The sequence below is a fragment of the uncultured Dokdonia sp. genome (genome assembly GCF_947492535.1).
Taxonomy (GTDB): Bacteria; Bacteroidota; Bacteroidia; order Flavobacteriales; family Flavobacteriaceae; genus Dokdonia.
The window spans coordinates 230,685-288,355 of the sequence record NZ_CANLNH010000006.1 but is presented as its reverse complement, the minus strand read 5'-3'; the positions used below and the strand labels follow the sequence as shown (position 1 = coordinate 288,355).

Genomic DNA, 57,671 nt, shown 5'->3' with positions numbered 1-57,671 from the left:
TACCCTTGAAAAATAGTAACTATCAATCCCTAAACCTCCCGTGATATCAACAATGGTAGTCGCATTTAATAAACTAGCCTTGTACTTTGCTGTACGTTCTGAAGATGTTTGCTCTAGATTGACTTTAGGAGGAAAAAGAATGCCTTCTGTGGTATACCAAAGCGGTAGTTTTGATTTGATACGACGTTTTCCTTCTAATTGTTGTGCTAACTCTTGCGGAGAAATAGCATCAAACGGACTTCCTTTTAAAATAAAAGTAGCAATAGGTGTATGTTCATGTATTGCTAAATAATCCTGAACATCAGGTCGTAATAAGGCTACATTCATTATAAGTCCTTGGTGAGCTTTTGAACAATTTTTATATCAGGAACAAACTCTTTGGCGATCACCTTTAATGCAGTGTATACTGGAATGGCAACGATCATTCCTACAACGCCAAATAAGAGTCCAGCTATAATGATAATAAGAAATATCTCTAGCGGATGTGACTTTACGCTATTACTAAAAATAAATGGTTGACTTATAAAATTATCAATAAGTTGTGCAATAAGATAGCAGACCATCACCTTAATAGTTGTTGGGAGAATAACAGCTTGAAAATCGGCACCTAGGTTACTAGACATAGATAAAACCATCATAATCACTCCACCGATTAATGGCCCTACATATGGGATTAAATTGAGTAATGCACATAAAAATGCAATGACGATGGCATTTTCAATTCCAAATACAAGTAGAATAATAGTATAAAGTATAAATAGTACTAAAATTTGAAGTAAAAGGCCTAAGAAATAACGAGATAATAAATCCTTGATTTTATTAAACGATTGTGTTGCACGATATTCATTATTATCTTTTACAAACGTCATAATACCTTGGTGGAGTAGGGCACTATCTTTTAGTAAAAAGAACGTAATAAAAATTACAGAAAACAAGCCAATACTCAATGAGCCAAGAGCTCCTAACACACCATTCAATAAATTTGGAATGGCACCAAAACTAAATGTAGAGCCTAAATCCATACTCTCTAATGTTTTGAAGAGATCAATATTTCTATCTGAAAAATACGTATTTATCTGATTAAACAGAGATGATAAATCATCTTTTAAACTATCTAAATTTAATAAGGATAAATTTTGACCTTGTTCAGCTATAAGTGGAATAAACATAGCCATCACTCCGAATAATACGCCAAAAATAATGAGCATTGTAAATCCAACAGCCAATCCATTTTTGAATTTTAAGCGTCTTCTTAGAAAACGAATAATAGGTCTACCAATAAGTGAGATGACTGCCGCTACAACTATGTATGTCAACACACTACGTATAGCGTATAAAAAGTAAAGTAATAAGAGTATACCTGCTAAAATACCAATAGCTCGTAATATTCCGTAAGTGATTGTGTTTGATTTCATTTCTATAAATATAACAATTTGATTGATGTCATATGGATTTGACGTAACTCCTTGTAATTTGTTACTAAGATCTCAATGCATATAAGGCAATTGCAGTAGCTTGTGCTACATTCATACTACTATTATCACCATACATGGGTATGTGAAGGGTATGGTGTACTGTTTCTAAAATAGGAGTAGAAATTCCATGATTTTCATCACCTATCACTAAAACGATCTTATTAGAAATGGTAACATCAAATTCTTGAATGGGAGTACTTTGTGATGTGATTTCGAGTGCAATACTAAGGTATGACTCACGATGAAAATCTTCTAAACTTTCCTTTAGGTTTCCGCTTTCGCGAAAGCGTATACTACGTTGTGTATTTCTAGCAGTTCGTTTAAGTCTATTACTTTTTATATCTATATCAGAGCCAAAAAACAGAATCTCTGATACCTGGAAAGCATCTGCAAGCCTGAAGATACCTCCTATATTTGCAGGGCCTTTCACATGATCACAGGCGAGTATAATTTCTCTATCAACAACTTTCGTTATGTGATGATCATGTGTGAGTTGGTTATTATCCATCAGAAACCATCACTTTATTAAAGGCACTCGCTTTTTTTTCTTCTGTTCTCCAAGCTATAAATGGAATACTAAATGTGAGTGAGGCTATCCATCCTAAATTCCATAGTAATATTGTTGCAATTGCACTAATAGCTAAACCTCCTAATATCATAAATGCATTTGGTTTAGCATGAACTCTATTAATACGCCGTTTTACGACGGTTCCACATTTTTTACAACGTTCAGAGATTTCATTCCCTCGTTCTTTTTGAAGTTCAAAACGATCTCTAGCTTTGGTTTTAAAACTATTTTCTTTTTGACAGGAACTACAATAAAAGTATAATTTCATCTTTAATTTTCAAAAGCATATTTAACAATATTGGCGCCCATTTGTAGTGCCTTTTGCCTTACAGATTCAGGATCATTGTGTACTTCTGTATCTTCCCAGCCATCACCTAGATCACTCTCTGTTGTAAATAACACAACCAATCTATTATTAGCATATAATCCTAAAGCTTGTGGACGTTTTCCATCGTGCTCATGAATTTTTGGGAGTCCCTGTGAGAATTTAAAAGCGGCACTAAAAATAGGATGAGAGGCAGGAAGTTCTACAAGCTCTTGATTTGGAAATATCTTTTTAAGTTCTTTAGGTAAGTATTCATGCATTCCATAATTATCATCTATATGTAAAAAACCACCACTTTGTAAATAATTACGTAAGTTTTCTGCTTCTTCATCTGTAAAAAATACATTCCCATGACCTGTCATATGTACTAAAGGATACTGAAACAGATCTATACTTCCAGGATCTACAGTATCGGGTTGCTCATTCATTGCGGTATGAATATTTTCATTACAAAATGCAATGAGATTGGGTAGGGAAGTAGGGTTAGAATACCAATCTCCGCCTCCTTTATATTTTAAAACTGCAAGATTTTGCGCTCCTATCGTTGAGAATGCTAAAGATAAAATCATGCATAAAAAGAAATTCTTCATAAATACTATTTTCACTACTAAAATAAAGATTAGATTTTGATTACTAGGAATCCTTTCTATATTTTGATGAGACTTCTCTATTTTTTCTTTCTCTAAGAAGGTAAATATAAAAATCTACGTCTAAATAATTTAAGATGTTTCATTTGTTTTAGTATACGCACGCAACTTTGATATATTAGGCATATTATTTCTCGCCTGCCTGTCGGTAGGTAGGAAATCGTACTCAAAAAAACACATTAAAAACCAAATACATAATATTTTACTATATTTACAACACCCAAATTATAAGTACCTACATTATGAAAAAAGTTATATTAGTAGTCATAGGCTGTCTAGCGTATGTTTCTGTTCAAGCACAAAGTATTGCTTCTTCTGAACAAGTAAAAAAAGTAATTGATACACAATTAGCAACAATCACATCTAAAACTAATTTTTCTGAAACTCAGAAAACGTTTTTAAAAACGTATGTCATATATACTGTGAAATCAAAAACCAAAGGCTTTAGGAAAGAAGCATTAGCAATGAATATTGAAGATGTAAATATGGATACATTCTTTACAGAACAACAACGTAAAGTAATAAGAGAAACACTTACGAGTATATCTAGCAATAAATCATTGTTTAAACAACCTACTCTCCAAAAAAGTAGTGCCGAAGGAACTCCCAAGCCGAGTTTTTAAGTAAAACGTATTATAAACAAAAAAACCTGATAACTATCAGGTTTTTTTGTTTATAGCGTAAGGCATATGTCTTTCTAAAGACATACATAAGCAAAAAGAATTATGATGCGTGTCTTTCAAAAACTTTTATTGCTTTTTACTCTCTTACTTCAAACCATTTTATATGCTCAAAATACGCCTACGGTAATAGAGCTATTTACATCACAAGGATGTAGTAGTTGCCCTCCAGCAGATGCATTACTGGAAGAAATTAAAAGCACATATGGAGAGAATGTCATTACACTTTCCTATCATGTGGATTATTGGGATTATATAGGGTGGAAAGATCCTTTTGCAACTAAGGGATTTACACAGAAACAATATACCTATGCCGAAAAATTTAGATCACGTAGTGTATACACACCCCAGGCAGTAATTAATGGACGTTCACATTATACAGGCTCTGATAGAACTACTATTTATAATGTATTGAATAGTAAAAACAGCATCTCGCAGCCTATAGCGTTAACGATTAGTGAAGCAAAACAAAATGGTAACACGGTTTCTGTAGATTATAAAATAGCAACGACAAATACTGCCAATGAACTTACATTTGTTGTGACGATAAACGAAAAAGTAACACAAGTAAAACGAGGAGAAAATAGAAATAGAACTTTGAAGAATACACATATCGTAGTGGCAGAACAGACGTTACATAGGTATGCAACAAATGGACAAATTCTATTGCAACTTCCAGATTGGATACAACCTACAGACCAACTCTCGATAGTAGCCTATGCTACAAAATCTAATGTTGGTATTATTGATGCCGTAACAGCCTCACTATAAATTATTTTGTATATGGCAGTATAATTTTAATGGTTACTTCATTACGTGATTTTTCATCATATACGTTGATATTAAAATCATGTGTATTGATAGAAGCAGTTCCTATTAGGTTATTTCCCTGAATTGTAAAATCCCAAGTAATTGTTTGAGTACTACCTTTAATGGAGAGTTGTCCGCTTACGCGAAAACCACTAGCCGTAGGAGTAATCTTGTTGCTTTTAAAAGAAATACGTGGATATTCTTTGGCAGAAAAGTATTTCTTACTTCGTAAATGTCTACTTCGTAGCCAATTATTAGTATCTATAGTTTCTGTAGCAACAGATCCAGCTATAACCGCCGTTTCAACAGCATTTAAATCAATACCTCCTGTAAATTTAAAATCACTTAATTCCCCTTCTACATCTTGGTCTATAAAGGTAAAATGAATTTTTGCTTTATCTTCTTGTATAGTAATTTGTTGCGCTTTACTAACAAGTGTAAATAGGAATATACAGGATATGATCGTTACTTTCATAATGAATTTTCAAATACAGAATGCGGGTTAAAATTATAAAAGTACTACATTAGATGCACGAAATCATAAAAATCAAAAATGAAAAAACTTTTTACCCTATTTTTTATTAGTCTCATGATCTCAAGTTGTTCTAACCAAACGAATACTACTTCTATGCCAATTCCGGGTGATTTTGCTCATACTGTTTATTTCTGGCTCCATAACCCAGATAATACAGATGATAGAAAAGCTTTTGAAGCTTCTCTTAGTAATTTTATTAATCAATCACCTTATATTACTACAAAGCATATAGGTGTTCCCGCGGCAACTAATAGAGACGTTATTGATAATAGCTATACTTATAGTTTATTACTTACCTTTAAAGATAAAGCTGCACAAGATCAATACCAAGATGAACCGGCACATAAACAATTTATAGCCGAGTCTTCTCATTTATGGTCTAAAGTATTGGTATACGATAGTGAAACCATACTAAAGTAGTACTATAGAAATGGATAAGAATACTCCAGAGCATATCACACAATATCGGTACCAAAGCTGGCAAATCGAAATGCTTATTGCTGGAGGAATCTTATATGGTCTGTTTACTAGTGATAAAATACTCCAAGACTTTTTTGTAGATAATTATGCGATAACCGATCTGACCACAATTAAAATTATTTTACTGTTTGGTTCGTTCACAATCACTAAAATTTTATTAATAGGATTTGCTGCAAATTTATTTCTCAGAGCTGTATGGTTAGGATATTTAGGTATTTCCTTTTGGTTTCCTGATGATATTAATTATAATCGTCTTATTGGAACAAAAAATTATAAAGAAACATTAAAAACAAAACCCACTGCCTCAGAGCGTTTATTGTTATTAGAAAAATGGTGTAACCTCAGTTTCTCATTTGCTGTTTTATTAGGGTTTTTATCCATTAGCCTATTCATTACCATTTCTTCAATTATATGGGTGTTAGGTTTGTTTTCAGATGATTATTCTATCATTGACTCTCCTTTATTTATTTATATACTAGCATTTGTACTTATACTTATTCAAATAGGAGTATTGGATACTATTTTATTACGAAAAAAGAACGACAAGTATCCTTTCATAGCGAAATTTAAGAGCGTTATTATACGTTTCTTTTCCATTATTACATTGTCCTACTTTATACAAAGAGAGTTTCTTGTATTGCGTACTAATACCAATAAATGGCTACTGAGTAGTTTTATTGTTGCCTATCTTTTTATAGCTATTGTAGCTGCTGCTAGTTCTATTGGGAGTTTTTATAATAGTAATGCGGCTTTCAGTTTTTCACTTTTTGATGATAGAGAAATGTATAATGCAGTCGGAGCTCCAGAAACTACTTATAATAATTACGTAAGTAATTTATCTAAAGGAAGTAAAGTGTTTAAAGGAGCCATCCAAAGTGAAATTATCACAGATGATTATCTCCAATTATTTATCGTATCATGGAGTGATTTTGATTATTATTTAAAAGATCGTTATGCGCATTACGATGTAAAACAAAAATACCCATTATTGCCTACTAGAAAAGCTATAGATTCTTTTGAATTAGTCAATGCGGTTAATTGGCAAAAATCAATCAATGACTTGTTTAAAGTCAAGATCGATACTGTAACTATTTCTAATATCGAATGGGCTAGATATAGACATCCAAAAACTAATGAAGATGGATATATCACTTATATAGATATCTCAAAACTTGCTAATAAAAAACACTATTTAGAGCTTATCTTACATCAGAAATTTAAAAATAATTCTGAACGTGACTGGCAGTGGTTTGACCTCTCTTTTTGGAAACAATAATCCTATATTATGGAAAAGAAACAACTAAAAAAACAATGGTGGTTCTATGGTAGCGTTGGAGCTTTGTTTTTAGGTAGCGGACTTTCACTTATCTCTGAAGCGGGACATTGGAAACATCAAGCAATAGATGCTTTGTATTGGATAGGAGGAGGGATACTTGGTTTAGCGCTTGCTATTAGTGGTGTCGTATTTCTCATTAATGCTGGTATCCTTAAAGAACGTATTCGGAAGTTATAGTCTACGAAGTCACTATACTATTCTTTTTATGATTATGTAGCAATCCAATAATTCCTATAGATATTGCTCCAGCAATAGTAAACCCTATAAATAATGGGAGGGAAGATGTTTTTACAAAGCTTCCAATGAAAATACTGATTGGAACAGCCATCATCGTAGAAATAAATCCAGTAATTGCTGCTGCCATTCCTGCGATATGACCTAATGGCTCCATAGCCAATGCACGTATATTTCCAAATAAGAACCCTATAGCAATAAACTGAGCACAAAAGAACCCTATTAATACACCTACGGGAGGATTCATACCTGATGAAAATAGTACTACATATAATAACGAAATAAAAAAGTAAGCAACCAATGCTGTATTAACCAAGCGTTTCATCCCAAACCGAAGTACTAAGGTTCCATTAAGATATATCGCCGACCCAATAGACAGGGCTGTTGCTGCAAATATATACGGGAACTCTTCTTTTAATCCATATTGCAATTCGAATATTTGCTGAGAAGCACTTAAATACACTAAAAATGACCCAACGACAAATCCAGAGATAATCGTATACGCCATGGTGGATTTCTGTGAAACAACCTCTTTAAAACCGTCTATAAATGAAGCTCCAGAAAATGGGATTTTATTTGAACTTGTAAGCGTTTCGGGCTGTCTACGCCAAAACCAGATACCTACAATAATACTAAAGATCACTTGGACATAAAAAATACTTTGCCAATCATATTGTGTCATAATAAGCTTTCCTAATGCTGGTGCAATTACGGGAACCAGAATAAACACCACGGTAATAAAAGACATAATACGCGCCATATAATCACCACTATACATATCTCGTATAATAGCAATACTAATCGTTCTTGGAGCTGCTAAGCCTATACCTTGTAATACACGACCTATCAACATGACTTCTAGACTTTGCGCATATACACATATGAAACTTGCAATAATAAATATGGTAAACCCCATATAAACAATCGGTTTACGCCCTATACTATCTGAATATGGACCAAAGAAAAGTGGTCCCACACCTAAACCTAAAAAAATAGCAACAACGAGTAGTTGGTTATCAACACTTTCCTTGATGCCAATCACAACACCAATCGTATCTAAAGCAGGTAGTAAGGCATCTAATGCTAGGGCTGCAATAGACATTAATGATGCCATCAAAGTGACAAATTCAAATTGAGATTTCTTCTGTTTTTGCACAGTGCAAATGTAGCTGTTTAGAAATAGAAAAGGGGAGTGGTTGTGGTATTAAAATGATATATATTATGCTTTATCACTTTGCTCTTCCTTTGGTGTTAAATCTCACAAGTTCGCTTTCCTACCTACCGGGAGGCAGGCGTGAAAGCGTATAAATTACAATTCAAATAGGAATAGTGACAATTCAACTTTTTAGGATTAGATACGATGTAACAAAACTAGTTATTTGTACTCTAGTTAGTAACAATCAATCAAAAAACAGTTATGAAATCAATCACAATTAAATTAGTAGTACTATTCATACTTTCCTATGTAAACACAGGATTACTCTTTAGTCAAGAAACACTTACCAGTGAACAATGGCAAGAAGACCTACGCCATTTACAAAAAACAGTGCATACTGATTATCCTTTTCTGTTTAAAAAAATAGATCGTTCTACTTGGGATGCAGAAGTGGAAAAACTGTATAATGAAATACCAAATTTAGCACCGCACGAAGTGAAAGTAGGGCTTACTCGAATGGTCTCTCTTTTTGAATATGGACATACACAAATTCCATTTAGCACACTCGCTAAAGATGCCGTATTGCCCATAAACTTATATCATTTTGAAGATGGTGTTTTTATAGAAGGAGTTCAAAAAGAGAATCAACAGCTTTTAGGAGCTAAAATCATTAAAGTAGGGGATATGTCTATAGCAGATGCGTTAAAGGCAATACGTCCAGTTGTGCCTGTAGAAAATGACAGCTATTTTAAAGCCTACGGACTTCGTTTTCTTACGGTTCCTTCTATCTTACATGCACAAGGTGTCGTCCCTGAGTTTTCTATCAGCATTCCTTTAACATTAGAAAAAAATGGGAAGGTATTTACACATAGCTTTACTGCTATTGCCTTAGATGAAATGTCTAGAGACTACGGCTTTACAATTCCAAATGATACATGGGTAAGTCTTAGAAAACAAGATGCTACACCTTTGTTTATCAAAGATTTAAATGAAAAATTATACTTCTTTGAATATTTAGAAGATACCAAAACAATGTATGTGCGTCAAAGCTCTGTGTTTAATGATGATAAAGAAACCTTAGCCGATTTCTACAAGCGTCTATTTACAGCTATAGATACGTATGATATAGAAAAGTTTATCTATGACGTTCGGTTAAACGGTGGCGGAAATAACTATAACAATAAAGCCCTCATTAAAGGAATTATGGCGCGTCCTAAGATTAATAAAAAGGGAACATTTTTTTACATCATAGGACGTAATACATTTTCTGCTTGCCAGAATCTAACCAATGAAATTGAGAATTATACAGAGGCTATCATTGTTGGAGAACCCACCGCAGAGAATAAGAATTTTTATGGCGATGCTAGACGAGTAACATTGCCAAATTCAAGGATAAATGCATATTTATCATATGCATGGTGGCAAGATAAACCTGAATGGGAAAATAAAGATTGGACCATTCCGCACATTGCCGTGACGATGACTTCAGATGATTATAAAAATAATGAAGACCCTGTATTAGATGCAGCTTTGCACTATACCGATACTGATTTCATTTTGAATCCTATGGAACATTTAACACAGTTATTTACACAAGGAAATATCGAGCAATTAGAAAAAGATGCCTTAAAAATCGCAAAAGATCCTGCGTATAAATATTCAGATTTCGAAAAAGAATTTGGTGAGGCAGGATATCGATTATTTTCTCAAGGAAATACCGAAGCTGGACTATACATTATGCAACTTGTTACAAAGGCTTTTCCAGAATCTCCAGGCGCTTGGTATAGCCTAGCAAGTGCTCTAGAGCAAATAAAGCAACTAGACCAGGCTAAGGAAAATTATCAAAAGATCTTGACACTAAATCCAAGCAATACATTAATAAACACTGTTAAAAAACGACTCGCTTCATTACATAAATAAGGAGGAGGTATACGCTTTCGCGAAAGCGTATAAAGCACTAGTATATATCTATTCAATTTTATAAAAGCACAATTATGCTTATTTTTAAGTGTATATTACCTATTCATCTTAAACGTGTATTATGAAAAAGCGGCTTTTTGTTTATTTGTTTCTTCCTATCGTATTTCTACTTGCATGTAATGATGATCCTGAAATGGTAGCAGTTGAAGAAGAAGTAATTCCTGACATCGCAGCTGCAGATAGGTTACCACAGTTTCAAATCAATACCAATGGAGCTACCATTGTAGATGAACCAAAGATAGATGCCCAATTGGTGATTATAGAAGCAGGCGTAGAGACGCATCGAGGAGCGATAGGTATTGAGATTCGCGGATCATCTTCACAACAGTTTCCTAAAAAATCCTTTGGATTTGAAACCCGAGATGAAGCCAATGAAGATTTGGATGTCTCCTTATTAGGATTTCCAGAAGAAGAAGACTGGATTTTATACGCACCGTATAGCGATAAGTCCTTAGTTCGCAACCATTTAATATATGAGTTGTCTACCGATATGGGACGATATGCAAGTAGATCAAAACTAGCAGAAGTCTACATTAATGGATCATATAATGGAATGTACGTTTTTATGGAAAAATTAAAACGTGATGATCATCGTATAGATATCAATAAATTAAAAGATGACGAAAACACCGGAGAAGATTTAACTGGTGGGTATATCATTAAACTAGATAAAGCCGACGGTTTTAATGAAACACTTTATACAGACATCAATTCATTTCCATCTCAAATAAGCCCTCCTAATTCGACGGCTGGACAACAGATTCATTTTTTATATGATGACCCTGACCAAGAAGATATTACACCAGAACAGAAAACTTATATTTCAGAATATGTAACTAATTTTGAAACCGCCTTAGCTTCCGATACATTTACAGATCCAGATACTGGTTATGCTATGTATATTGATACAGAAAGCTTTATAGATTTCTTTTTATTAAATGAACTATCAAACAATGTAGATGGGTATCGTTTGAGTACTTGGATGACAAAAGACAAGAATGAAAAATTGAAAATGGGACCTATCTGGGATTTTAATTTAGCCTTTGGTAATGCTGATTACTGTGAAGGAGGGTCCAATAATGTTTGGACATATCGTTTTAATGAACGCTGCCCTAATGATATATGGCAAATTCCGTTTTGGTGGGAACGTCTTTTAGAAGACCCAGCTTTTGTTACACAATTACAAAATCGTTGGACGACCCTACGAAATAGTACCTTTTCAGAAAGTTACATACTAGAAAAAATAGATGAATATGTATCTGCACTAGAAACTGGAGGTGCTATACGAGCAAATTTTGATGTTTGGCAAGTATTAGGAATCTATATTTGGCCTAACGATTTTGTAGGAAACTCTTATGAGTCTGAAATTACGTATCTAAAAGACTGGATTACAGGTCGATTAACTTGGTTAGATACAGAAATTGCAAACCTGTAAACTTTGTTAATTTCAGGTATCTAGATTAATTTTTTACGCTTTACCACTACGCTCTCACTGCGTTCGTGAACCTATCGGCAGGTAGGCAAACGCGAAAACATATAACACACCTTTTGTATAGATATACATGGAAGGTGTTAAAATATGTTTCTAAGGCAAGAAGTCTTCTAGATGAATCCCTAGAGTATTCAATCGATGTACGCTCTGGGTATTATCGTCAATAAATCGCTGTAGTTTCTGTCGTTTTAAGCCTAAGAACTCAGCATTTTTTTGAAAAGCATAGATCAGTTTAGTGCGATGTGTTTCTAACATTAAAAGTGCATTTTCTATAGGTAAACCATTGCTTGCAAATTGTTCTAATATTTGTACTGTTTGGATGAGACCTGTAAGAGTTAGGTCTAAGTCTGTACTGGCTAAACTACGCTTTAAGACTAGATCTGCTCGATACAAACCATATACCTTTATTGACTGCTCTCCTTTATCATCTATAGGTTTAACCTCTCCATTGTCTTCAAAGATTAAATGATTGTTAGGATCTTCTACACAAGGATTGATAATATTTACAAAAGGATCTTCTGTAGCAATATTCTGATTATGAATCCGCACACGCTTTGTTTCATCTGATAACGGGAAATGATTTGCCTTTCCCATATTCTGAACAACCCCATCAGAAACATTGATCGCTTCATTGTTAGAACGATTACATTTAATACAGGAAAGGAGTAAGTTCTTCCAGTCTGCTCCTAACCAATAATACCCAGGAATTAGCACGCCTCCATCTGCAGTATGTATTTCTGCCTTGGGTCTGAAGTGTTCTACATCACCAGGTTCAATATGCATGATAAAGCTCTCACAGTAAGCACATTTACTATTAAATACTTTTTTGAGCACTTTCTTGGTGTCTTTATGAGAGTAGGCTTCATATGTAAACGATTTTTTTGTAATTTTTTTATTATTCTTGAAATTTGCAGGATTTGCATAATGAGCAATCGCCTTTTCATAATCACGCTTGGCAAGCGTAGTCTTCTTTCCGTTGGCTCCTTTCCATCGCTTTTCTTTATAAACCGATATATTTGGATTTGTTGTACTTTTTTCAATAAAAATCATTACCCCAATTTTGATTACATCCCTTTTTTAGACCAGATTTCCTGGATACGTTTCTTAAGATCGTCTTGATGCTGAGGATTGGCTACCCAACCTGTGTCTAGCACACTACTTCTAAGATCTGTTTCAATAGGTTTGGAAACCCCCAGTTTTGCATCACTATCTATAATATTGAGTTCCTCGAGTTCTTGCCTTACAATTTCAAGTTGTTCTCGTTCTTGCTCGCTTGGCTCTAGTTTAGAATTGAGTAAATAGAATGTGTTGAGCTGAGTTTCTACTTCTGGATCGAAAGAAGTAATGAGTCCAAAGAATTTAGATGTGATAAGCTGTTCGATGGTTAATGCTTTGGGTGAGGGGAGATCTACCAAGGCAATTACTTGATTGCTTTCATCTAACTTCATAAGTGCCACTTCACCTTCATTAATTCCTCTCAAGCACAATGGTTCATGTGTGGTGATTAAGAAATTCATAGCTGGAAAAATGGCTCTTAATGTCCCAATAATCTGTAATTTCCATTTTGGATGTAAATGAACCCCAATTTCATCAATTAATACGATACCTTCTGCAATACTAAAAGTATCCCAAGTTGATAATAATTCACGAATAATAGTTAATGTCATCACGATGATGGCCTGATAACCGGCACTTAATTCTCGTACACGAATCCCATGCCGTTCTTTACTCACTTTAATAAAAAGCTCGTAACGGCCTTCCTTTGTTTTGCGTCTATAGATAAGTTTATCTTCGGGAAGCTGTAATAGTTTTTTTAGTTCGATTGCAATTTGATCAAATTGCAATACACTAACGGTATTGGGATTACTAATCCATTCTTCTACATCTGGTAGAGTTGCAAAAGGATCAAAAAGGTTTCTAAGGTTGCGAACATTATTAATACTGTCTGTACCTTCTGAAACATCAGCCATGAGGCGTGTAGAACCAAAGGCTAGTAAAATAACTTTTGACTCCATAAAATTACAAGTAAATCGTCTAGACTCTTTAGAAAAATGGAGTTCACAAGGTTCGTCAAGACCTTCTAAAAATACCTTTACATATCCCGTTTTTGCGCGTGTATTCTGATTTATGAATTTGGAAGCGTCTAGTCCTAACGCATTGGCACGTTCCTCTCCAGCCAGCGTGAGTGCTACGGCTTGTAAAACACTACTTTTTCCTGTACCGTTTTCTCCTAACAATACCATCCATGGTTCTTCAGAAGTAGTAGACTTAGGGAAATCTAGCGTGAGTAATTTTATATTCTTAAAATTACTAATTTCAATTTTTTTAATTTTCTTGGCTGAAGAAAAATATGCCATCTTCGCTTCTTCAGAATCCATTTTCATAGAGTAGGAGTAGTCCTTCTTATTCATTTTGTCTTGAATCATCTCTTGAGATAGTTCAATCTGCTTATCAAAACGAGTTTCTAATGATCCTCCTAGAACGTCACTTAGTAAGGTATTAAAGAGCTTAGGATTTTCAATATTGGATAAACGTTCTGAAAATGCTTTTACATAATGAATTGCAACCGAAGTATGCTCTGAAGACGGACTTATTAAATCTTTAAGACCAGCCTCGATCTCGTTATATGCTTTTCCACGTCTTTTTATGGTGAGTGCTGCTAATGAAATTAATCTACTAGATCGATCAATGATCTTCTTTCTCGTTTCTATTAAATTAACGCGATTAAGTTTAAAGATATCTATAGTAATCTCACCGCGTCTTGTGATTCCTATCATCTTTCCATCTTCGGAATAGTAGAAATGCTGTTCGCGAAAGTCCTCAGGGTTACAAGGATCTAAAATCCAGGGTTGTTCCTTAGAAACGGGTTGATCTTTTGAGCTTCTTCTTCCTTGAACTGGAAAACGGCTTCGTTTATTAAAATTACAGTTTCGACAGGAACTATATAGGTTTTCCCATTCGTAGGTAAGCCACCAATAGTGATTTTCACTCACAGAACCATCAAGATTCATAGCGTTACGTTTGGGTCTAAAATGGTCCACATGATTGTTTATATACAAACTTTCACAATAGGCACATTTAGCATGAAATAGAAGATTGATACGTTCTCTTAATTCTACATGATTTAAAAGGCGCATGTTACCGTTATACCGAGTTTGTTTCTTTTTGGATCGCTGACTATAAAAAGAATGTAAGCGTTCTTTTTCTTTTATGGCTCTATCTGAAAATAGAATGGAAGGTGGGTCAACACGTTTTCTGTCTACGTAGATCATGATTCTTTATTGTTTAAGTACGGGATAGGTAATTATGTGTATTCTCTCTAGCAATAAGATCAAATTCTTCTTTATCTAAGGCATCTCGTGTCTGTGCATACAAGTCCTTATCTGAATTATGATTTCTAACTACATAGAAATCGGTTCCATATAATATATGACTACGAAGCCTGTTTCTTCCTTTAAGGTGAAAGGCTTTTTGATTGTCAGAGGTTTCGTTTTGGTATAAGATATATTGCTCGTCAAAATCTGCTCCTTTTGCTAAAGTTTGATTGAGTAGAGGATGGATGGAAGGTTTACTGATAATATAGCTAAGATCTGCATACATATTATTGTAATTCATGATGATACTGGAAATAAGACTATACCAATCGGTATCATGCCAAAGACTATTGATTTTACTCCAAGAAAAGTTACCTTTATCGTTCTTCATAAAATCAATTCCTTCATCTGGATTTTTGACCATACTCAGTGCGTATACATCCCGATCTGTTTCTAAAAATTTAGTCCATTCTTCCTCACCACCATAATGCGCTAAGCATATTTTTAAATTTTCTAAAGTGAATGTAAGTGATGTATTTTCATTCGTATACCCAAAGAGGGTACGCACTGCTTCGTTTTTGGCATTACCTACAAGTTCTCTAAGGAAAACTTCTTCCAATAAGCAGAGATAATTCATCGGGTGTGTAAAATTAGATTGGATATCAACGGCTTTTGTTTGTGGCAATAGCATAGGCTCAGGAAAACTATCTGCAGCATATTTACTCTTATAAAACTGCTTAAAAATGGGATGGAAATTCCATTCTTTTTTCTTTTTACCTCTATAATAGATCACACCAACCACACAATGCGTCATGATAGGGATGTTGTTTTCGACAGCGTATCTCCATAAAGGAAGTAAATGCTCATCAAAGACATAATAGCCTAATGCTGGATAAATCTTAAAACCGCTGAATTTTCGGTCTTCCATATAGGTTTTGACAAAGCAATCTTCAAGCACCATTTTATTATTGACTACCCGATATTTAAAAAATGATTCCCCTTCAGCCTTGATACGCCTGGGGTCTAGAAACAAGAAAGGGTAGTAGGCACCGTCATTTTTTCGTCGTGATTCTACAAAGTCCCATAGTTCTCGCATCTGATATCGGAATGTATTACTAAAATCAGATTCGTCCCAACCAGCTGCCAGTTTTTTGTCTTTATCTTCAAGCATTGCATCTGTGACTTTGGTCTTTCCAGCACCCATATATTCCATGTCCATAGGTAGTATAACCATCTTTGAACCAGGAGGTAACTGAAATAAAGCGCGTTGTGCTACTTCTTTTTGTGATCCGTAAAAAGAAAACCGTCCCATAAGTAAATAACGCTCTAAAAGTGCCATACCTTTAGGACTTAAAATGCTAGAAAAAATTGGAAAAACTTTCTTAACTAAGAACCAAATAGCGCGTCGGCTCCAGTTAATAAAGATAATAACAACAGCAACCCAAATTAGTTTTCCCCATAGAGGAAGATCAAAGAACAGGTTTAGAGAAGAAAGCCAATTTTCAACCTTAAATATAGCCTGAGCTATATATTTATCTAAGTTCAATATCCAACTTAGAAATTCGATCACATATATAGAAGCTACCAGAGATAACCAGAAAACTAGTATACGCCATGGAATATAAATGTACAATCGTGATTTGAAATTAAACGCTTGTAACGTTTTGCGACGTCTTTTTTGTCGTTCAGCATATACTTTGTCCCAACTTTTATCTGAATTTCCTTTAGCTGGAAATTTAAAGCTATTCTTATAACTAATATATTTTTTGATCCAACCAACAATGATCTGAGTATGAATCAGAAAATATATAGGCCAAGGTGCAATAGTCTTTGCTAAAAAAGGCGGCACATAAACACTTGTAAACGAATGCGTGTGCGCATTGATAATAGGTTTATCAGGCATAATATTTCGTATTGAAAGAAATAATTAGTTTTTTATTAATAGGGAGTATTGAAAGATACTTATTTTAAAATCAAATACAAATACCCAATAGGTAGGATATTTAGGTATACTATTTATAATTTTCTATTTGACATAATATAAATTATAGTACAAATATAATATATGAGTAAAACGGCGAATAGAACTTTTTCTGTTCTATTTTACATAGATGCAGATATAGCGCCTTTAGGTCTATATCGTCAGCATTTATGTAACAGCCGTTTTACGACCTGAATTTCATTTATATTCGTAAGCTATAATGTTCTATTATGTAAAATATCCCATAATATTTAGTTCTTCGTTAGAAACTTTTGTACTGGGGTCATTAAACATTCGGCTGTTGGCTTTAGTACTAAATAAGAAACATCCTGCTGTTTGTACTATAATTAGCCGTTATGTAAAATTGCCGCGCCCAACCGCTAGATTGCTTTTTAAAAATTTAAATGCTTTATGGCATTTATTTTTAAACACAATTTGCCATCGCTTGGCCACACCAAAAAAAAGCTAACCTTTTGCTTCTAATTATAATTCTCGTATTCGAGGAAAATCCTGCAAGATTTTTTCTAAGACATTCTCGTAAGCTTGCCACAAGAGTATAAAATTTTCCCTAGCTCAAATCCACGCTTTAAAATTTCTATACACTTGTTCTAATTGTGCTTTTATTTAAACTTTTAAAAGTGTTTACATATCTTTTTTCCTTGATGAAAAAAAAAACAAAAAAATCAAGGCTGCACAAAACTTTGGAAACAATCACGGCTCAATCGCTATATTTTAGAAAACATTGTAACTCATTAAGATTGCTTTGAACTAGCCTTAAACATTAAGATTATTAATAATATGTATTGCTGGCTCTCTAAAATATGTACGCTCTTTCGCCTATTGTTTTGACCAAAGTTTTCTGAGGCCGTTTTGCCACCGCTACATCTGGGTAAAAACGCACGCTCTATTTTACATAATGTTATTTAACTAAAATCTTAGTTTATCAATCATATTCTTTAAAGCATACTTTTCTAATTCCTCTATGGTTTTGCTAGTTATTTTGATTTCCCAATTAGATAAACTGGGCATTAAACTTACTTCGTTATTTACAAAGAAATTGTTATTGGAATCTTGTAAGTCTTTGGATGGAATGAAATAAACAACTCTAGGTTGTTTTTCTATGATTAAAACTAAAGCTATAAACAAGTTATCGTTTAATTCTCCTAAATCTTGCTTTGAGATTTTGATACTTTGTTTTACAGTATCTAAATCTATTGGTTGTAAATATATTTGGTTCTCGCCAATCCCTTCCCTCCCATCGGTTTTAGCGGTTAATTCTAAGTTATGACTTTTTAATTCTGATTTTAGAAACTCTAAGACAATCATTTTGTAGAAACTAATAACTCTCTAATATCCACATCTAAGATTTCAGCTATTCTTTTTAAATCTTTTAAATGTGGTTGTGATTTATTATTGCAAAAAGCCGTTACAGAAGTTGTACTTTTTCCCAATTCTTCCGCAAGCCAAACTTGCGATTTTCCTTGAATTACTAATACTTCTTTTATTCTATTTATCCTTTCTATTGCCATAATTATTTGATGTATTCTACTTTAAATATATAATACATACTTAATAAAACATAAGTTTAAGTTAATTTTTAGTAATCTAAACTTGTGTTTTTAAAATTTAATTTATAAGTTTGAATTAACTTTATATAAGTTAAAGTTATATAAATGTAATTTTTAGTTAAATTTTTATTGTTAATAACTTTATTTCAAATTTTATGCCATATCCTAAATATACCAAAGCTGACCTTGAGAGAATCGTATATACTCAACTAGATAATTTAAATGCTATTCACGATTTATTGCGCATTATGAAACTTCAAAATGAGATGATTGAAAATGCTAATAAGAGATTAAAAGATGAAATTATTGATTTTAAAAAGAGAGTTAATTATGGGAGTAGAAAGAAATAAAATAGATGCTTTTAAATGTTAATCGTAAGAATATTTAGCATATCTATTTATATAAGTATTTAGACCTTTACCTCTTAAAGCTAATACTTTCATCTTCTCTACTTTATATGTTCCAGCCTTTGAAATTTCACCAAAATATAATTAAGACCTATTTCATAAGCTTTTACACCAGAAGCACTATTACTATATCTTTTCATATTTAATCTTTTATTTTCATACTTCTAAGGCATTTTTCAATATAAATGGACGATTATATAATCTCAATATTGGCCATTCTAAAATGTTTTCGAAGTTAAATTCTCTCATACATTCTCTTATCATTTGTTGTGTAGCCGACCCTAGTAAAAGATTACAACATAAAACAAAGGATGCTGTATCTCTATTTCTTCTTAAAACATCTCTAATATCATTTTTTGCTTCCTCAGAAAATGATTTTCCTCTATGTCTTGCGATTTGATAATAATTAATTTTAGCTACATCTTTACTTACTCCTTCATCTGCCTTATGGTAATAACTTTCGGCTAATTCTTTTATTGGCTCCCATTCTGTCTTACCTTCAATACCTAGATGAATTAAATCTAATAACTCTCTATTATTAGAAGAAAATATACCAACTCCGTTTTCTAATACTTTCTCTGTTTCCTTTATCAAAATTTTATCAACTCTTTCTCCAGTTCCAAATGATTTAGTTTTTAAGTTTAGACTATCTGAAAGTCCACTTTTCTTAAAGCTATTTATATCTCTTTTTAATTGTTGACACCATTCAAAAAAAGAATTTGCTAATTTAGGTTCTAAATTCCAACGGTCAGCAAAATTTTCTCTTTCGGATTCAGGTCTTGCATAGTCAACTGGGTTAGGTATTAACCATTTACCATCTGAATAATCTAGGATATCATCTTTATTTAAATATCCATTTTTTATCAAAAATTCGTTTCTACTTAAAGCATAATTTATAAACTCATCAATTATCTCTATTATATTAGTTTCTGTATAGACCTGTGTTGTAATAGTTGTAATAATTATTGATATTGGTTTAAAGTCTTTATTTACGAAATGAACATCTCTATGCCTTTTCATAATTTGAATAGCACGTTGTAGTGAAGTCCTAAAGAGTTGTTTAGGAACTTCTTCTTCTATTTCATACAATTCTTTATTAGCATTAAAAATTGTACTTCTTTGAGATTCAATAAAGCTAGTAGAGTAAGCGTTTTTTGATTTAAACCAAAAATAATAACCTTTAGGATTACTAGTAGACCAAGAATAAATGTCATCTTCTTTATGTGTAATATCAATGTTATGTAACGTTCCTTCATCAGACTTTAGAGCTGGTAAAATATCAATATGAAAACCTGGTCGATTATTTTCAGTAGCATATTCAATTGTCCAACACCTTTTACCTTCAGTATCTAACATTCTTTCATAATCACTATTTTCTTTTAATCTATCTCCAACATCATTTTTAAGAATTTCAGAAGATTTTAATTCATTATATTTTGTCAATTCACACACTTGGTCAATATCAAAATTCCCATCTTTATCGTTATGATATGGTCTTACAACTGTACCAAGTCTAAATGAGCCTTGTAAATATACATCAGGCAAATAGCCCGACTTATATGCTCCATCGTCAAGCCAATTTTTAACTGCGTTAAATCGTTCTTGGGCTATTTTATAATCTGTAGGCGATATATCTAGATACTGCGCTATTTGTAATAATATTTGATTACTCATTATTTTAATTCTTTATTAATAAAAATGTCTTTTTAATATATCTGTTCTTTTGTATTGATATTCAATTGCTGCTAATTCGGCAAAATTTGAAATCAAATTTTTATCACATTCATCCATTTCCAATTGGCTACCTTCTGTTAGCTCGACATCTATCCTATCGTAAATAAAATTTTCATCTTCTCTTCTATCTATTCCTTTATGTAACAGACTTATATAATTTGCTACTAACTGGGATTGGCTCTGCATAAATAACTCAATCAGTCTTTTTCTTTTGTCCTTTATCATCCAATAATGTAATCCCCATTTTTTTCTAGAATTAATATCAGTAAAATTCTTATGACCAGTACCAATCGATAGTATTTCTAAATCAGAAGTTTCTACTTTAAAAGCTTTAATAGCTTCTAAAAAAGCAACTAAAGTTGGATTATTTGCCATTATACCTCCGTCAACTTTATTGACAAATGATTTTCTTACATCATCCAAATCTGTATACTGATTTGAGTATGGACTAAAATAAGTAGGTGCTGCTGCTGTAGCCATTGCAGCTTGATACGCAGGTATATGAAAATCTCTAGTGAATGCTTCGTGATATGGTGTTTTTAAAACACTTGGATTCCCTCTAACCAAGTCATAAATAGGTATGCAAACATCAGTTTTACAATCCTTTAGCCTAGGGTCAATACCATTGTTATATTCTTTAAATTTATTTTGTATTAAGTTTTCTAAAAAATCACTTTTATGAGAAGCAAAAAATAATTGACAAAAAAAGCTTTTTTTGTTACCAAAAATACCTTTAGCGTTATTTAAGTATAACTCATAGATTTCTTTTGCGGATATTCCAAAAGAAAGAGCTAGTGCTATTATTCCACCCGTTGATGTTCCTGTTATTAAATCAAAATGTTGATATATTTTTGTTCGTCCATCTTTCCTTTTTTCAAGTTCAGATTCAATTAACATTAGCAAATATGCAGGAAAGACACCTTTTATTCCACCTCCATCAATTGATAATACTTTAAATTTCTTTTGATTCACTTATTTTCTCTTTTTTGTTCTTCCAACTTTTATTGTTTCAATAACTGTTGTTTTTGGTCTTCTCTTTGCTTCTTTGATAGTAATAAACTGTCCAGTTCCCGCATCTCTACCTCTTTTACTTTGTCTTGCCATAATCTTATTTTAAAGTGATATTACTTCTTCAACAATTCCTTGAATTCTGAAATCACTTGTTAGTATTATCGGTTGATGTATTTTATTTGTGGATTTTGGTTTCAAAATAACCATCCCTCCGCTTCTATTATATTCTTTAACTGTTGCCTCCTCATCAATTAGGGCTAATATTCTATCCCCATTTTCGGCATCTTGTTGCTGTCTTATTAATAGTAAATCTCCATTATTGATACCAGCTTCGTTCATTGAATCCCCTTCTGCTCTTAATAAAAAGTATTTATATCCACTTTTAATCATTTCTACAGAAATTGAAACTTCTGCTTCAATATTTTCATCTGCAAAAATTGGCATTCCACAAGCTACACTTCCAATTAAGGGTATTTTTACAGTTTGTGCTCTAGAACCAAAATCTTCGGGTATTTCAAAATCAACAATCTGATAACTACCATCATCCTTTTTTCTTAAAATTTCCTTTTCTTCAAGATTTTTCAATAAAACGGCTGATGAACGAGGTGACTTATAACCCAATCCAATCATTAATTCGCGTACACTTGGTATCCTTCCTTGATGAACAAGGGAGTTTCTAATAATCTTTAACGCTTCTAATTCTTTATCGGATAAATTATTAAACATACACAAATATACACTTTACATACACTTAAAGTATTTTTGTAAACCATTAGTTGTAAACTAGTTATTAACATTTCTTGAATTATTGGTGTAAATGTAGCTTGAATGTAAATTGTTTCCTTGTGGATTTCCGTAATGAAAAGAAACTTTGTTCTAATAATCCCATTCCATACACATTCCCACTTCGCTCCTATCGTCGCTTCGGGCAAAGAGTATTCCATTACCTTTTTAGAGAAATTTTTGAGAAGAAAAAAAATCAAAGAAGATTTGTCTTTGGTAAAAGCTTTTTACCCAAGCAAAGTTACATAACGCAGAACATTATAGTACAAATATCATATTTCGATTATATCTTGTTGTTATGCCATTTGTAAGCTATAATGTTATATTATGTAAAATATCCCAGAAAGTCTTGTACACACAATAAACTGTAGTACTTGGGTCATTAAACATTTGGCTTTTTGGTTTAGTACTAAATAAGAAACATTCTGCTGTTTGTACTATAATTAGTCGCTATGTAAAATTGCCGCTGCCTATACGCCTGTCTGCCGTCAGGCAGGCTCGATTGCTTTATTAAAATAATTATGCTATCACATTAATTTTTTAAAACACAATTTCCAACCGCATAGCCACCGCCAAACGAACTTACGTTAATAAAATGCCCTGTGGACATTTTTAGGAAGTTGCGAGATGATGTGGTTGGAAAACCTTTTAGAATGATTTAAAAATCGCGTATATGATAATACTCCTGCAAGATTTTTTTCTACGGCATTCCTGCCTGCCGGCAGGCAGGCTCGTAAGTTAGTCACAACAGCTTAAAATTTTTCTACGAGTAAATTTCTAAGCCCTTGTTCAAATTCTACACTTGTTTTTAGATAAACAATCTTTGGTTTTTATGTAAAATTTCAATTAATCTTTTTTAAAACTTGATGCATTAAGAATTAGTCTTTTAACAAATCTTTCTCCAATGCAATTTTTATAAGACCAACACTATTTCTCGCTCCCAACTTACTTATCAAGTTCATACGATGTGTCTCTACTGTTTTGATGCTAATACAAAGTTTGTTAGCGATTTCTTGAGTGGTAAATTCTTCGGAAATAGCTATTAACACTTCTTTTTCCCTTCGGGTAAGCTTAGGGATAAAAGAGGTTGATTTCTTTTGACCTAATGAGCTTTGGAGCAACTTTTTTTGGATGTCGTTCTGTAAATATTGCCCTCCAGTCAAAACAATTTTAAAGGCCTCTATCAATTCTTCTTTGCTGGTGTTTTTTAGCAAATATCCACTAGCCCCGTTATTGAGAATACGTTTTACAAAAGCGATTTCGCTAAAACTGCTCAGAGCAATTATCTTTAGCTGTGGATGTTCGACCGATAGTTTCTTACATAAATCGATTCCATTACCATCTGGTAAATTAATATCCAATAAAAGAATATTGGGTTGTTCCTTAGATAAGCCGTCAATAGTACTGGCAACACTGATATATTTTTGAACAACCCGAATGTTATCCTCATTCTGAAGCATATTTTCAATGCCCTGCATGACCAATTCATGATCGTCTGTAATGGCTATGGTTATCATGTTGTCGAGGTTTTAGCATCCACAACAATAGTATAGGAAGTTCCCTTATTGTTGGAGAGAAAATCCATTGTTGCATTCAAATAATCGACACGCGATTGTACGTTCTGCATGCCTATACCATCGCTCTTTATAGCTTTTGGGTCAAAGCCATTGCCATTGTCCTCTACAGTGAGTTGTAGGAGGTTTTCTAGATAGCTTAACTGTACATCTACTGTTGAACCATCTGAATGCTTAATGCTATTGGTAACCAATTCTTGTACGATACGGAACAGATTTGTTTCTTGTTTTTTATCAAGTTTAATGGCATCACCAAGGTGTTGGAATTCAATTTTAGGTTTATGAATATTATTCATACTCTGGCAATATTCATCAATGACCTCGATCAAATTAAAATCTTTAAGTGATGGCGGCACCAAATTGTGCGAAATGGCCCGTACCTGCTCACAACTATTATCAATCATCGTGACTGCTTCTTTAATGACTGTATTGTTCATCTCTAGCAAAGAAGAGAGTTTAAATTTAATGGCAGATAAATCACCATTAACCCCATCGTGTAGTTCTTTGGCAATTCGAAAGCGTTCCTTTTCCTCCCCTTCCATCAAGGACTCCAGCGTACGCACTTCATGTTCACGTTCTATAGTCACCAATTGTTGCTGTATACGTTTTTGGCGTTGCTGAAATATAAACCATAATAAAATAGAGGCTAATAACAGGGAAATAATTACGATGCTCATAGTACGGGTTTTAGATTTATTTTCTTGGATGGCCAACTGTTGGTCTGCCATTACTAATCTCTGTTCTGCAAGTTCTTTTTCTTTTTTTTCGGTTTGATATTTGGTTTCGGCATTTGCGATAGAAGTTTTGTTCTTTTCAGAATTTAGAGAATCATTTATAATTATATATTTTTCATAATAATTAGTTGAATTTTCGAAATTGTTATCCATTTTCTCAGCTTTCGCTCTAGTCTTATATATAAAAAAATTCAACTTAGATATGTTATCCATACCCTCAATATTTTCGATTTTTTTTAAATATTCAATTGCTTTTTTAGGCTTTTTTACTAGAATAAAATGTTCTGCAATATGATTATATGTAATTATTAGGTCATAATTGTTATCCACTTTTTTTATATTTTCTATAGCTTCATAATAAGCTATTTCAGCTTTATCGAATTCTTTTAGTTCATCATAATAATAACCAGCTTTTATGTAATAATTATAACAAACTCGTGGAGAGGTTAACTCTTGACATAATTTTAGAGATTTGTCTAAGTTTAATTTGGCTTTATCAAAATTTTTACCTGTAATTTGATATTCTAAAATACCCTGTAAAGCATAGGATAGAACTAAATTATGATTACTTTTTTCAGCACTTTCAACAGCTAGATTTAAATATTTTAAGGCAAGACTATCATAGTCAGCATTACTATAGTCTACACCAAGATTAAATTGAGATTCAGCTAATTTAAAATTATTATTTTTTATAAGATTAATAGCTTTAAGACTTAATTTAACACTTTTACTAAAGTCCTTATCATCATAAGCAGCGGCATAATTTGCGTAAGCAGTAATAAGAATAGATGTATCTCTCTTTTTCTCTCCTATTTTAATAGATTCATTAAAATAATATCTTGCGGAATCTAGTTGAAGTTTATTAAGGTAGGATAACCCTATATTATTATAAGCCTTTGCTAAAAGATAATTATTAGATGATTTAGACAACTGCAAAGCCATACTAGAATATTTTGCTAAACTATCATTACTAATAGGATAAAATTTTTCTCCTATCAATAAATAAAGTCTAATTTTTGTAGTGTCTTTTATTGAAGGTTTTAAAATCTCCTGTTTCAAACTATCAATCTCCTTTGTTTGCGAAAACCCAAAAATAAAGCTGAGTAAAAAAAGAAAAAGCAAACTATTTTTTTTAAACATGGGTTGGTTGTTGTTGTGTTAAGGGCAGCTAAGCCAAACACCTAGCTACCCGTTTTTCAATATACAAAATTATAGTTACTGCGTTTTATGTACTGTTTTTAAATTTATTTTACCTCGGTAAGCTCGAGTAATGTGACATAAATGCATCATATCAAGAACTCTCCTATCTGAAAAATTCACTCGAAATGACTTATCTATTTGGCAATGCAATACACTTTTTCACAGGTTTACGTACCACAAAATAATTATCGGCTATGTTTTTGCTTATTCCTTTTATTGTAGGTGTTTTTTGGTTTTTAAACATCTCTGAATATAGTTGTATACTTGGTCGTTCAATGTATCCACAAAAATACCCTTGTGGACAATCTCTACAATTACCTTCGCATAAATCACCTGGCGCTAACGGAAGTGAGCAATAATACTCATTCAAAGCCTTTAATACTTCTGGGCTAATTGCTGAAACCCGAGCAATTTCTTGAAAATTCATTAGGTAAGCCAAACTACCGTCCTCTAATGTGATTTCCTTTTTGTCTTTTGATTTTAAAATTTTAGTGTATGCTGTATCGCTTAATTCATAATACTCATTTTGGCTATACACACCCGTATTTACGAACAGTATAGTTAATACAATAATTTTTAAAATTGTTTTCATGATTTCTACTTTTTAAAGGATTAAACTTATTTTATTTATGGATATATCACCCATGTCAATTGTCAGGTTGATCTACTTAATTAGGGTCACAATTGGTGAAATTTGGGGTGTTGTCTGCTGCTAGTGGTGCGTCAAGTGAAAAATTAGAACATTCTGTTACATTAACTACATTCCAACTGCTGATATCTTGGTTAAATGGAGAATTCTCGAACATACTCTCCATAGTTACTACCTCACTTACATTCCAATTACTGATATCTTGGTTGAATTGAGAGTTAGCAAACATATTTAACATACGTGTTACATTATTCACATTCCATTCGCTTATGTTTTGATTGAATAGAGAGTCTTCAAACATATCTACCATATCAGTAACATTACTAACATTCCAATCACTAATGTCTTGGTCAAATGAAGAATCTTCGAACATTGAAAGCATAATAGTTACGTTACTCACATTCCAACCGCTAATATCCTGATTGAAGACCGAATTTCTGAACATACTCAACATAGTAGTTACATTACTAACATTCCATCCACTGATATCTTTGTTAAATATTGAGTTATTAAACATACCAGACATATCAGTGACATTAACCACATCCCAGTCGCTTATATCTTGGTTGAAAGAGGAATTCCTAAACATCGAGGTCATATTGCCAACATTGTTTACATTCCAACCACTAATATCTTGATTGAAATCAGATTCATTGAACATATTACTCATATTAATTACGTTGCTTACATCCCAGTTACTAATGTTTTGGTTAAATGAAGAAGCATTGAACATATTACCCATATTTGTAACACTACTCACATCCCAATTACTGATATCGCCATTAAATGAAGAAATTGAGAAAAGAGCACCCATATCTGTAATAGTACTTACATCCCAATTATTTATACTACTATTCACAGTAAGTTCTCCAACAAAGGCAAACATAGCCCTCAAACTTTCTGCTTGACTTAGATTAGGTATATCTGTAGCATTTATATCTAATCTTTCTGCAGCAATGAAAGCTTCTTCCATCGTTTGCCACTCAATAGTTCCCCACTGTTCCACACTACGTATTTGTTCTCTTCCATCATCATTTGGAAACATATGAATAGCTGGAAAATCTCCACGTATACTTATCATATGACTACCTGCTGTTTCATAGACGTGAGCCACATCTCCTGTTCTTCCAGATTGTATGGTGCCATCACCCCAATCTATGGTATAATTGTATGTATACTCATTTGCTCTGGTAATTATGGTTATTGTTTCGTTACTAAACTCTGTAACCCATTTCGTTATAAAAGAAGTGTCGTCAACATCTATTACGGTAAGTGAAAGTGTGGCTTGAGCGCTTGTCATTCCATCACTTACAGTAATCGTAAGGGTATGATTTGTAGCAGTTTCAAAATCTAATTGCTGGTTGTCTTCTAAACTCAATACTCCATCATTATTAATCTCAAAAAGTGTAGCATCTGGGCCGCCTATAGTAAAGTTTAAGTTGTCACCATCTACATCTGTAGCTTCAATGATACCTATAGCTTCATTATCGGCTATATTTTCTGCTACAGTAAAACTTTGATCATTAATTTCAGGTGCAGTGTTTTGTTCTTCCCCCACTAGTTCTTCATCTTCACTACATGATTGAAAAGCAAACATGCATAAAAAGACAAGAGTTAATTTTACTACGGTTTTCATAATACTGTTTTTTAAAGGTTGTGGTTAGTTACAATAGTTTATATTTCTGCGATACCCATCGCCATTGGGCAGGGTCACAAAATCAGTTGCATATTGCGCTACGGGTAAGGGTAGTAAGCCGTTTAGGGAGTCTTCTAACATTAAAGGATGAGTGCTGTAAAATAGGATGATAAGCATACCATTGGGAAGGGAGGCTACTTCCCAATATCCAGGAATGGTGTCCTCGTCATACCCACTCGCCTCAATACCGGGTGCGGTTACTCCCAAATGTGCAGACCGGTATTCGACATAGCTGCCATCTGCACAAAATTGTATTTGGTTATTTGTACTTACACCTCCGCCTCCACCACCACGAGAACTCGTAGCAATCATTCTTGAGTTGGCCATAAAGGTTCTAAAGTCGTTGACCGCTTGGTTATTGAACTGCATTTGTCCAATATCGCCGTTCAGTTTTTGACGTACCACTTTATGACCTTGTGCCAAAAACGATAAGGTTCTATTTGAACTAGGTATTGGTAGTTCCGGCACGGGTACATCCGTAGTTGAAAGAGTATTTAGCTCTTTTAGAATGTTTTTGGGGTCTTCTAAAAAGGCCGTCTTCAGTTCTGCTTTGATGATCGTTTCGGCTTGATGTCGGTCACCCGTTTCCACCTCATAGTCATGCAGCGCTGTCAAATAGTCCGCAAAGTGCTTTTCGGTCAGTTCGTAACCGTCTTTGGAGGCTATGATTCCATTTGTTGATTCTTCAGGCTGTTGCGCACAGGTTTGAAAGGTCAAACCAAGTAGTGCTCCTATAACTAATTTAAATATGTGATTTTTCATGATTTTCCTTTGATTGCATTCACCTTCGCAAGGTCTAAAGAAGTCATGGTGAATTTCTCAGGGGATTCCCTGAAATAAAAAACTCAGGGTTTTCCCTGAGTTTTTTATTGTACTGTTCAGATTAAAAAGGATAGGATTAATTTTTTTAGTTATTTGTAAAAAGTCAATGCTTCAAGTGGTAAATAATTATAACTCATTGTATACACATTACCATATCTCCTCCCCCTTTCCTAAAACCAACGCAAATCGTCGCTTCGAGCAAAGTGTATTCTATTACAGTTGTAGAAGAAACTTTTGAGAAGAAAAAAAAACAAAAAAAGATATTGCTTGTAATAGCTTTTTACCCAAGCAATTTTACATATGAATAACCTTACATATATAAAGTGACATGTTAACTGAGCTTGATAATGCATAAAATAGCCACTATCTAGCACTTAATCCTTTTTATAATCATTCATCACTTAAATGAATATCTCCACTAATGGTTGTAAGAATGATAGAATGATTTCCAGTATTTAAATTCCTCGTAGCAAAACTTCCTACTATTTTTTCACCAATAATGAGTTCAGGAATTTTACCTTTTTTAAAAATGTTACCCAATGTAGTTTTTGCATCTATACTGTCTGTATCATCAATTTTTATAGTAATACTTCCACTCACTGTTTTTAATGTCATATCTCCCTGGTGAGTTCCTACCTGAATATTTCCACTAATAATATCCGTAACTAAATTTCCATAAAATATAGGTATAGTGACATTAGCTGATTTGCTATTTAATTCTACATTCAAATTTTGTGGGACATACATTGTATACACAGTCTTTATAGAAATACCATTCACACTGTTTTGATTGCCATTTTCTTCATTACCTATTTTAATAATAGTACTCGCATCTTTATTTGATAAAAAACGAAAGAACCCTTTTTCCTTTTTTAATAATTTGCCATAAGAGGCCTCTATATATACCGTATTTAGTCGTTTTTTGATTTCAAATTCAAAATGATCATTACGTTTACCATCATCAATCGTAACAGTTGCTTTTATATATACCTCATTTTTTTCCCAGGTGTTGATATCAATAGAACTTGCATATGGAAAATCAATAGATATGTTTGTTGCGTTGTCTATTGGGATTTTCTTTTCAATAGCTCTTTGTGCTTTTAATTGAAAACCCATTGCTATGATTGCGAGTAGAATTATTTTTTTCATTTGGTTCTTATTTTACACCGTACTTTAATGTAGGTATTGTTATACGCTACAAATATGAATGCAAAAACCAACTGAAAAAAGCTGATTTGAATGAGTTAAGGCATAAATACAATGAAATGGGTTAAAATATCAGAGAGAATTTTAGAAGGTTATGAATCTAGCCAAATCCTAAATTTTGCTGTAACACTAGAACTTGTCATCATTTTTTCTTTACTCCCTCGCATTTGAAGCAAAAGTCTATTTTTAAAGTAAGTATCCATACGTACGATATGACTAATGTTAATAATCCGACTCCGGTTAATCCTGAAAAATTTTTTTGGATCAAGCGTTTCATTAAGTGATGTAATGCTCTGAGAAAGCAAATGTGATCCTCCCTTATCGTCTACCAATTTACAGAATGTCCCTGAAGCTTCTATATAACTAATATCCTGTGTAGACAATAGGTGTATTCCTTTTGGAGTTTTAATAATGAAACGTGATTTATAATGGGTATCCTGAGATAATGCAGAAGTTATATATTTTAAAACGGTATCATTTATTTGATAGTCTGATGCGCTATTAAAAAGAGTATTATATTTCTGTAAGGCCTTGGTGATATCTTCTTGAGCATATGGTTTTAAAATATAGGCAATCCCATTACTTTTAAATGCATCTAACAAATATTTATGATACGCAGTACAAAAGATGATAGGACACTCTATTTTTAGTTCCTTAAACAATTCTATAGCTATTCCATCTAATAATTCAATGTCAGAAAATATAATATCGTACTTATTTTGATTGGTTAATCGTTCTTTTGCTTCAACGATAGTACGACACCAATCAAACGTATAAGATTCACTAAAATAGGCTTCTAAATGCTCAGAGAGTTTTTCATAAGCTGGTATTTCATCTTCTAGAATTAATATATTCATATGCTATCTGTCATATTTCGTAAGTGTAATAATCGGAATGGTCACTTTGAATTCTTCTTCACTTTCTTTGATGTCTATTGTTTTATCAAAAATTAAGAGGTAACGTTCTTTCAAATTTTGAAGCCCTGTTCCAAAGGATACTTCATTATTTATGGTGTTTGTCTTTGTATTTATTATTGTTATTTCTTCCTTTTTGACATCAATACTTGTAACAATAGGATTTTCATTTGTCGTTTTATTATGTTTTACAACATTTTCTACAAGTATTTGTAACGCTCCTGTGGGGAGATATTTATTATTACTTGTGTCTATATATTCTGAAATGTTAAACCTATACGTATTTCCAAAACGAGTTTCAATAAGATAGAAATAATGCCGAATCATTTCTATCTCTTTTTCTAAGCTTACAATTTCTTCATCTTTAGATTCAATTAAATACCTATACAGAGAGGATAAGTTCTGAATGTATTGTTTTGCTTTTTTTGATCTATCTTCTATTAATGCATCTAGGGTATTTAGGTTATTAAATAAAAAATGAGGATTTAACTGCGCCTGTAATAATTTTAATTCGCTTTCTTGTTGTTGTTTTTGAATCTGAACAATATGCAATTGACTTTCATAATACTTTTTGGCCAATAATATTCCTAAGGGTAAGCCTGCATTTTCAGCACTTAATCCTAGTCCATTTAATAATACAGTAAATAATTTTGGATACGTTTCCCATGGTTTATTTTCTGACCAATGCCAAGTTGTAAATACAATGACTCCAAACGTTGTAGCGATAAAGATAGCTAATGTGAAAAATAGAAAATAGTTTTTCTTTTTAATTAAAAATTTGGGAATAATCCATAAAAAGAAGAGAAAAACAACTATAAAAGTAGCTGCTAATTCTACGGGTATGGCTATTATATATCCTTTTAGTGGCGGTGATATATTTTGTATCGTACGACCGTCTGAGAAAATATATTTCGTAATGTCATAATTAACTACGTAATCATAGATATTGAGCAAACAAAAAATGACTGCATATATACCTATGAAAAGATAGTCGGTTTTATTTAGTTTAATAGTTAGCACACCGTTTATAAAGATGATAAAATAAAATAACATGTATATGTTATTAATACAAAACAGGCTAAAAAGGAATTAAATCAGGTTAAATTTAGTACGAATCATTCCATACACATTTCTACTTCGTTCCTATTCTATCGACTGCGTTTTGGACAGAATAGCATCCTAAAAAGCGTATGTATCACTCCTCTCCTACTTGACAAATAGGTACTCATGAACGCTGTAGAACTTCATTATAATTGTGTGCCCAATTGCTTTTTAAAATGAATGTATGTTTGTTAAACATTTTATAACTAAGTACATACGGAGTAATGAAATTAAAATATTTCGACTACTACCAAAATTATTAGTAATGACAACAATAGATAAAGAAGCATTCCTAGATAAGTTCGAAGTGGACTTAGGAACATTTTATTTCTATAAAAATTATATTGTTTCAGAAATAAAAGAAGGAACCGTTTTGACCATAGACAAACTTAATGATGTAATCCCGGTTGTATCTAAATATTATAAAGAAAAAGAATTATTCTCTTACATATCAAATAGAATCTATTCTCATAGTATCGTTCCAATGGATTATAAAGAATGTCCCTTCAATAACTTTGAAAATTTTATTGATTACGGCGCTGTTTGTTACAATGATATCACAAAGAAATCTGTTGAAATTGAAAAACATTTTTCGACAAAACCACTTAAGGATTTTAGCAATCTAGATGATGCTATCAAGTGGACTCATAAAGAAGTTTCTACTAGAAATAAATAAGCTTGTTCCTTTTGCAATAACAACTGTTATTATACAGGAAATCCCTTCGTTATGTGTCTGTATTTGCTTCCCTATACTTAAGAAATAAAAGATCGTAATCTATAAAAGACGGGTATACTTTTAAATACGCTTTCGCGAAAGCGTAAAAAGATTTTAAACTCTTTTAATCATTTACCTAATCATACCAAAACAACATAACCTCTCCTGAAAAAACGCAGGTCAGGTATAATAGCGCATATAAAAGAGTGTTTTAAAAATAATTATAAATCAAATAACCAACGACCACGGCGTTTCATGAGCGGATAATCTTCTAGACGCTTCACAGATGTTTCTATATGAAGTGTATCTTTTTTAAAAATACCAGTCCAGACAGTAGCTGTATCGCCTCGTTTAGAATATTTCAATGATTTCCAAGTTCTATTCTTTTCTATACTGTCATCTATTTTTGAGAAAAGTTCATATTGAGGTGTTGGATCTATAAAATCACTATAATTAAGTGTTTTCGTAAGTGTATCTATTGTAAAAGCTAATCGTTCTGTTTTTTTAGTATGATATATGATTTCAAAACTATTTGGATATACATTAGTTGTATTAAAATTAATTTCTTTCCATCGCTTTTCGTCCGTATCATTTGAGATAGTATCCCCATTTCGAATAAAAGTTTCCACTGTTTGTTTGTTTGTAAACCAAGATTGGTCTTTTTTCATAAGATTAGCATAGGTACTAAACTGATAAAAGAATAAAGATGACATAACAAGTAAAAGTGCTATTTTGAAAATTTTGGCTCTTGCATACGTTTTATCGTTTACAAATAAGCGTTTATAACGAACAGGAGTTGTCGTTTTATTCAATATCAAATAGTTGTATATACTAACAAATTGATCACTTAAGAGTATCAATATAAGTACTAATATATATATAGCATAAATCGTAACTGAAACATTATACCCTATGTCAAAAATGACAACATTTGCCATGACTATAACTAACAGGGTCAATCCTAAAAATGTAGTTCTTCTAAAAAACAAAAGCACCCCTCCTATCACTTCAAGCCATCCCGAAAAACGTGTCACAGTTTGTGAGTAACTAAAAAAGTCCCACATAAACCCCATGGCTGACGAATTTCCTATGTTTTTATCTAAGGTATCCATACTCATCACTCCAAACTGAATATCAACTACTTTTGATAGCCCATACGTAAGAATAATAAAAGCAATATGATATCGTAAAATGGTTTGCACCAAATTTTTGAGTTTTTGATTGTATGAAGTTTTATACTTATAATCTATCAATAACCAGATAAGAGTGCCAAGATTTGCCAAAAGGAAACAAAGAGTATAACGTACCACTTCATATCTTGAATCAAAACCTATGTAACGTGTATCTATGCTTAATTCCCAATTAAATAATACATCAGCTAACCAAAAAATGGGAGTATCCCATAGATGCCAATCTTCTAAAGCATATGTCATCCCGTAAGTCATATCATAAGGGAAGCAAAAAAACAGCAAAAAGAGTAGTACAAATCGCCAAAGGTATTTTTGAGATAATGGCATTTTTAGTTCTAAAGTCATATGTATCGTAAATAGTTTGCTAATATAGTTCTAGAAATAATATTCTTTATACTACATAAGCGTTTACTTTTACTTATTTCTCCCTATTATTTTTCTTCATAAAAAAGCAAATTAATTATATAAGATGTACATAATTAGCTTTTTAGTGTATAGGTATTGAGATATATTTGAAAATAGAAGAAGAATAATTCAACCATGGCAAGAATATTGTGGTTGTTTATTTTTTACATATAGAAATACATCTTTATATAATTTATTAAAAAATAATAGTATGAAAAAAGCCGTTACTTTAGTTCTTTGCCTACTGTGCATTTTACCATCTTTTGCACAGGAAACCACTACCGATAAAAACCCAAGAAATAATATACGCCAAGGATTTGGAACCCATAATTCTTTTGATTTAGGGCTAGGTTTTGTGAATCCTAATTTTAGGACAGACGGTTCTGCATACTACTTTGAAAATTGGGATACCGAAGGAGTCATTTATACTAAAGAGAATGGGAGTTTTAAAATAAAAAACATCAATATAAATCTTTATAACAATACACTTGATGCGCTTTATGACGAAAACTCTGTGTATACTTTCGATAGTAAAAACTTGATGAAAATAGTCGTTAATAAAAAATCTTTTCGAATCATGGAAATAGATGGGGAGTTAAAGATTTTCGAACAAATTTTCAGAAAAGGGTTTTCAGTATATAAACATTACAATGTACTCTATTCAGAAGCGTCCGTAAACCCTATGCATGCTAGAAGCTCCAATAAATACATTAAAAAAGCAAAATACTTTGTCTATAACGATGGTGAATTAACGAATATTAAACTATCAAAAAAAGCATTTTCTAAATCTTTTCAATCAGATAAGATGAGTCAAAATTCTATTACTGAATATATTGAAAAAAGTAAACTCTCTTTAAAGAAGGAAGATGACCTCATTAAAGTATTGAATTTTATTACTAGATAATATCTACTCGATACTATTTCAATATTTTAAATTTTAAAGAGTGTTTTTGATATTGAACTCATATGTATAAAGGGTTTATATCTTAGTACGCTTTCGCGAAAGCGTATACAATACACTTTTAATAATAGGTTGGCTATGTTTATATACAAATAAGATCTTATACGTTATTAGGTTTTCTTTTTACGTGATGATCAATTAAGTAAGGTTTTGATACCGTTTTTTAGTTCGAAAATAGTTTTCACTTCTTTAACATCTAGCGATTTATCAAAAACAGTAAGCTCATCCATTAGGCCAATATAGCCTAGTCCTAGCATGATTTTTCCATTTTCTTCTTCCCATGTGAAAGGATCATTTATATCTTTTATGATACCTTGAAATGTGCCATTTAAGTATAACTTGAATATCGGTTGTGATGAATTTACGTTAGAAAAAGTAATGGCAACATGTGTCCATTGTCCTTGTTGAAATGGTGGTTTATTTACCGTAACGGTTCGCTTTATCCATAAGTTTTCATCATTTTTATTTTCAGGATTCCAAATGTTTAGATCTCCCATAGCCCCTAGTCTAAATTTTCTTGGATCATGATCTGTAAAATCTACCCATAGTGCTGCATCATTGTATCTAACATCTGTAATACATATGGGATCACAATAGCCTGGAGCTAGGTCTTTATTAGGGTCTAATTGGAGCCAAAAAGAAATGGTACCACTCCATGATGTAGGACTATACCCTACATTTTTATAAGCTTTATAATAAATAGCAGCGGTATTTGCCTTTTTAAAGTGTAGTGCATCTCCACTAAGACCTTTTCCTTTTGCTAAAACGACATCTGGATTGTGCAAGCCAGGTTTTTCCGTAGTTAATTTTTTATAGTTTTCTGCCGTATACAGTTTTGCATCCCCAACCGATACATCTGCAATTAGTTTTCCGTCAAAAGAACTGTAAAAAAGCACATGATCATTTAATGTTTTGTTTTGCGAAAAAGTAATAGATGTAACGAGTAAAAAGAATACGCTAACTGTAAATAAACGCTTATTTGTTTTCATAATTTTTTAATTAAAGATTCATATTGATAGCATTCTCTGCCATGTTTTCAGTTGGACGCTGTAATACTCCACGCTATCGCTTTATAGGCATGGATTTTACCTGTATCAAATATTGGAATAGTTATATCTGATTCTGAGATTAGGATAGGTAATTCTGTACAACCAAGAATAACGCCCTCTGCTCCTTGATTTTGTAGTTGCTCAATAACCTCAATAATTTTCTGTTTTGAAGTAGTTGTAAATTGCCCTTTAACCAATTCGTTATATATAATGTCATGAACAACTTGCCTAGCATTTGTTTCAGGAATCAAAATGTCGAGACCAAAATCATTTATCAATGTGTTACTGTAAAAATCTTTTTCCATGGTAAATTTTGTACCTAACAAGGCTATTTTTTTTAAACCTGCTTTTTTGATAGATTCTCCCGTGGTTGTTGCAATATGCAGAAAAGGTATGCTTACACTCTCAGAGATATAATGGCTTACCAAGTGTATAGTGTTTGTACATAGTAAAATTATATCTGCTCCCGCCTTTTCTAACTGTTGAGCTGCTTGTTTCATAAGTGCTCCTATTGCCTCCCAATCTCCTTTAAAAGTCAATCATTCTATATCTGCAAAATCGACTGAAACCATAATACATTTTGCAGAATGTGAACCTCCTAAGATGTCTTTTGCTTTGGTATTTAAAAACTCGTAATACAGTTTTGATGATTCCCAACTCATCCCTCCTATTAACCCAATTGTTTTCATACTGTTATTATTTTCAGATATAGATTCAATACCATTTTATTGGTGTTCATTTTTTGTTTTTACAAAACTATCATGAATAATAAATCCTGCATAGTTTTGAAATTGAGATAAATAAAATGATCACTGAAATAATTTCAACGACAAGGTATAGATAACTACTATATCTTTGTAGCTATGGAACTGAAGTACTTTAGATTAATAAAAACGATAGCAGAAGAAGGTAGCCTTGCAAATGCTACTGAGCGCTTGTTCTTAACTCAGTCTGCTTTAAGTCATCAATTGAGAGATCTAGAAGAGCGATTAGGCTTTAAAGTCTTCCATAGAAGTAGAAATAAATGGGAACTCACAGAAGAGGGAACAGAGCTATATACATTGGCCAATAAACTATTTAGTTCTATCGATGAAAGTTTTAATACCATAAACCATATAAAAGAAGGCTCAAAAGGGACGATCAAATTGAGTGCCGAATGTCAATCGTTTTTTCATTCCATTCCATCTTTTATTCAAAAAATGGGAATACTATATCCAGAAATTGAGATAGATGTTACGCTTGGAGCAACACATCAAACAATATCACAAGTATTGTCAAATGACATTGATATTGCTATCGTGACAACTAAACCAGCTTCTGAAGAATTGGAAAGTATCAAAGTATTTGAAGATGAGATTTTTGCCGTAATCCATAAAGAAAATCAATTCAGTCATTTCGACTATTTAGAAGCAAGCCATTTCTCAGATTTGCATGTGTTGATAAACTCTTTTCCTTTAGATGGGGTGTTTATATATGAACATTTCTTAAAAGCACATAAAATCAATCCTAAAAAGATTTCTGCTATTCCGTTTACCGAAATTACCTTATCGATGGTTGAAGCAAATATGGGCGTTATGTGTGCTCCAAAATGGCAGTTAACTCCTTTTAAATTATCAAATGAGTTGATGTTTAAACGTGTAAGTAAGAATGGAATAAAGAGAACTCATTACTTAATTGTAAAAAAGGAGCATCGAAATAAAAAGTACATACACGATTTTATCTCAAGTTTTGAGGAAGATTTTTTAGAGGTATAATTTATTGGTACCGCCGAAGGGTTTAATACTCCGAGGCTTGCCCCGAGGTAGTTTACTTAAAGTTATCTAAAAACAAATACTTAGGTCTATTTTTTTGTTAAAAGAAAAAATCATGGGCTTTACATAAAAACCCATGATTGTGTGACTTAATTATTCTCCACCAAGTGTTGGACTTCCATACATATCAGAACAAATGTCTTGCCATTCATTTTGATTTTCATCATAATCTGGATCAGCCATGATAGCTCTAATAATGCAATTTTGATATTCAGTACGTGCTCCTCCTACACTTTTTAATAAACTTGCATTGTTGATTTGGTACTTCTTCAATTTTAAAAGATTTGATTTCATAATATTATATTTAATACGATTAATAAGTACTAAAAGTAGCATGTGCATTTAGGTAATAGCGTAATTACCGATAAGTACTTACTGAAAGAATATCAATTTTCATGAATTTGGTACTTTGTAGATAATTTTAATAATTCTTAAAGTGTATATAATACTTCTTTATCACTTCGCTCTTCTTATGGTAGTGAATCTCACAAGTACGCTTTCGCGAAAGCGTATAAAACAACTTTTATCTTAGTGATTAATTATTTGTCCATTACTCAGATTTAAGCGTCTTAATAACGTCCATAGATACCCAGTAGATGTCTACGGGAGGATTATTGTTTCCAGATTTTTGACGTCTATCAAAGAAGAGGTATTTTCCATCGGGTGATACACTTGGGTAATTCTCAGCATCACTTGTGTTTATTGTATCTCCCATATTGATAGCAGATCCCCAAGAACCATCATTTTCTCGGAAACTAATATACAGGTCAGAAGATCCATACCCACCTTCTCTCCTACTATCCCAAATAATATAGGATTCATCAGGGGCAATAAAAGGGTGTGCATTATACGTCCCAACAGCAAACTGTGGACCTAATATCTTTGGCTTTTCATAAGTACCATCTATCAGACGTGAATAGCGCAGTGGAGTGTCTAATTTTGGAGTGAAGGTATCAAAGTAATACGTACCATTGGATGCGGCAGAAAGTCGCATAATCTCAAGATCTTTAAAAGGAGCGCCAAGACTTTTTACTTCTGACCAACCCGAATCAGTACGTTCTATGTATTCATTAGCAAAATAGATGGTTTTCCCATCAGGAGCGATAGATGGTTCACTCACTCCCTTTTTTATAATAGATTCTTCCCATGTATTATTTTTATATTCAACAGCAGTTAATACATTAAATGTAGATTCAGTACCTAGTGGTCTCTTAACGAAATAAAAAGCTTTCATATCTGGAGAAAACATACCTTCAACTTCGCGATTTTCTACTGTATTTACGATACCTGGCGCAAAAATTTCAGCAATAATTCCCGGTGGTTTTTGTCCAAAATAAGAATTGCTCACTTGTGACAACCACTGCATACTACGTACGCCAGTCATGGGAAATGCTGTTTGATGATTTCCTTCGATCACTATAGTTTCTAACACTAAACTCTTGTCGTTCTTGTTTTTTAGTAAAGTGATAAACTCTTCAATATAAGTACTCGCTTCTTTCTCCAATGCACCATAGGAAATAAAAACATTAGCGTTTATATTTTGATGAGACGTAAGTCCTGAGAGGATAGGAATATCACCATCAAGCGCAGGACTACCAAGGATATAATTTTTAAAGGTATCTGGTTGTGTTAGTAATGTGTATGCACCAAACACACCTCCAAGTGAATACCCGAAATACGTACGATTACTTGGATCAGTTCGATAATTAGCTTCTACATATTTCATCACATCGTTGCGAATGAAATCTAGATGATTACTGGCCTGCCCAAATTGATATTTAGCTTGATGCTCAGCATTACTAGACTTACTAATTGAGTAATCTCGAAATCTACTCACATGAAATCTCCCCGCTTTCTTAAATTCTTCATGAATATCTTTTTGCCAAGAAATCCCTACCAAAATGGCTTCTTCCATAATGTATTCGGCAGCTCCTGACAATATCTCAACATGCCACATGGCATCTGTGTAATAAATCACTGGGTATTGGATACTATCATTCTCTGAATATTCTTCAGGGAGTTCTACATAGAGTTCATATTGTTTATTAGTTTTCGTTTCCTTTATCGGAATGACTTCCGTTTTAGGTAATTTCAAATAAGATTTTTTGACTGTATGAGCATCATTGTTTTTACTGTTTTCTTGCGCAAAAACAGTGTTACATGATATCGTACATATTAATACTACTAATTTTATTGTTTTCATATTTTCTTTTTTTGCTATCTATGATAAAAAATGCCTTGTTGTAATGGTTTCTAATTACGCTTTCGCGAAAGCGTATAAAACATCTTTATGCGTAGATTAATTATATAAAGCATATGTAGTTGTCTATTATTCAGTAATGCTATACAGACGTTACCCATGTCTTAAGGTTTATTGTTTAGCTCTGAGATCTTCTATAATCTGAGCATCCACCCACATTCTATCGTAAGGAGGCTTACAACGAGGGCAATAAGAAAGATATTTCCCATCTGGCGTTACATATCCTCCACCGTCTTCACCATCAGTGTTTATCGTATCTCCAAAGTTAATAGCAGCACCCCATGATCCATCTGCCTGTTTAAAACTGATGTACATATCACTATCACCATAGCCTCCTTCTCTCTCGCCATCCCAAATAATGTAAGATTCATCTGGAGCAATAAAAGGATGCCCTTTCCATGTCCCTTTGTTTATTTCTTCACTTAAAGGTTTTGGTGCTTCACGCCTACCATTGACTAATCGTGAATATCGAAGAATTCCATTCCCATCTCTCCTTCCTTCATCAAAAATCAACGTTCCATGAGTGGAAGCCGTAAGTCTCATAATAGGAATAGAATCAAACGCAGGACCAAGACTTTTGATCTCAGACCAACCAGTTTCAGTTCGTTCTATATAGGTATTCTTTGAGTACATGGTATCATTCCCTGTAGCATAGAAATCATATTTCTTCCAGACACGATTTTCCTCACGGAAAACAACAACAGCAGGACTAAAGGGAAAGTCATTAGAAGTCGTAAAGTAAAATTCTTTCATCCCAGGAACGAATGCACCTTCTAACGCTTGTCCTTTTTTAAAGAAAGAACTAGGATCAAGAGTTTTGGGTGTTAAATTGGGTATATTTTGATCAACATAAGGATTCTCTTTACTTGATGAACTACTCTCATTTAAGTTTTGTTTTTTAGTAGTACATGCATTTAAAAACAGCGACCATGTAAGTATTATAATGAAATATGTTTTATTCATTGTTTAAATTTTATAATGTATTCTTTGGTTTAGATGTTTTATTTATCATATTCTATGTATCTCATTCCTCAAGATCGAACAGTCCAGATTTAGAAAGCTGTCTTGCAATCAGATTAAGTTGATTTCTTTCACGATTAGTATTGGAGGTTCCGAAATAGGCAATGACCAAATCTTTAGAAGGAGAAATATAAAGCCCTTGACCTCCATGTGCTCCTTTATAAAAATCGCCATCTTCAAAGACCGCTCCCCATTGATAATTACTATAGAATGTTTCTTCTAAAGAGCGTGATTCAATTTTGAGGTTTTTATTGACATCTCGGATTTTAGATAAGTGCGCATCAGAAATTATTGGATTGGGATCTTTTCTGCCACTAGGTGTAAATGCAAGACCAAATCTAGCTAGATCTCGAAGTGTCGTTGACATACCATCAACATAAGAAAGAGATGTTCCATTAGTATTGCTTCCCATAAGGGCACTATATTCTGCCCCTATCTTTTCCCATATTTCCTGTTCCACAAAATCGCTAAAAGTAAGGCCGCTAATTTTTTCAACGAGTAGTGTTAATACCATAGCATCGGTATTAGAAAATTGATATTCCGTTCCTGATGGCTTGTTTGATTTTGCAGTTGCTAAGTCTTTAATAGGATCAAAACTTACTTCATACGTTTCTAATGGAACATGGGCAATTCCAGAACTCATGGAAAGAATATCAATTATGGGAACACCTTCCCAGCCTGATCCTTTAAGCTCCTCAAAATAGAAATCAATAGGTTTGCTCGTATCAATCAAACCTCTATCCTCCAAAATGGCTATTGAAGTACTCACATAGACTTGAGTTATTAAAAAATTAACGTGTAAATCGGTTGGATACATTCTTGGATACCCTTCAAAAACGATGTTGCCTTTATGAATGATAATCAAACCATTAACTTCTACTTGCTGTACATAGTCATTTAATGACAGTCCGCTCCCTTTTTTTAAATCTGTTGACGTAATAAAATTTTTCACATCATTTCTCGGCGTTTCCTTAAGAATTTTTGGCGTACCTGACCTCCTAATACGCGAATGCTCCTTTATTTGGGAAAAGTTTAGATAAAAATACCGTTCTAAATCACCGTACTCGGCCCAACTCCCTCCTTCGAAAATGTGTTTATGGTATGCATACATCTCTTCTTTTGTAAATCCAGTATAATTATACGTTTCATATTTTGGACCAGTATCGTTTATTATATCAGAACTCTTTTTTTGTTCTTTTTCACAGGCAAGAAAGAGAAGAATTACGAGTAGTACCTCTATTTTATTTTTCATCGTTTTACTATTTTGTTGTTTTTAACCATTCTGCTTGTGAACCATGATCTATAAGTTTTCGTATTCCAGTACCATCAGCATTCATGACATAAATGGTTCTATCTTTTTTATCCTTGCCAGTGGCATTCGAAAAAATGATTTGAGTACCATCTGGAGACCAAGAAGGGTACCAATCATCAATAGCACTATGGGTTAATTGTTTTTGATGGGTTCCATCAATATCCATCACATAAATTTCAAAATTCCCACCTCTATCAGACATAAAGGCAATTTTCTTTCCATCAGAAGAAACTTCAGGGTGCCATTCTTTACCATTATTATGTGTTAACCGAGCTATGTTTCTTCCATCGAGATCTGCAATGCTTATTGCGCTACTTTTATCTTCAAATTCCCAGGAAAAAACAATTTTTTTCCCATCAGGAGTAAAATAGGGGTTACTTCCTTTTAGAGATTTTATTTGAGTCTGATTACTTCCATCAGCATTCATGATCCAAATTTCTGGATGCCAAACACCCTCTGAATCTTTATATTCTCTAGCAAACACAATCTTTTTTCCATCAGGAGACCAATCAGGTGCATTGTCCCATTTGTTTTTTGCATGTGTTAATCGTTTCCTATTCGTACCATCGCTATTCATAGTATGAATAGACCATGTTTTTTTATCATCATATTTTGCATAGAAAGCAATGCGTTCCCCATCAGGTGACCAAGCCGCATATCCACCCTTTTCATGTGTACTTTTGATACTTGACGTTCCAGTTTTATCACTGGAATAAATTTCTATATTTCCTGTTTTTTTGGAATTATAGGCAATGGTACAACATGATGTTTTGGATGTGTCTCTTTCTTGAGAAAAAGAGATAAAACTAATTAGGAACATTAAAATAAATACGATATTTACTTCTTTCAAATGAGTAGTTTTCATTGAGTTCTTTTTTAGATGTTAAGTTACTTACAGACTCATTGCATCTGTTTTGATGTTTTGTACCTTACAAAAGATGTATTTTTCTGTCACGTATTCAATGTAAATCTTGCCAACTGCTCTATAACCTAATGAACTGCTCTAAATTGCTATTTTATAATAGTTAGTTTGCATTTGTAAAACCAAATCAAAATGAAGTTGAGAACTTTATTATATTTCCTATGTATCTGCTTCACGCTACTTACAGTTTCGTGTTCTCAGAAACCTAGTTTTTATAATAAATACACAAGCGTATTCAAAATAGGCGATCAACAAGAATGGGCTACTAAAGAGTTTAAGGATCAAAATTGGAAACCAATACTAAGATATGTGCCAGATGGCGAAGTGTTTTGGTCCAGAACTAAAATTGATATTTTCGAAGACTCAGATTCATTAAGGCCTTATGGTATATATCTACATGTATATGGAGAATATGAAGTTTTTTGGGACGGCGTATTGATTGGTGAAAATGGAAACCCAGGACAAGAAGCTATACTTGGTAAAGTAGGTAAAATGTGGACTACTCATAACATACCAATTGACCTTACTAAAAAAGGAACGCATGTACTGGCGATACGATCAAGTCTTTATTATTTTCCAGACCATATAAGAATAGCTACATTGAACATAGATCATTATGATGACCTATTAGCAAATCGCCTTATTGAAACTTCTTATATGCATCTCTTTGCTGGCGCTTTTCTTATTGCTTCTATCTATTTTTTCTTTCTTTTTCTAAGCAATAAAAAAGAGTATGCAACATTGATTTTTAGTATCAGCTGTTTTCTTTTTTTTGCTTTGATATTGACAGAGTTTATTAAAGCTTATGTGGCTATTCATTATAGTATGCACGTTATACGATTACAGATCATAGGTGTTTTAATGGTTAGTATTTCATTTTTAATTCCGTTCTATTTTTCTATACAATTTCCTTTCCCAAAACGAAAATTATTGTTTATCATTTATTCAGGCTTATTAGTGTACATTTTCCAAGCAAGGCATATTATTGAATTAACAAATAATGATATGGCGTTAAGTATGTGGGTGTTTTCTGTTTGTATTGTTGTGTTTGGAGTTTATAAAAAAAGAAAAGGTGCTCTTCTTGTGCTCTTAACTCTTATACTATCTGTACTTATAGCGGCTGTCACCCCTTTTAATAAAAGTTTATTTGCAGGTTTTAGTCTTATTCTTCTGGGTATGTTCTATTTAGTTTCTCTTAAAATAAAAGAAGAACGATTGGCTTATGAAAACTCTTTAGTTCAATCTACACGGTTGCGTCTTGAATTACTTAAAAAGAATATTCAACCTCATTTTTTAATGAACACCTTAACTTCATTGATAGATTGGATAGAAGAATCACCTAAAAAAGGTGTTTTGTTTATAGAAGCTTTGGCTAAAGAGTTTGATCTTTTCAATCAAATTGAGAATCAAACATTAATCCCTATTTCACAAGAAATAGCGCTTTGTCGTTCGCATCTTAAAATTATGGAGTATCGGAAAGAAATCAATTATTCTTGGCAAGATGAAGGTATTGATCTTGAAGAAAAAGTACCTCCTGGAATTCTACATACATTATTAGAAAATGGGATTACACACGGTTTGCCTCAAGAAGATAACAGCATTCAGTTTAAGTTGATTTTTGAATCGAATATCGATTATAAATGTTATACATTTTTAACTTTTGCTAATGTATTGGAAGAGAAAAAAAATAATAAAGGTGATGGCACAGGATTGAAATATGTTAAAGCTCGACTTACAGAAAGTTATCAGGATCAATGGGATTTTACTTCTGAACCTACAGCTCACGGTTGGAAAAACAGTATAAAAATATATTTTTAAAAATGAATATTTTAATCGTTGAAGACGAATCTAGAATCGCTAAAAGAATAGAGCGAATGACACGCGATATTCTAGGTGATGCATTACAATCACTCACTCATATTAATACACTCTCAGGAGCATTGAGTTTTATTGAAAATAACTCATTGGATCTAATGCTGTTAGATTTGAATCTCAACGGAGACAGTGGGTTTGACTTACTCACTACAGCAGTCTCTGAATCGTTTCATACAATCATTATTTCTGCCTACAAGGATCAAGCAATTACTGCTTTTGAATATGGTGTTCTAGATTTTGTACCTAAACCTTTTAACAGAGATCGAATAGAGAAAGCGTTACATAAAATCATTAGAAAAGAGAAGATCCATACAAATGATCTTAAATTTCTAGCTGTCAAAAAAAGACGTAGAATACAACTAATCCCTATTGAAGATGTGCTTTATATAAAAGGTGCGGGAGCTTATACTGAACTCTTTCTTATCGATGGAAAAAAAGAATTACACGATAAATCACTAGAAAAACTAGAACAGTTGTTAGCATTTTCTTTTGAACGTATTCACAAATCTTATTTGGCAAAGATGTCCGAAGTAAGCGAAATTATTGTAGAATCTGGAAGCAAATATATAGCTGAGCTTAAAAATGGTGAGCGTATCCCTATCGGAAGAACTAAATACAAGGACATAAAGGCAAAGTGGTTTTAAAATAGTCTTGAGGATTTAGTTTTTGCTAGCTATGCTTTCGCGAAAGCGTACTAAATAGTAATCAACTCAGGTATGTAAAAATGGATAACTACTTCGTTCTAAAATGACTACAACTTCTTTATTGAAATTGTGAATATCTATCTCTATTTTGACTTTTTTGCTTATCACGAAATCCTATATTTGGCACCCTTAAAAACAAAAAGATATGAGCGTAACTTGGTACGAGTGTAAAGTGAAATATAGAAAAATGGATGAAGCATCTGGAATGCAAAAGGTAAAGACAGAACCTTTCTTAGTAGATGCTATTTCTTATACTGAAGCAGAAAGTAGAATTACAGAAGAAATGTCTGTGTATTTAAGTGATAGTGATGAAATTACTATTACCAATATTAAAGTAGCTAATTATGCAGAAATACATCCTTTTGAAAATTCGGATAGATGGTTTAAATCTAAAGTGTCTTTAATTGCTTTTGATGAAGAAAGTGGTAAAGAACGTAAAACCAATCAATACCTATTAGTACAGGCAAATGATGTAAAAGAGGCCTATGAAAATACAGAGAGTGTCATGAAAGACACTCTGGGAGAATATACCATTCCTGCTATAGCAGAATCTCCTGTGATGGATGTATTCCCTTATTTTTCTGGTGAAGAAAATGAACTAGAACGTTTAGAGAAATTTACAGCGGTTAAAAACTCAGTTCCTGTAACAGATGAGGAGGAATAGATAGTATTGTTTTAGTATTTAAAGAGAGGTTATACAACATTATAACCTCTCTTTAATGTTTTATATTAGAATTTCTTTCCATTTTTATATACTGTCATTTCTAACAAATTATAACGATCTGATACTTGTGTAGGGTTAGAGTTTTGATCTCCTTTTAAATGCCGATCAAAAAATGAAATGATAAGATCATTTGTTATTTTAATTCCTAATTCAGTATCAATTTCTCCTGTTTGTGCAAGACTTCTTACTGGGATCATTAATGGAATATCCATAAAATTAGGATGTGCAGCAGTGAGTAACTTGCTTTCATAAAAGTAGTCAGTACTTTTATGCTTATACGTATGTGCATTGATATCATGATGATCTGCTGGCCAATCGGCCGAAATATATAAAAAGGGTTTGTGATATATGGTATCCATCATTTCGCCCCATTGGACACCATCAATATTTGCTGCAGCTTTTATTCGAGTATCTTTTATAGTGAGCTGTCCTGCAGCGCCTCCACCTCTAGAGTGCCCAAAAACACCAATTTTTTCGAGATCCAGTCTGTTTTTTAAAAAGCCATTTTTATTCCAGTCTTCTAATTGGTCTAGGGTGTATATCATGTCTTTGGTCCATCTCTTTACCATATGGGTTACATTATATTCTTTAGAGGCTTCTCTAATCATAGCATGGCGTTCGTCATAAGAAAGTTTTTGTTCAAATGCCTCTTTTATCGGAGTGATATGCTTCATAGCATCAGCACCATCAATAGCTTGAAATTCATAATCAAAATGCTTTTCAGAACCATCTGGAAATACAGCCCCTAAGCTTTCATACGTATGATTCATGTTGATAATGATATAGCCATGACTAGCAATTTCTGTGAGTAAGGCATAATACCCAGATGCATTTGAACCATAGCCATGTGAAAATAGTAATACAGGGAAGGTATCATCTACAATTGGAGCATTTTGATATACATGGGTTTTTACATGATCTAAATAATCCATGGAAGCTGGCGGTAAGATACCGCCTCCATATTTTAGAATAAAATTCGTTCGATTTGTAATATCTAAATAAGGCTCTTGTTTTGCCGAAGTAATAGAACTTGCAGGATACCAAACTTTCACCATAAATTCTCTTTTATCGGTTTGATCTTTTGTGATAGGCTCATCCATGTTTGTTTCTAGATGAATAAGATGAGTTCCTACTTGATATTTACCTGTAGGTTCTGGTAATGAAAATACAGGGAGTATACTAGGTAATATCCAACTTGGGACTAGTAAAAAAATAACAACTATAAATCCAACAAGTCTTACAAACGTGAGTTTTGGAAGTTCAATATGTCTTAAGCTATATATTCTCCATAGTAAAATACTAACTAATAGATATGTGGGAATCATTTGCCATCGCCACCCTTCAAATGATAGGTGAATTACTAAAATGCATACTAAAATAATTAGAAGCGGTTTCTTTTGAATTTTTTTAAGGAGTGGGCGTTTGATAAAAAACAAAACTGTCACTATAAGGAGTAACAGCATTTCTATAAATCTCATATGTTTCTATTTTAAATAATTGATGCATTTAAAAATAGGTGTATGAGAAAAGTATTTCAATGTTAAAACACCTGTTAAATGAGTTATCTACAGATGAAAAATAGTACTTCTGAAAAATCAACAGAAATTATAAGCTATATTACTATAAATTGTTGTTTCAATTTTATCTTGGGTTCATCACCTATTTCTTTCCTTTAAATAACTTCTTTTAAAAAGGGTATTTGCCCTAATAAAATCTAGGCATACTATTGTCCTAATTAAAGAATGTCGCTAGTAGTTTTGCATCATCAATAAAATATATTATGAAGCTTATTCTAAGTGTACTATTCTGTATTTCAATAGTTTTTGCAAACACACAATGTAGTTCTCATGCTACTAAAAGTGCTTTAGTATCAAGTATTCAAAAGGACTCATTGGTTACGATACATGAAAATTTCAATATCACTATACCGCAATCATTTATAATCAATAGCGGGACAGGTGATGATACTCATTTTTTCGAAACTCGAAATAAAGATGAATCTATCGTAGTATCCTATGAAAAAGGAGGCGGCCGCCCCAAAATTCCAATGACTGCATATATCAACAAACCAAGGTTACAATTTAAAACCTTAAAAGAGTTTGATGATGGGAAGTTGGTACTTGCTTATGAAGATACAGGAGCTTCTTTTAGAAATGTAAGCGGTAAAGTATATATCTCCTACACTGAAACCGAGTCTTTCTTTCTATTAGATGTTAGTACAACCACAACACAACTAGAAAATGTATTACTACTACTAAAAACAATCACTAAAATAAATAACTAATTATGAAAACAAATTTTTTACTAACACTTGTACTTTTTCTGTTCTTTGGGATTGCTAAATCTCAAGAGACAGTATCCTGTGTGGCACAACCATCACAACAGCATGTAACCGCATGGAAAAATCCAAACTCTGTTTTTAACAAACGTTTACAGTTTGTCAAAAACTATTCGATAGAAAACCTTAAGAATGTCGAAAAGATCCAATTTCAAAACAATAATTTTCAATTAATACAAAAGTCTTCTAATAAAAGTCCACAACGTGGAGAGCTTTTGGGTGTTGTACGAAACATTCCAATCGTTGCACACATTTTAAGAAGAAGCAATGGAACGGGCGGTATTTCTGAAGCAGATATTCAAGCTTCCATAGATCGTGCAAATATTACTTATGAATCACTTAACATGCGCTTTTTTATTGATCAAGTAAAATATATTGACTCTAGCACTAAATATAATACAACGTATGGTCTTGATGAAGAACGTGCTGGTTTATCAGTATCATCTAATAATGTAGCACGTAAATTAAATATTTATTTTGTCCAAAATTCAAGCACTTCTTGGGCTAATTTTCCAAGTAGTAATGCCAATGAACAACATATTTTGATGAAAAATAGTCATACAAGAAATGCTTCTACCCTAGCTCATGAAATTGGTCATTGGTTTGACTTATGGCATACCCATGAAACTGTTGCTGGCGCAGAACTTGTAAATCAAAGTAACTGTAGTTCGGCAGGAGATTTAATATGTGATACTGCTGCAGACCCAAGCTTATCTGGCCGTGTAAATAGCTCTTGTACATATACAGGTAACGTGAGAGATGCAAATAATCAATTCTATACTCCAGATCCTCGTAATGTAATGAGTTATGCTCCTAAGGTATGCCGTACACGTTTTTCGAACGGGCAAATATTTAGAATACAATCTGCTTATTTAGGAATGGAAAGCGATCGTGGATACACATTTGATGGTGCTACCAACGGAGTCGTTAAAGGATTTGGAAGTGCATTTGCTATAGGAGATTTTAATGGTGATGGCTATCAAGATTATGCCATCGGTGCAAAAAACAGTGCTAATAATGAAGGGCGAGTATTTATATATAAAGGACGTGCTAATGGATTTCCTATCTATGCACAAACACTTGATCAACGAGGTTTGGGTACTAATGAACAAGGAGATCTTTTTGGAGCTTCTCTTGCAGCTGGAGATTTTAATGGTGATGGTAAAGATGATTTAGCTATTGGTTTACCTGGCGAAGCACCTGGTAGTGATCCAAAATCTGGATTTGTCATGACGTTTAAAGGTACCGCTGGTAATTTAAGACCATGGCAAGGAATTGATCAAAAAGGTCTTGGTACTAATGAAAATGGTGATTTATTTGGAGCATCATTAGCTGTAGGAGATTTTAACGGTGATGGTAAAGATGACTTAGCAGTTGGTTTACCGGGTGAAGCTCCTGGCAGAGATCCTAAATCTGGATTTGTGATGACATTTAAAGGAAGTTCTTCTTCACTTAGACCTTGGCAAGGAATTGACCAAAAAGGATTAGGAACTAATGAAAGTGGTGATCAATTTGGTGCAGCATTGACTTCTGGAGATTTTAATGGAGATGGCAAAGATGATTTAGCCGTTGGTTTACCAGGCGAGGCTCCTGGTGGAGATCCAAAGTCAGGACTTGTGATGACGTTTAAAGGAAGTAGTTCTTCGCTTAGACCTTGGCAAAGTATTGATCAAAAAGGATTAGGAACTAATGAGCGTGGTGATCTATTTGGAGCAGCATTGACTTCTGGAGATTTTAACGGAGATGGTAAAGATGATTTAGCCGTTGGTTTACCGGGTGAAGCTCCTGGTAGAGATCCAAAATCTGGATTTGTTATGACATTTAAAGGAAGTAGTTCTGCACTTAGACCATGGCAAGGAATTGACCAAAAAGGTCTTGGTACTAATGAACGTGGTGATTTGTTTGGAGCTGCATTAACGACTGGAGATTTTAATGGCGATGGAAAAGATGATCTTGCGGTTGGACTTCCAGGGGAAGCACCTTCTAGTGATCCTAAATCTGGTATTGTAATGCTTTTTAAAGGAAGTTCTTCAAGTCTGAGAGCTTGGCAAGGAATTGATCAAAAAGGACTAGGAGCTAATGAATCTGGTGATTTATTTGGTCATGCACTTATTGCCGGAGACTTTAATGGAGATAATAAATGTGACTTGATTGTGGGAGCTCCTTCAGAGAAACCGGGCAATAGTCCTGTGACTAGCGGATTTTCATTTTTATATAAAGGAGGTTCTAGCACTATTACACCGCAACAAGGAGTTAAACCTTAATATACTTTTGGAACGTACAATGATAACGAGGTCTATACTGAGGTCGTTGTATTAAAACCTATAAAAAGCCACTTGTTAAAGTGGCTTTTTATAGTAGTTATGATGTTCTATTCTTTGTTTGAGGTAAATAAAAAAGTAGCAATATTTACCATATGTTTTGGCTAGCTATAGACAAAAAAGGTATTAAACCAAAACCATACTAAATACTAAAATGAATGCTACAAATACGCAATTATCGTATTGGTTTGAAGTAGCAGATGCTACTTACAATTTTATTTCACCTTCTCAAACATATTATTTCCGCCAGTACACATATATATAATTTCTCCTTCTTTATTTTCTACAAAGCCCATAGTACGTGCACCATCAGTACTTTTGAATAGTAAAGGAGCTACCTGGGTATAGGTTCGATTCATGATAGTAAAGGTAGTATCATTATTTACGATAAGTTCTTCACGATCGGGTTTCCATCCCGTCTCACATGTATGACAATGCGTAGTCCACATATAATGACCTGCAAAACGACTAAGATCACTGGTTATTGGTGTGGTTGGTGTAGGTTGTGGTGTTTCTGTGTTCGCTTTCGCGAAAGCGGATAAAACCAAATCCATCACGGCATAGCGTAATCGAGTGCCTTCATGGTGATGAATGATAAATATACCTAACTGTTCTTCGGGTACCATCGCCATATAAGATGCGTACCCAAGCATATCACCTCCATGACTAATGGTTCTAAAACCCTGAGCATCTTCTTCATAAAAACCATAGGCAAATGCTTCGACTTCAGGATGTATCCGTAATTGAGGTTGTTTCATTTGTTGTGCTAACTCATCGCTTAAAATTCGTTTATTATTCCATACACCACTACTTAAATGCATGTTCAAGTATTTTCCCATATCAGTTACCGTGCTATTGATCTCTGATGCTGGATAGGTATGATAGTATTCCCAAGGTTGTGGTACATTAATTCCATTACGATATTCATATCCCCAAGATGCATAGGTTTCTACCTGATCATTTAAAAACATGGAGGTCATATTCATGCCCAATGGTTCCCAAATGGTTTCTTTCATAAACGCATCAAGACGTTGTCCGCTTACATTTTCTACTAAAAGTCCAGCCAAGGCTATTCCATACGAGGAATAGCTAGAGATAATACCAGGTTCTCGGATACGGACAAGGCGATTACTTAAAAAGTCGCCTAACGGAATCGATTGGCTTTCCTGATAGACAACGCGTCCTCTTAACTCATCAAAGCCTGCACTGTGATTGATTAAATGTGCTGGTGTAACAGGGTTTTTATAAGTTTCGGGAACTTTTATCGTAGTTAAGTACTGATTTACATCTGTATGAAGATCAACTTTCTGTTGGTCTACTAATTGTAATAAAGCTGTAGCCGTAAATGTTTTGGTCACAGAACCAATTCTAAAGATTGTTGAATCAGGATCTACCCGTCTTATTTCTTCACCTAAGCTGGTATATCCATATCCTTTCTTCAATAGTGTTTTCCCATCTTTCACAATAATAAATGCGGCCCCTGGAATATGTTCCTCTTGCATCCTTGTATTCATTAAAGAATCTAGTTGTGTTTCTAGTTTCACTATATCTACCTGATGTTCTTGTGCCTGACAGGATATACCTATACATGCTAATACGATACTAAAGAACTGTAGTGATGATTTTAAATTCATTATAGAGAATGGTTTTAGTAGTTTTCGGAGGTATATGATTTATGGATGATTTTCCATTGTCCATTTACCTTTAGAAGCATCATATAGTCGGTGTACAATCGGTTTCTACTAGGAACATCAATTTCTACTTTTGCGATGGCAGCATTATTCACTACATCTATTGAAATGATTTTGCCAACTCTCTCTCGTTTTTGACCTTCTCTAAAGTAGCTAATATATTTTTGTCCGTTGGTGATACTCAATGTATCATTAGAAACACTATAGAGATTAAGATCTTTGTGAAATGCTTTTTTAATTCGTTCTGGTGCTCCATTGGCAGTTCCTTCTATATAATGTAGAAGGGTTTCTTTAATCTGTTCTTTATCTGTCTGTGCAAAACTTATTTGAACACAGAGCATGAAAAGCAATAGTACATACCTATTTTTCATTGATCGTTTTTTTAAAGATTGATTCAACTACGAATCTATAAGAAACCTTTAAAAATCAAGTGTATAAATGCTATGATAATCTGTGAATTTATAATTCTGTAGAAAAAAACACCTTATGAAAGGGATTTTTTAAATTGAGAAGGCGTCATTCCTTGGTTTTTTTTGAATGCTGTGTAGAAAGATGAATTCGATTTAAAACCACATTCGTTTCCTATAGCTTCGAGCGTTAATAACGTATTCGTTTGAATTAACTGCGTGGCTGTTTTGACACGATGTGTATTAATATAATTTGAGAAACTCAATCCCACATTGTCATTTAGATATTGTGAGAGTTCGTGAGGTGTTACGGCTAATTGGGTCGCAACATCAGAGAGTTTTAAATTAGGATTTCGATGAATCTCTTGTTGTTGGAATAATACATCTAGTTGCTCAGCCATAGAAGATGCTTTGTCATCATCAATTTTTTTATTAGCATATTTTACCGTGGGTGTTAAAAAAGTAAGGGTACTTTTTCTACGTTTTATAATCCAGATAACTAGGGTGATGTAAAATGTAAAAGAAAAAGATAGCGCACCAACGATATAGGATGTATAGCTTGTTGTATTGTAGGCTAACCAAATAATAAATCCACCAATAACGATATTTATAATCCAGAAATCTAGGGTGGTAATCTTTTTATGTTTATTAAAAAGAGTTTTAAAAGCGTCTCTAGCTTGATAAATCGCTGCCCCGGTGTAAAGGGTCCATTGTGTGCATAAGATCACTCCAAATATTCTAGGAGGTCTACGCCACCAGAGATGTTTATATTCGCTATAAGGATATATACTACTAATAATCGTCATAAAAATGAGTACAGGGATAATGTGAAATAGCCAATTCCATTGTTTCACCTTCTGCGGGTGTATTGCAATTTTGGTATAGAGATATAAAAAGGGACCAATTAAGAAGCAGGCAGCAAGTCCTACACTTACAAATACAGAAGAAGTCCCTGGATAAAAAGTTAAGAAAACAGACTTAGTAACACGTACACTAATTACAAATAATAATGCGGCAAGAAAATAGGTAGCCCTACTCCTATTTTTTATTAAAAATCCAAAGTAGAAACTTAGAAAAAGTCCATTGAAAGCCCCTAAGGCACTAAAAAAGAACAATACGTTTTTGCTGAATTCCAAATGTAAGGCGTTAGTATTACAAATATAATCATTGTTAGTTCAGTTTTTATCATTCTTAAAATTGTCAATTTATACACTTTATCGCTTCGCTCTCGAATAGAGTCTTGAATCAGGCTACCGATAGGCCTCGCAAGCTCGATTTCGCGAAAGCGTATACAACAAGATTAAGAGTGCTATAAAAGCGCTATCAACAACCCGACATTCTAACGCCATTCGCCTGTAATTAGTAGGTACGCCTTTCAAAAAGGCATAGTTTTACGCTATCAATCAAATGAGCACTATGCAAAAAACACAACGACGTTATGATTTAGATTGGTGGCGTGTGATCTCCATCTTTCTTGTTTTTTTACATCACATCGGTATGCCCTTTAATGGAGATGGGTTTCATATCATGAATTCAGAATCTAGTAAAGTACTAGACGATGTGATGGTCTTTTTTGAACAATTTAGACTTCCTTTATTGTTTCTTATTTCTGGAATAGGTACTGTTTTTGCCTTTTCAAAACGTAGTTGGATTCAGTTTATAAGGGAGCGTGCTACACGGCTATTGATTCCATTAATTTTTGGCGTATTTGTCATTGTACCACCGCAAACGTATATAGAGAAGATCACTTCGTATACATCTTATTTCGATTTTTATAAGAATATTCTAGATCATATAGATATAAATATAAATCATCTTTGGTTTATAGAAAACCTATTTTATATATCTGTGTTGAGTATTCCTCTTATTTTATTTATAAAATCTAGCTATGCAGATATGTTTACACATAGAGTAACTGCTTTTTGTTCAAAACGGTTTGGGATGTTTGCACTCGTTATTCCACTTATTATTATAAAGATTGTATCAAAACACTATTATCCAGAAGATGATAAGGTGATTACAAACCTTTCTTCTACGTTATTTTATGGATATTTCTTTGTTGTAGGAATCCTATTTTCAGGAATACCTACCGTTTGGGAATCATTAAAAAAGTACCGGAAAGTGAATTTCTTACTTATGATTCTCTCTACCCTAGTGTTTTATGCGTATTATTTTATGCCAAATGATATGGCTAGTTCTTATTGGGATCTTGCTACACGTTGGAGTATTTGGTATGGTGTAAGTGCTTTGGTAAGTTGGAGTGTAATCTGTACATTATTAGGATACGGGCAGATTTGGTTATCAAAACCGAGTACGTTGCTTAGTAAACTGAATGAAGCTATTTATCCGTTTTATATATTACACCAAACCGTGCTTATTATTATTGGGTATTATGTTATACAACAGCCTTGGAGTATTCCTGTAAAGCTTTTTATACTTGCGACGAGTTCTTTTATTGTGATTGTTGGAATTTATAGATGGATCATATATCCGTTTACGGTTTTGAGTTTTCTCTTTGGAATGAAAAAAAAGTAATCTCTTATTTACTCTCGACCTCCTAAGTATCTTCATTAGGTTTTATATGCTAATAATTTTTATTTAAGATGATTTTTAGTAAAAATTGCATTTTAACGATGAATAATGTATTTTGTCGATTATTCTGTTTCCCTATTGTTGTTTTGTTAATGTATTTTTGAAATTCTATATCTTAGTTTCTTTTTAAATTATATATAAATTTTTCCCTATGAGATTTATTTTATTTTTAATTATACTTGGAATATGTTCTGAGTCAACTTTTTCACAAGTTGGTATTGGAACATCAGATCCAGATCCATCAAGTTTATTGGATATCTTTTCAAATCCATTAAACCCAAGAGGTTTTCTAGGTCCTCGGGTATCGCTAGACGATGTAACAAATGCATCTATTGATGGTATTAATCCTAATGCTAATGGTCTTTTAATTTACAATATTAATAATTTGGTTATTGACGGGAACGGTGTTGGTTATTATTATTGGAATGGTACTATATGGGTATCTATCTCACCAGAGGATAATGGCTGGTTGCTTAGAGGAAATGAAATAGTAAATGGAGATTTTTTGGGAACTACAAATGCTGAAGATCTTGTTTTTAAAGTTTCTGATATTGAGGTAGGAAGAATTAAAGTAAATAACGCTTTACATTTTGGAAATAACGCTACAAGTGATGGAAATAACGCTATTGCGATAGGTCAAAATGCAGCTGGAAATAATAAAGAAGGGGTTGCCATAGGTTTTAATAGTATAGCTAGTGGTGAAGAATCTGTTGCTTTTGGTTCTAATGCAGAAGCTGGTGATTTACGGGCAGTGGCATATGGATTTAACTCAGAAGCTTCAGCAAGAAATAGTATCGCAATAGGAGAAAATACAGTAGCAAATGATGATTCTGCATTAGCAATAGGTTCTGATGCTCAATCTGTAGCTGCAAGGTCTGTTAGTATAGGTGATAATGCTATGACTACAGGTAATGGCGCTTTAGCTCTTGGAGATGAAGCAGAATCTGGTGGTGAATCAAGTA

At 33.1% G+C, this 57,671-nt stretch carries 55 protein-coding genes (2 of these 55 cut by a window edge); 18 read left to right on the top strand and 37 right to left on the bottom strand.

Features of this window, described 5'->3' with window-relative positions; translation table 11 throughout:
* From Q1A60_RS10825 to Q1A60_RS10805, 5 genes are all read right to left on the bottom strand, one after another.
* On the bottom strand, window positions 1-327 hold the beginning of the coding sequence (locus Q1A60_RS10825; RefSeq protein WP_299764409.1) for a class I SAM-dependent methyltransferase. The gene continues 855 nt to the left of window position 1, outside the view; the window shows 327 of its 1,182 coding nt (coding positions 1-327); it begins with the start codon at window positions 325-327; the stop codon falls past the left edge of the window.
* Window positions 327-1,415: an AI-2E family transporter gene (locus Q1A60_RS10820; RefSeq protein ID WP_299764411.1), complete on the bottom strand. Its 1,089-nt coding sequence runs from the start codon at window positions 1,413-1,415 to the stop codon at window positions 327-329. The genes Q1A60_RS10825 and Q1A60_RS10820 overlap by 1 nt, the downstream gene beginning before the upstream one ends.
* 64 nt (window positions 1,416-1,479) lie before the next feature.
* Window positions 1,480-1,983, bottom strand: a complete 504-nt coding sequence (locus Q1A60_RS10815; RefSeq protein ID WP_299764413.1) for a TrmH family RNA methyltransferase — start codon at window positions 1,981-1,983, stop codon at window positions 1,480-1,482.
* Window positions 1,976-2,311: a hypothetical protein gene (locus Q1A60_RS10810; protein WP_299764415.1), complete on the bottom strand. Its 336-nt coding sequence runs from the start codon at window positions 2,309-2,311 to the stop codon at window positions 1,976-1,978. The genes Q1A60_RS10815 and Q1A60_RS10810 overlap by 8 nt, the downstream gene beginning before the upstream one ends.
* A gap of 2 nt (window positions 2,312-2,313) precedes the next feature.
* Complete coding sequence (locus Q1A60_RS10805; protein WP_299764417.1) at window positions 2,314-2,958, bottom strand: DUF4159 domain-containing protein; 645 nt, start codon at window positions 2,956-2,958, stop codon at window positions 2,314-2,316.
* Window positions 2,959-3,257: 299 nt separating this feature from the next.
* On the opposite strand from Q1A60_RS10805, the gene Q1A60_RS10800 reads away from it, so the two are divergent.
* Both Q1A60_RS10800 and Q1A60_RS10795 read left to right on the top strand, forming a co-directional pair.
* Complete coding sequence (locus tag Q1A60_RS10800; protein WP_299764419.1) at window positions 3,258-3,638, top strand: hypothetical protein; 381 nt, start codon at window positions 3,258-3,260, stop codon at window positions 3,636-3,638.
* Between the two features lie 129 nt (window positions 3,639-3,767).
* Complete coding sequence (locus Q1A60_RS10795) at window positions 3,768-4,466, top strand: DUF1223 domain-containing protein (protein WP_299764421.1); 699 nt, start codon at window positions 3,768-3,770, stop codon at window positions 4,464-4,466.
* A 1-nt stretch (window position 4,467) separates the two neighbouring features.
* On the opposite strand, the gene Q1A60_RS10790 is transcribed toward Q1A60_RS10795, so the two are convergent.
* Entirely contained in the window at window positions 4,468-4,980 is a 513-nt protein-coding gene (locus Q1A60_RS10790) for a YceI family protein (protein ID WP_299764423.1), read from the bottom strand.
* Between the two features lie 78 nt (window positions 4,981-5,058).
* Between Q1A60_RS10790 and Q1A60_RS10785 the strand changes: the two genes are divergently transcribed.
* The 3 genes from Q1A60_RS10785 to Q1A60_RS10775 are packed head-to-tail and all read left to right on the top strand — an operon-like array spanning window position 5,059 to window position 7,033.
* Complete coding sequence (locus tag Q1A60_RS10785) at window positions 5,059-5,460, top strand: Dabb family protein (protein ID WP_299764425.1); 402 nt, start codon at window positions 5,059-5,061, stop codon at window positions 5,458-5,460.
* Window positions 5,461-5,470: 10 nt separating this feature from the next.
* Window positions 5,471-6,796: a hypothetical protein gene (locus Q1A60_RS10780; RefSeq protein ID WP_299764427.1), complete on the top strand. Its 1,326-nt coding sequence runs from the start codon at window positions 5,471-5,473 to the stop codon at window positions 6,794-6,796.
* Between the two features lie 9 nt (window positions 6,797-6,805).
* Window positions 6,806-7,033: a hypothetical protein gene (locus tag Q1A60_RS10775; RefSeq protein ID WP_299764429.1), complete on the top strand. Its 228-nt coding sequence runs from the start codon at window positions 6,806-6,808 to the stop codon at window positions 7,031-7,033.
* 1 nt (window position 7,034) lies between these two features.
* Here the strand turns inward: Q1A60_RS10775 and Q1A60_RS10770 are convergent, their stop codons facing one another.
* A complete protein-coding gene (locus Q1A60_RS10770; RefSeq protein WP_299764431.1) occupies window positions 7,035-8,246 on the bottom strand; it encodes a multidrug effflux MFS transporter in 1,212 nt (403 codons plus the stop codon).
* Between the two features lie 261 nt (window positions 8,247-8,507).
* On the opposite strand from Q1A60_RS10770, the gene Q1A60_RS10765 reads away from it, so the two are divergent.
* Window positions 8,508-10,166, top strand: a complete 1,659-nt coding sequence (locus Q1A60_RS10765) for a hypothetical protein (RefSeq protein WP_299764433.1) — start codon at window positions 8,508-8,510, stop codon at window positions 10,164-10,166.
* Window positions 10,167-10,287: 121 nt separating this feature from the next.
* Window positions 10,288-11,661 carry a CotH kinase family protein gene (locus Q1A60_RS10760; protein ID WP_299764435.1) on the top strand — a complete coding sequence of 458 codons (1,374 nt, stop codon included), beginning with the start codon at window positions 10,288-10,290 and terminating at the stop codon, window positions 11,659-11,661.
* Window positions 11,662-11,811: 150 nt separating this feature from the next.
* Here the strand turns inward: Q1A60_RS10760 and Q1A60_RS10755 are convergent, their stop codons facing one another.
* The 5 genes from Q1A60_RS10755 to Q1A60_RS10735 all read right to left on the bottom strand — a co-directional run bounded on the left by Q1A60_RS10755 (window position 11,812) and on the right by Q1A60_RS10735 (window position 18,542).
* The gene (locus Q1A60_RS10755) at window positions 11,812-12,768 is read right to left on the bottom strand and encodes a hypothetical protein (RefSeq protein WP_299764437.1); all 957 of its coding nucleotides are present in this window, start codon (window positions 12,766-12,768) and stop codon (window positions 11,812-11,814) included.
* Window positions 12,769-12,782: 14 nt separating this feature from the next.
* A complete protein-coding gene (locus Q1A60_RS10750) occupies window positions 12,783-14,990 on the bottom strand; it encodes an AAA family ATPase (RefSeq protein ID WP_299764439.1) in 2,208 nt (735 codons plus the stop codon).
* Between the two features lie 13 nt (window positions 14,991-15,003).
* Complete coding sequence (locus tag Q1A60_RS10745; protein WP_299764441.1) at window positions 15,004-16,935, bottom strand: amidohydrolase family protein; 1,932 nt, start codon at window positions 16,933-16,935, stop codon at window positions 15,004-15,006.
* Window positions 16,936-17,940: 1,005 nt separating this feature from the next.
* Window positions 17,941-18,339, bottom strand: coding sequence for a hypothetical protein (locus Q1A60_RS10740; protein ID WP_299764444.1), 399 nt, complete (start codon window positions 18,337-18,339; stop codon window positions 17,941-17,943).
* Window positions 18,336-18,542 (bottom strand): helix-turn-helix transcriptional regulator, encoded by a 207-nt coding sequence (locus tag Q1A60_RS10735; RefSeq protein ID WP_233783279.1) that lies wholly within the window; start codon window positions 18,540-18,542, stop codon window positions 18,336-18,338. Before Q1A60_RS10735 ends, Q1A60_RS10740 begins: the two co-directional genes overlap by 4 nt.
* Window positions 18,543-18,736: 194 nt before the next feature.
* Between Q1A60_RS10735 and Q1A60_RS10730 the strand changes: the two genes are divergently transcribed.
* Complete coding sequence (locus tag Q1A60_RS10730) at window positions 18,737-18,931, top strand: hypothetical protein (protein ID WP_299764448.1); 195 nt, start codon at window positions 18,737-18,739, stop codon at window positions 18,929-18,931.
* Window positions 18,932-19,144: 213 nt separating this feature from the next.
* On the opposite strand, the gene Q1A60_RS10725 is transcribed toward Q1A60_RS10730, so the two are convergent.
* From Q1A60_RS10725 to Q1A60_RS10670, 12 genes are all read right to left on the bottom strand, one after another.
* On the bottom strand, window positions 19,145-20,662 hold the full coding sequence (locus Q1A60_RS10725; protein WP_299764451.1) for a nucleotidyltransferase: 1,518 nt from the start codon (window positions 20,660-20,662) through the stop codon (window positions 19,145-19,147).
* A 15-nt stretch (window positions 20,663-20,677) separates the two neighbouring features.
* Complete coding sequence (locus tag Q1A60_RS10720; RefSeq protein WP_299764453.1) at window positions 20,678-21,694, bottom strand: CBASS cGAMP-activated phospholipase; 1,017 nt, start codon at window positions 21,692-21,694, stop codon at window positions 20,678-20,680.
* A complete protein-coding gene (locus tag Q1A60_RS10715; RefSeq protein ID WP_262494503.1) occupies window positions 21,695-21,826 on the bottom strand; it encodes a hypothetical protein in 132 nt (43 codons plus the stop codon).
* 9 nt (window positions 21,827-21,835) lie between these two features.
* Window positions 21,836-22,459, bottom strand: a complete 624-nt coding sequence (gene lexA / locus Q1A60_RS10710; RefSeq protein WP_299764457.1) for a transcriptional repressor LexA — start codon at window positions 22,457-22,459, stop codon at window positions 21,836-21,838.
* Between the two features lie 935 nt (window positions 22,460-23,394).
* Window positions 23,395-24,033 (bottom strand): response regulator transcription factor, encoded by a 639-nt coding sequence (locus Q1A60_RS10705; protein ID WP_299764459.1) that lies wholly within the window; start codon window positions 24,031-24,033, stop codon window positions 23,395-23,397.
* Complete coding sequence (locus tag Q1A60_RS10700; RefSeq protein ID WP_299764461.1) at window positions 24,030-25,964, bottom strand: sensor histidine kinase; 1,935 nt, start codon at window positions 25,962-25,964, stop codon at window positions 24,030-24,032. The genes Q1A60_RS10705 and Q1A60_RS10700 overlap by 4 nt, the downstream gene beginning before the upstream one ends.
* 190 nt (window positions 25,965-26,154) lie before the next feature.
* A complete protein-coding gene (locus Q1A60_RS10695) occupies window positions 26,155-26,616 on the bottom strand; it encodes a hypothetical protein (RefSeq protein WP_299764463.1) in 462 nt (153 codons plus the stop codon).
* 76 nt (window positions 26,617-26,692) lie between these two features.
* On the bottom strand, window positions 26,693-28,309 hold the full coding sequence (locus Q1A60_RS10690) for a BspA family leucine-rich repeat surface protein (protein ID WP_299764465.1): 1,617 nt from the start codon (window positions 28,307-28,309) through the stop codon (window positions 26,693-26,695).
* Between the two features lie 24 nt (window positions 28,310-28,333).
* Window positions 28,334-29,131, bottom strand: a complete 798-nt coding sequence (locus Q1A60_RS10685; protein ID WP_299764467.1) for a hypothetical protein — start codon at window positions 29,129-29,131, stop codon at window positions 28,334-28,336.
* 450 nt (window positions 29,132-29,581) lie between these two features.
* A complete protein-coding gene (locus Q1A60_RS10680; RefSeq protein WP_299764469.1) occupies window positions 29,582-30,340 on the bottom strand; it encodes a hypothetical protein in 759 nt (252 codons plus the stop codon).
* Window positions 30,341-30,489: 149 nt separating this feature from the next.
* Window positions 30,490-31,254, bottom strand: coding sequence for a LytTR family DNA-binding domain-containing protein (locus Q1A60_RS10675; RefSeq protein ID WP_299764471.1), 765 nt, complete (start codon window positions 31,252-31,254; stop codon window positions 30,490-30,492).
* A 3-nt stretch (window positions 31,255-31,257) separates the two neighbouring features.
* Complete coding sequence (locus tag Q1A60_RS10670) at window positions 31,258-32,364, bottom strand: histidine kinase (protein ID WP_299764473.1); 1,107 nt, start codon at window positions 32,362-32,364, stop codon at window positions 31,258-31,260.
* Between the two features lie 313 nt (window positions 32,365-32,677).
* Here Q1A60_RS10670 and Q1A60_RS10665 point away from each other — a divergent pair, with 313 nt between their 5' ends.
* On the top strand, window positions 32,678-33,088 hold the full coding sequence (locus Q1A60_RS10665) for a hypothetical protein (protein WP_299764475.1): 411 nt from the start codon (window positions 32,678-32,680) through the stop codon (window positions 33,086-33,088).
* Window positions 33,089-33,348: 260 nt separating this feature from the next.
* On the opposite strand, the gene Q1A60_RS10660 is transcribed toward Q1A60_RS10665, so the two are convergent.
* On the bottom strand, window positions 33,349-34,662 hold the full coding sequence (locus Q1A60_RS10660) for a hypothetical protein (RefSeq protein WP_299764477.1): 1,314 nt from the start codon (window positions 34,660-34,662) through the stop codon (window positions 33,349-33,351).
* A 271-nt stretch (window positions 34,663-34,933) separates the two neighbouring features.
* Here Q1A60_RS10660 and Q1A60_RS10655 point away from each other — a divergent pair, with 271 nt between their 5' ends.
* On the top strand, window positions 34,934-35,626 hold the full coding sequence (locus Q1A60_RS10655) for a hypothetical protein (protein ID WP_299764479.1): 693 nt from the start codon (window positions 34,934-34,936) through the stop codon (window positions 35,624-35,626).
* Between the two features lie 191 nt (window positions 35,627-35,817).
* Here the strand turns inward: Q1A60_RS10655 and Q1A60_RS10650 are convergent, their stop codons facing one another.
* The 3 genes from Q1A60_RS10650 to Q1A60_RS10640 are packed head-to-tail and all read right to left on the bottom strand — an operon-like array spanning window position 35,818 to window position 37,421.
* A complete protein-coding gene (locus Q1A60_RS10650; RefSeq protein WP_299764481.1) occupies window positions 35,818-36,672 on the bottom strand; it encodes a LamG-like jellyroll fold domain-containing protein in 855 nt (284 codons plus the stop codon).
* A 47-nt stretch (window positions 36,673-36,719) separates the two neighbouring features.
* Window positions 36,720-37,271, bottom strand: a complete 552-nt coding sequence (locus tag Q1A60_RS10645) for an amino acid racemase (protein ID WP_299764483.1) — start codon at window positions 37,269-37,271, stop codon at window positions 36,720-36,722.
* The gene (locus Q1A60_RS10640) at window positions 37,272-37,421 is read right to left on the bottom strand and encodes a hypothetical protein (protein ID WP_299764485.1); all 150 of its coding nucleotides are present in this window, start codon (window positions 37,419-37,421) and stop codon (window positions 37,272-37,274) included.
* A 174-nt stretch (window positions 37,422-37,595) separates the two neighbouring features.
* Here Q1A60_RS10640 and Q1A60_RS10635 point away from each other — a divergent pair, with 174 nt between their 5' ends.
* Window positions 37,596-38,486, top strand: coding sequence for a LysR family transcriptional regulator (locus Q1A60_RS10635; protein WP_299764487.1), 891 nt, complete (start codon window positions 37,596-37,598; stop codon window positions 38,484-38,486).
* Between the two features lie 150 nt (window positions 38,487-38,636).
* Here the strand turns inward: Q1A60_RS10635 and Q1A60_RS10630 are convergent, their stop codons facing one another.
* The 5 genes from Q1A60_RS10630 to Q1A60_RS10610 all read right to left on the bottom strand — a co-directional run bounded on the left by Q1A60_RS10630 (window position 38,637) and on the right by Q1A60_RS10610 (window position 44,000).
* Window positions 38,637-38,837: a hypothetical protein gene (locus Q1A60_RS10630; RefSeq protein ID WP_300007679.1), complete on the bottom strand. Its 201-nt coding sequence runs from the start codon at window positions 38,835-38,837 to the stop codon at window positions 38,637-38,639.
* Window positions 38,838-39,093: 256 nt separating this feature from the next.
* Complete coding sequence (locus Q1A60_RS10625; RefSeq protein ID WP_299764491.1) at window positions 39,094-40,746, bottom strand: alpha/beta hydrolase-fold protein; 1,653 nt, start codon at window positions 40,744-40,746, stop codon at window positions 39,094-39,096.
* A gap of 168 nt (window positions 40,747-40,914) precedes the next feature.
* On the bottom strand, window positions 40,915-41,766 hold the full coding sequence (locus Q1A60_RS10620; protein ID WP_299764493.1) for a hypothetical protein: 852 nt from the start codon (window positions 41,764-41,766) through the stop codon (window positions 40,915-40,917).
* A 61-nt stretch (window positions 41,767-41,827) separates the two neighbouring features.
* Complete coding sequence (locus Q1A60_RS10615) at window positions 41,828-43,075, bottom strand: serine hydrolase (protein WP_299764495.1); 1,248 nt, start codon at window positions 43,073-43,075, stop codon at window positions 41,828-41,830.
* Window positions 43,076-43,082: 7 nt separating this feature from the next.
* Window positions 43,083-44,000 carry a DUF5050 domain-containing protein gene (locus Q1A60_RS10610; protein ID WP_299764498.1) on the bottom strand — a complete coding sequence of 306 codons (918 nt, stop codon included), beginning with the start codon at window positions 43,998-44,000 and terminating at the stop codon, window positions 43,083-43,085.
* Window positions 44,001-44,189: 189 nt separating this feature from the next.
* On the opposite strand from Q1A60_RS10610, the gene Q1A60_RS10605 reads away from it, so the two are divergent.
* The 3 genes from Q1A60_RS10605 to Q1A60_RS10595 all read left to right on the top strand — a co-directional run bounded on the left by Q1A60_RS10605 (window position 44,190) and on the right by Q1A60_RS10595 (window position 47,300).
* Complete coding sequence (locus Q1A60_RS10605; RefSeq protein ID WP_299764500.1) at window positions 44,190-45,875, top strand: histidine kinase; 1,686 nt, start codon at window positions 44,190-44,192, stop codon at window positions 45,873-45,875.
* 2 nt (window positions 45,876-45,877) lie between these two features.
* Window positions 45,878-46,576 (top strand): LytTR family DNA-binding domain-containing protein, encoded by a 699-nt coding sequence (locus tag Q1A60_RS10600; RefSeq protein WP_299764502.1) that lies wholly within the window; start codon window positions 45,878-45,880, stop codon window positions 46,574-46,576.
* 205 nt (window positions 46,577-46,781) lie between these two features.
* The gene (locus tag Q1A60_RS10595; protein ID WP_299764504.1) at window positions 46,782-47,300 is read left to right on the top strand and encodes a DUF4494 domain-containing protein; all 519 of its coding nucleotides are present in this window, start codon (window positions 46,782-46,784) and stop codon (window positions 47,298-47,300) included.
* Window positions 47,301-47,365: 65 nt separating this feature from the next.
* Here the strand turns inward: Q1A60_RS10595 and Q1A60_RS10590 are convergent, their stop codons facing one another.
* Complete coding sequence (locus tag Q1A60_RS10590; RefSeq protein WP_299764506.1) at window positions 47,366-48,838, bottom strand: hypothetical protein; 1,473 nt, start codon at window positions 48,836-48,838, stop codon at window positions 47,366-47,368.
* 302 nt (window positions 48,839-49,140) lie between these two features.
* Here Q1A60_RS10590 and Q1A60_RS10585 point away from each other — a divergent pair, with 302 nt between their 5' ends.
* Both Q1A60_RS10585 and Q1A60_RS10580 read left to right on the top strand, forming a co-directional pair.
* The gene (locus tag Q1A60_RS10585) at window positions 49,141-49,644 is read left to right on the top strand and encodes a hypothetical protein (protein WP_299764508.1); all 504 of its coding nucleotides are present in this window, start codon (window positions 49,141-49,143) and stop codon (window positions 49,642-49,644) included.
* 2 nt (window positions 49,645-49,646) lie between these two features.
* Window positions 49,647-51,962, top strand: coding sequence for an FG-GAP-like repeat-containing protein (locus tag Q1A60_RS10580; RefSeq protein ID WP_299764510.1), 2,316 nt, complete (start codon window positions 49,647-49,649; stop codon window positions 51,960-51,962).
* A 272-nt stretch (window positions 51,963-52,234) separates the two neighbouring features.
* On the opposite strand, the gene Q1A60_RS10575 is transcribed toward Q1A60_RS10580, so the two are convergent.
* From Q1A60_RS10575 to Q1A60_RS10565, 3 genes are all read right to left on the bottom strand, one after another.
* Window positions 52,235-53,653: a serine hydrolase domain-containing protein gene (locus Q1A60_RS10575; RefSeq protein ID WP_299764512.1), complete on the bottom strand. Its 1,419-nt coding sequence runs from the start codon at window positions 53,651-53,653 to the stop codon at window positions 52,235-52,237.
* A gap of 14 nt (window positions 53,654-53,667) precedes the next feature.
* Window positions 53,668-54,081 carry a nuclear transport factor 2 family protein gene (locus Q1A60_RS10570; protein ID WP_299764514.1) on the bottom strand — a complete coding sequence of 138 codons (414 nt, stop codon included), beginning with the start codon at window positions 54,079-54,081 and terminating at the stop codon, window positions 53,668-53,670.
* Window positions 54,082-54,194: 113 nt separating this feature from the next.
* On the bottom strand, window positions 54,195-55,253 hold the full coding sequence (locus tag Q1A60_RS10565) for a helix-turn-helix domain-containing protein (protein ID WP_299764517.1): 1,059 nt from the start codon (window positions 55,251-55,253) through the stop codon (window positions 54,195-54,197).
* Between the two features lie 280 nt (window positions 55,254-55,533).
* Here Q1A60_RS10565 and Q1A60_RS10560 point away from each other — a divergent pair, with 280 nt between their 5' ends.
* Window positions 55,534-56,652, top strand: a complete 1,119-nt coding sequence (locus Q1A60_RS10560; protein WP_299764519.1) for an acyltransferase family protein — start codon at window positions 55,534-55,536, stop codon at window positions 56,650-56,652.
* Window positions 56,653-56,860: 208 nt separating this feature from the next.
* Window positions 56,861-57,671 carry the 5' portion of a hypothetical protein gene (locus Q1A60_RS10555; RefSeq protein ID WP_299764521.1) on the top strand. Its footprint extends 419 nt past the window's final position, so only the first 811 of its 1,230 coding nucleotides appear in the window; the start codon lies at window positions 56,861-56,863; the stop codon falls past the right edge of the window.

Bases quoted from the DNA above. Each gene is read 5' to 3' on its own strand.
- Q1A60_RS10820 (WP_299764411.1), bottom strand. From the start codon at position 1,415: ATGAAATCAAACACAATCACTTACGGAATATTACGAGCTATTGGTATT.
- Q1A60_RS10815 (WP_299764413.1), bottom strand. From the start codon at position 1,983: ATGGATAATAACCAACTCACACATGATCATCACATAACGAAAGTTGTT.
- Q1A60_RS10810 (WP_299764415.1), bottom strand. From the start codon at position 2,311: ATGAAATTATACTTTTATTGTAGTTCCTGTCAAAAAGAAAATAGTTTT.
- Q1A60_RS10805 (WP_299764417.1), bottom strand. From the start codon at position 2,958: ATGAAGAATTTCTTTTTATGCATGATTTTATCTTTAGCATTCTCAACG.
- Q1A60_RS10800 (WP_299764419.1), top strand. From the start codon at position 3,258: ATGAAAAAAGTTATATTAGTAGTCATAGGCTGTCTAGCGTATGTTTCT.
- Q1A60_RS10790 (WP_299764423.1), bottom strand. From the start codon at position 4,980: ATGAAAGTAACGATCATATCCTGTATATTCCTATTTACACTTGTTAGT.
- Q1A60_RS10785 (WP_299764425.1), top strand. From the start codon at position 5,059: ATGAAAAAACTTTTTACCCTATTTTTTATTAGTCTCATGATCTCAAGT.
- Q1A60_RS10780 (WP_299764427.1), top strand. From the start codon at position 5,471: ATGGATAAGAATACTCCAGAGCATATCACACAATATCGGTACCAAAGC.
- Q1A60_RS10775 (WP_299764429.1), top strand. From the start codon at position 6,806: ATGGAAAAGAAACAACTAAAAAAACAATGGTGGTTCTATGGTAGCGTT.
- Q1A60_RS10765 (WP_299764433.1), top strand. From the start codon at position 8,508: ATGAAATCAATCACAATTAAATTAGTAGTACTATTCATACTTTCCTAT.
- Q1A60_RS10760 (WP_299764435.1), top strand. From the start codon at position 10,288: ATGAAAAAGCGGCTTTTTGTTTATTTGTTTCTTCCTATCGTATTTCTA.
- Q1A60_RS10755 (WP_299764437.1), bottom strand. From the start codon at position 12,768: ATGATTTTTATTGAAAAAAGTACAACAAATCCAAATATATCGGTTTAT.
- Q1A60_RS10750 (WP_299764439.1), bottom strand. From the start codon at position 14,990: ATGATCTACGTAGACAGAAAACGTGTTGACCCACCTTCCATTCTATTT.
- Q1A60_RS10745 (WP_299764441.1), bottom strand. From the start codon at position 16,935: ATGCCTGATAAACCTATTATCAATGCGCACACGCATTCGTTTACAAGT.
- Q1A60_RS10740 (WP_299764444.1), bottom strand. From the start codon at position 18,339: ATGATTGTCTTAGAGTTTCTAAAATCAGAATTAAAAAGTCATAACTTA.
- Q1A60_RS10735 (WP_233783279.1), bottom strand. From the start codon at position 18,542: ATGGCAATAGAAAGGATAAATAGAATAAAAGAAGTATTAGTAATTCAA.
- Q1A60_RS10730 (WP_299764448.1), top strand. From the start codon at position 18,737: ATGCCATATCCTAAATATACCAAAGCTGACCTTGAGAGAATCGTATAT.
- Q1A60_RS10725 (WP_299764451.1), bottom strand. From the start codon at position 20,662: ATGAGTAATCAAATATTATTACAAATAGCGCAGTATCTAGATATATCG.
- Q1A60_RS10715 (WP_262494503.1), bottom strand. From the start codon at position 21,826: ATGGCAAGACAAAGTAAAAGAGGTAGAGATGCGGGAACTGGACAGTTT.
- lexA (WP_299764457.1), bottom strand. From the start codon at position 22,459: ATGTTTAATAATTTATCCGATAAAGAATTAGAAGCGTTAAAGATTATT.
- Q1A60_RS10705 (WP_299764459.1), bottom strand. From the start codon at position 24,033: ATGATAACCATAGCCATTACAGACGATCATGAATTGGTCATGCAGGGC.
- Q1A60_RS10700 (WP_299764461.1), bottom strand. From the start codon at position 25,964: ATGTTTAAAAAAAATAGTTTGCTTTTTCTTTTTTTACTCAGCTTTATT.
- Q1A60_RS10695 (WP_299764463.1), bottom strand. From the start codon at position 26,616: ATGAAAACAATTTTAAAAATTATTGTATTAACTATACTGTTCGTAAAT.
- Q1A60_RS10690 (WP_299764465.1), bottom strand. From the start codon at position 28,309: ATGAAAACCGTAGTAAAATTAACTCTTGTCTTTTTATGCATGTTTGCT.
- Q1A60_RS10685 (WP_299764467.1), bottom strand. From the start codon at position 29,131: ATGAAAAATCACATATTTAAATTAGTTATAGGAGCACTACTTGGTTTG.
- Q1A60_RS10680 (WP_299764469.1), bottom strand. From the start codon at position 30,340: ATGAAAAAAATAATTCTACTCGCAATCATAGCAATGGGTTTTCAATTA.
- Q1A60_RS10675 (WP_299764471.1), bottom strand. From the start codon at position 31,254: ATGAATATATTAATTCTAGAAGATGAAATACCAGCTTATGAAAAACTC.
- Q1A60_RS10670 (WP_299764473.1), bottom strand. From the start codon at position 32,364: ATGTTATTTTATTTTATCATCTTTATAAACGGTGTGCTAACTATTAAA.
- Q1A60_RS10665 (WP_299764475.1), top strand. From the start codon at position 32,678: ATGACAACAATAGATAAAGAAGCATTCCTAGATAAGTTCGAAGTGGAC.
- Q1A60_RS10660 (WP_299764477.1), bottom strand. From the start codon at position 34,662: ATGACTTTAGAACTAAAAATGCCATTATCTCAAAAATACCTTTGGCGA.
- Q1A60_RS10655 (WP_299764479.1), top strand. From the start codon at position 34,934: ATGAAAAAAGCCGTTACTTTAGTTCTTTGCCTACTGTGCATTTTACCA.
- Q1A60_RS10650 (WP_299764481.1), bottom strand. From the start codon at position 36,672: ATGAAAACAAATAAGCGTTTATTTACAGTTAGCGTATTCTTTTTACTC.
- Q1A60_RS10640 (WP_299764485.1), bottom strand. From the start codon at position 37,421: ATGAAAACAATTGGGTTAATAGGAGGGATGAGTTGGGAATCATCAAAA.
- Q1A60_RS10635 (WP_299764487.1), top strand. From the start codon at position 37,596: ATGGAACTGAAGTACTTTAGATTAATAAAAACGATAGCAGAAGAAGGT.
- Q1A60_RS10630 (WP_300007679.1), bottom strand. From the start codon at position 38,837: ATGAAATCAAATCTTTTAAAATTGAAGAAGTACCAAATCAACAATGCA.
- Q1A60_RS10625 (WP_299764491.1), bottom strand. From the start codon at position 40,746: ATGAAAACAATAAAATTAGTAGTATTAATATGTACGATATCATGTAAC.
- Q1A60_RS10620 (WP_299764493.1), bottom strand. From the start codon at position 41,766: ATGAATAAAACATATTTCATTATAATACTTACATGGTCGCTGTTTTTA.
- Q1A60_RS10615 (WP_299764495.1), bottom strand. From the start codon at position 43,075: ATGAAAAATAAAATAGAGGTACTACTCGTAATTCTTCTCTTTCTTGCC.
- Q1A60_RS10610 (WP_299764498.1), bottom strand. From the start codon at position 44,000: ATGAAAACTACTCATTTGAAAGAAGTAAATATCGTATTTATTTTAATG.
- Q1A60_RS10605 (WP_299764500.1), top strand. From the start codon at position 44,190: ATGAAGTTGAGAACTTTATTATATTTCCTATGTATCTGCTTCACGCTA.
- Q1A60_RS10600 (WP_299764502.1), top strand. From the start codon at position 45,878: ATGAATATTTTAATCGTTGAAGACGAATCTAGAATCGCTAAAAGAATA.
- Q1A60_RS10595 (WP_299764504.1), top strand. From the start codon at position 46,782: ATGAGCGTAACTTGGTACGAGTGTAAAGTGAAATATAGAAAAATGGAT.
- Q1A60_RS10590 (WP_299764506.1), bottom strand. From the start codon at position 48,838: ATGAGATTTATAGAAATGCTGTTACTCCTTATAGTGACAGTTTTGTTT.
- Q1A60_RS10585 (WP_299764508.1), top strand. From the start codon at position 49,141: ATGAAGCTTATTCTAAGTGTACTATTCTGTATTTCAATAGTTTTTGCA.
- Q1A60_RS10580 (WP_299764510.1), top strand. From the start codon at position 49,647: ATGAAAACAAATTTTTTACTAACACTTGTACTTTTTCTGTTCTTTGGG.
- Q1A60_RS10575 (WP_299764512.1), bottom strand. From the start codon at position 53,653: ATGAATTTAAAATCATCACTACAGTTCTTTAGTATCGTATTAGCATGT.
- Q1A60_RS10570 (WP_299764514.1), bottom strand. From the start codon at position 54,081: ATGAAAAATAGGTATGTACTATTGCTTTTCATGCTCTGTGTTCAAATA.
- Q1A60_RS10560 (WP_299764519.1), top strand. From the start codon at position 55,534: ATGCAAAAAACACAACGACGTTATGATTTAGATTGGTGGCGTGTGATC.